Source organism: [Bacillus] enclensis (genome assembly GCF_001456935.1).
Lineage (GTDB): Bacteria > Bacillota > Bacilli > Bacillales > Bacillaceae_B > Rossellomorea > Rossellomorea enclensis.
In genome coordinates this window covers 252,793-310,463 of sequence record NZ_KQ758484.1, presented here as the reverse complement: position 1 = coordinate 310,463, position 57,671 = coordinate 252,793, and the positions used below count along the sequence as shown (strand labels likewise).

At 46.2% G+C, this 57,671-nt stretch carries 59 protein-coding genes, 1 pseudogene and 1 riboswitch (1 of these 61 running past the window's edge); of the genes and pseudogenes, 33 read left to right on the top strand and 27 right to left on the bottom strand.

The annotated features are described in order from the left end of the window. On the top strand, window positions 1–188 hold the 3' end of the coding sequence (locus AS034_RS14340) for an oligosaccharide flippase family protein (RefSeq protein WP_058299014.1). 1,141 nt of this gene lie to the left of the window's left edge; 188 of the gene's 1,329 nt are visible here — the last part of the coding sequence; its start codon lies off the left edge, out of view; the stop codon is at window positions 186–188. A 124-nt stretch (window positions 189–312) separates the two neighbouring features. Then, the gene (locus AS034_RS14335; protein ID WP_074440027.1) at window positions 313–2,175 is read left to right on the top strand and encodes a cation:proton antiporter; all 1,863 of its coding nucleotides are present in this window, start codon (window positions 313–315) and stop codon (window positions 2,173–2,175) included. Window positions 2,176–2,740: 565 nt separating this feature from the next. On the opposite strand, the gene AS034_RS14330 is transcribed toward AS034_RS14335, so the two are convergent. The 3 genes from AS034_RS14330 to AS034_RS14320 form a co-directional block, all read right to left on the bottom strand. Further along, window positions 2,741–3,196: a GNAT family N-acetyltransferase gene (locus AS034_RS14330; protein ID WP_244888163.1), complete on the bottom strand. Its 456-nt coding sequence runs from the start codon at window positions 3,194–3,196 to the stop codon at window positions 2,741–2,743. Window positions 3,197–3,363: 167 nt separating this feature from the next. Further along, window positions 3,364–3,501, bottom strand: a complete 138-nt coding sequence (locus AS034_RS23005) for a hypothetical protein (protein ID WP_032085577.1) — start codon at window positions 3,499–3,501, stop codon at window positions 3,364–3,366. 69 nt (window positions 3,502–3,570) lie between these two features. Beyond that, window positions 3,571–4,305 carry a TspO/MBR family protein gene (locus tag AS034_RS14320; protein WP_058299013.1) on the bottom strand — a complete coding sequence of 245 codons (735 nt, stop codon included), beginning with the start codon at window positions 4,303–4,305 and terminating at the stop codon, window positions 3,571–3,573. A 184-nt stretch (window positions 4,306–4,489) separates the two neighbouring features. Between AS034_RS14320 and AS034_RS14315 the strand changes: the two genes are divergently transcribed. The 8 genes and pseudogenes from AS034_RS14315 (at window position 4,490) to AS034_RS14280 (ending at window position 13,086) form a co-directional block, all read left to right on the top strand. Further along, entirely contained in the window at window positions 4,490–6,271 is a 1,782-nt protein-coding gene (locus AS034_RS14315; RefSeq protein ID WP_141687724.1) for a M3 family oligoendopeptidase, read from the top strand. A 170-nt stretch (window positions 6,272–6,441) separates the two neighbouring features. Continuing rightward, window positions 6,442–6,786, top strand: coding sequence for a lmo0954 family membrane protein (locus tag AS034_RS14310; RefSeq protein ID WP_032085580.1), 345 nt, complete (start codon window positions 6,442–6,444; stop codon window positions 6,784–6,786). Window positions 6,787–7,151: 365 nt separating this feature from the next. After that, window positions 7,152–7,805, top strand: coding sequence for a PspA/IM30 family protein (locus AS034_RS14305; RefSeq protein ID WP_032085837.1), 654 nt, complete (start codon window positions 7,152–7,154; stop codon window positions 7,803–7,805). A gap of 116 nt (window positions 7,806–7,921) precedes the next feature. Further along, a complete protein-coding gene (gene liaF, locus AS034_RS14300; protein ID WP_032085581.1) occupies window positions 7,922–8,653 on the top strand; it encodes a cell wall-active antibiotics response protein LiaF in 732 nt (243 codons plus the stop codon). Continuing rightward, on the top strand, window positions 8,650–9,699 hold the full coding sequence (locus AS034_RS14295; RefSeq protein ID WP_058299011.1) for a sensor histidine kinase: 1,050 nt from the start codon (window positions 8,650–8,652) through the stop codon (window positions 9,697–9,699). The genes liaF and AS034_RS14295 overlap by 4 nt, the downstream gene beginning before the upstream one ends. After that, complete coding sequence (locus tag AS034_RS14290; protein WP_032085583.1) at window positions 9,692–10,324, top strand: response regulator transcription factor; 633 nt, start codon at window positions 9,692–9,694, stop codon at window positions 10,322–10,324. Before AS034_RS14295 ends, AS034_RS14290 begins: the two co-directional genes overlap by 8 nt. Window positions 10,325–10,758: 434 nt before the next feature. After that, window positions 10,759–12,729, top strand: a complete 1,971-nt coding sequence (locus AS034_RS14285; RefSeq protein ID WP_244888162.1) for a phospholipase D-like domain-containing protein — start codon at window positions 10,759–10,761, stop codon at window positions 12,727–12,729. A 128-nt stretch (window positions 12,730–12,857) separates the two neighbouring features. After that, window positions 12,858–13,086 (top strand): annotated as a pseudogene (locus AS034_RS14280) (hypothetical protein). A gap of 61 nt (window positions 13,087–13,147) precedes the next feature. Here the strand turns inward: AS034_RS14280 and AS034_RS14275 are convergent. From AS034_RS14275 to AS034_RS14265, 3 genes are all read right to left on the bottom strand, one after another. Further along, entirely contained in the window at window positions 13,148–13,435 is a 288-nt protein-coding gene (locus AS034_RS14275) for a hypothetical protein (protein WP_032085585.1), read from the bottom strand. Window positions 13,436–13,599: 164 nt separating this feature from the next. Further along, window positions 13,600–14,472 (bottom strand): DMT family transporter, encoded by an 873-nt coding sequence (locus tag AS034_RS14270; protein WP_058299010.1) that lies wholly within the window; start codon window positions 14,470–14,472, stop codon window positions 13,600–13,602. Window positions 14,473–14,758: 286 nt separating this feature from the next. Beyond that, on the bottom strand, window positions 14,759–15,559 hold the full coding sequence (locus AS034_RS14265; protein WP_058299009.1) for a VLRF1 family aeRF1-type release factor: 801 nt from the start codon (window positions 15,557–15,559) through the stop codon (window positions 14,759–14,761). Window positions 15,560–15,714: 155 nt separating this feature from the next. Between AS034_RS14265 and AS034_RS14260 the strand changes: the two genes are divergently transcribed. Then, window positions 15,715–16,131, top strand: a complete 417-nt coding sequence (locus AS034_RS14260; RefSeq protein ID WP_058299008.1) for a GNAT family N-acetyltransferase — start codon at window positions 15,715–15,717, stop codon at window positions 16,129–16,131. Between the two features lie 46 nt (window positions 16,132–16,177). Here the strand turns inward: AS034_RS14260 and AS034_RS14255 are convergent, their stop codons facing one another. Then, window positions 16,178–16,591 carry an RDD family protein gene (locus tag AS034_RS14255; RefSeq protein WP_058299007.1) on the bottom strand — a complete coding sequence of 138 codons (414 nt, stop codon included), beginning with the start codon at window positions 16,589–16,591 and terminating at the stop codon, window positions 16,178–16,180. A 205-nt stretch (window positions 16,592–16,796) separates the two neighbouring features. Here AS034_RS14255 and AS034_RS14250 point away from each other — a divergent pair, with 205 nt between their 5' ends. Together AS034_RS14250 and AS034_RS23335 are read left to right on the top strand one after the other, a co-directional pair. Beyond that, window positions 16,797–17,024 carry a hypothetical protein gene (locus tag AS034_RS14250; RefSeq protein ID WP_032085589.1) on the top strand — a complete coding sequence of 76 codons (228 nt, stop codon included), beginning with the start codon at window positions 16,797–16,799 and terminating at the stop codon, window positions 17,022–17,024. Further along, window positions 17,018–17,140 (top strand): hypothetical protein, encoded by a 123-nt coding sequence (locus AS034_RS23335; protein ID WP_269751547.1) that lies wholly within the window; start codon window positions 17,018–17,020, stop codon window positions 17,138–17,140. The genes AS034_RS14250 and AS034_RS23335 overlap by 7 nt, the downstream gene beginning before the upstream one ends. A 116-nt stretch (window positions 17,141–17,256) precedes the next feature. Here the strand turns inward: AS034_RS23335 and aldA are convergent, their stop codons facing one another. From aldA to AS034_RS14235, 3 genes are all read right to left on the bottom strand, one after another. Beyond that, complete coding sequence (gene aldA, locus AS034_RS14245; protein ID WP_058299006.1) at window positions 17,257–18,702, bottom strand: aldehyde dehydrogenase; 1,446 nt, start codon at window positions 18,700–18,702, stop codon at window positions 17,257–17,259. Window positions 18,703–18,824: 122 nt separating this feature from the next. Continuing rightward, entirely contained in the window at window positions 18,825–19,847 is a 1,023-nt protein-coding gene (locus AS034_RS14240) for an NADP-dependent oxidoreductase (RefSeq protein WP_058299005.1), read from the bottom strand. Between the two features lie 134 nt (window positions 19,848–19,981). Next, on the bottom strand, window positions 19,982–20,485 hold the full coding sequence (locus AS034_RS14235; protein WP_032085592.1) for a peroxiredoxin family protein: 504 nt from the start codon (window positions 20,483–20,485) through the stop codon (window positions 19,982–19,984). Between the two features lie 106 nt (window positions 20,486–20,591). Between AS034_RS14235 and AS034_RS23180 the strand changes: the two genes are divergently transcribed. Beyond that, entirely contained in the window at window positions 20,592–20,924 is a 333-nt protein-coding gene (locus AS034_RS23180) for a hypothetical protein (protein ID WP_336433372.1), read from the top strand. A 333-nt stretch (window positions 20,925–21,257) separates the two neighbouring features. On the opposite strand, the gene AS034_RS14225 is transcribed toward AS034_RS23180, so the two are convergent. After that, the gene (locus AS034_RS14225; RefSeq protein ID WP_058299003.1) at window positions 21,258–21,698 is read right to left on the bottom strand and encodes a GNAT family N-acetyltransferase; all 441 of its coding nucleotides are present in this window, start codon (window positions 21,696–21,698) and stop codon (window positions 21,258–21,260) included. Window positions 21,699–21,887: 189 nt separating this feature from the next. Here AS034_RS14225 and AS034_RS14220 point away from each other — a divergent pair, with 189 nt between their 5' ends. The 3 genes from AS034_RS14220 to AS034_RS14210 all read left to right on the top strand — a co-directional run bounded on the left by AS034_RS14220 (window position 21,888) and on the right by AS034_RS14210 (window position 23,285). Next, window positions 21,888–22,187, top strand: a complete 300-nt coding sequence (locus AS034_RS14220) for a DUF3817 domain-containing protein (protein WP_058299002.1) — start codon at window positions 21,888–21,890, stop codon at window positions 22,185–22,187. Between the two features lie 33 nt (window positions 22,188–22,220). After that, entirely contained in the window at window positions 22,221–22,493 is a 273-nt protein-coding gene (locus AS034_RS14215) for a DUF1450 domain-containing protein (protein WP_058299001.1), read from the top strand. A 78-nt stretch (window positions 22,494–22,571) separates the two neighbouring features. Next, window positions 22,572–23,285: a 5-formyltetrahydrofolate cyclo-ligase gene (locus AS034_RS14210; RefSeq protein ID WP_058299000.1), complete on the top strand. Its 714-nt coding sequence runs from the start codon at window positions 22,572–22,574 to the stop codon at window positions 23,283–23,285. A gap of 362 nt (window positions 23,286–23,647) precedes the next feature. On the opposite strand, the gene AS034_RS14200 is transcribed toward AS034_RS14210, so the two are convergent. The 3 genes from AS034_RS14200 to AS034_RS14190 form a co-directional block, all read right to left on the bottom strand. Beyond that, window positions 23,648–24,205: a beta-class carbonic anhydrase gene (locus tag AS034_RS14200; RefSeq protein ID WP_032085599.1), complete on the bottom strand. Its 558-nt coding sequence runs from the start codon at window positions 24,203–24,205 to the stop codon at window positions 23,648–23,650. A gap of 35 nt (window positions 24,206–24,240) precedes the next feature. Beyond that, window positions 24,241–24,738, bottom strand: coding sequence for a hypothetical protein (locus AS034_RS14195; RefSeq protein ID WP_058298998.1), 498 nt, complete (start codon window positions 24,736–24,738; stop codon window positions 24,241–24,243). Window positions 24,739–24,821: 83 nt separating this feature from the next. Continuing rightward, window positions 24,822–25,487, bottom strand: a complete 666-nt coding sequence (locus AS034_RS14190) for a cobalamin B12-binding domain-containing protein (RefSeq protein WP_058298997.1) — start codon at window positions 25,485–25,487, stop codon at window positions 24,822–24,824. Between the two features lie 446 nt (window positions 25,488–25,933). On the opposite strand from AS034_RS14190, the gene queF reads away from it, so the two are divergent. The 9 genes from queF (at window position 25,934) to AS034_RS14145 (ending at window position 36,296) form a co-directional block, all read left to right on the top strand. Next, complete coding sequence (gene queF, locus AS034_RS14185) at window positions 25,934–26,431, top strand: preQ(1) synthase (protein ID WP_032085601.1); 498 nt, start codon at window positions 25,934–25,936, stop codon at window positions 26,429–26,431. Window positions 26,432–26,569: 138 nt separating this feature from the next. Beyond that, entirely contained in the window at window positions 26,570–27,469 is a 900-nt protein-coding gene (locus tag AS034_RS14180) for an EamA family transporter (protein WP_058298996.1), read from the top strand. Window positions 27,470–27,712: 243 nt separating this feature from the next. Continuing rightward, a complete protein-coding gene (locus tag AS034_RS14175; RefSeq protein WP_032085603.1) occupies window positions 27,713–28,561 on the top strand; it encodes a YitT family protein in 849 nt (282 codons plus the stop codon). Window positions 28,562–29,222: 661 nt separating this feature from the next. Then, complete coding sequence (locus tag AS034_RS14165; protein WP_058298994.1) at window positions 29,223–30,989, top strand: DUF2339 domain-containing protein; 1,767 nt, start codon at window positions 29,223–29,225, stop codon at window positions 30,987–30,989. Between the two features lie 80 nt (window positions 30,990–31,069). Further along, on the top strand, window positions 31,070–31,183 hold the full coding sequence (locus AS034_RS23420; protein ID WP_098151160.1) for an RAxF-45 family protein: 114 nt from the start codon (window positions 31,070–31,072) through the stop codon (window positions 31,181–31,183). 267 nt (window positions 31,184–31,450) lie between these two features. Next, window positions 31,451–33,337 (top strand): ribosomal protection-like ABC-F family protein, encoded by a 1,887-nt coding sequence (gene abc-f, locus AS034_RS14160; RefSeq protein WP_058298993.1) that lies wholly within the window; start codon window positions 31,451–31,453, stop codon window positions 33,335–33,337. A 270-nt stretch (window positions 33,338–33,607) separates the two neighbouring features. Continuing rightward, window positions 33,608–34,462: a VanW family protein gene (locus AS034_RS14155; RefSeq protein ID WP_082641703.1), complete on the top strand. Its 855-nt coding sequence runs from the start codon at window positions 33,608–33,610 to the stop codon at window positions 34,460–34,462. A 91-nt stretch (window positions 34,463–34,553) separates the two neighbouring features. After that, entirely contained in the window at window positions 34,554–35,078 is a 525-nt protein-coding gene (locus AS034_RS14150; RefSeq protein ID WP_058298992.1) for a GNAT family N-acetyltransferase, read from the top strand. A gap of 144 nt (window positions 35,079–35,222) precedes the next feature. Continuing rightward, window positions 35,223–36,296 (top strand): nitric oxide synthase oxygenase, encoded by a 1,074-nt coding sequence (locus AS034_RS14145; RefSeq protein WP_058298991.1) that lies wholly within the window; start codon window positions 35,223–35,225, stop codon window positions 36,294–36,296. A 134-nt stretch (window positions 36,297–36,430) separates the two neighbouring features. On the opposite strand, the gene AS034_RS14140 is transcribed toward AS034_RS14145, so the two are convergent. Further along, on the bottom strand, window positions 36,431–36,673 hold the full coding sequence (locus AS034_RS14140) for a hypothetical protein (protein WP_058298990.1): 243 nt from the start codon (window positions 36,671–36,673) through the stop codon (window positions 36,431–36,433). A 155-nt stretch (window positions 36,674–36,828) separates the two neighbouring features. Between AS034_RS14140 and AS034_RS14135 the strand changes: the two genes are divergently transcribed. The 3 genes from AS034_RS14135 to nhaC all read left to right on the top strand — a co-directional run bounded on the left by AS034_RS14135 (window position 36,829) and on the right by nhaC (window position 40,345). After that, window positions 36,829–37,614 (top strand): divergent polysaccharide deacetylase family protein, encoded by a 786-nt coding sequence (locus tag AS034_RS14135; protein ID WP_058298989.1) that lies wholly within the window; start codon window positions 36,829–36,831, stop codon window positions 37,612–37,614. A gap of 82 nt (window positions 37,615–37,696) precedes the next feature. Then, entirely contained in the window at window positions 37,697–38,791 is a 1,095-nt protein-coding gene (locus AS034_RS14130) for an amidohydrolase (RefSeq protein ID WP_058299149.1), read from the top strand. Window positions 38,792–38,923: 132 nt separating this feature from the next. Next, complete coding sequence (nhaC, locus tag AS034_RS14125; RefSeq protein ID WP_058298988.1) at window positions 38,924–40,345, top strand: Na+/H+ antiporter NhaC; 1,422 nt, start codon at window positions 38,924–38,926, stop codon at window positions 40,343–40,345. Window positions 40,346–40,350: 5 nt separating this feature from the next. Here nhaC and AS034_RS14120 read toward each other — a convergent pair whose 3' ends face one another. Then, complete coding sequence (locus tag AS034_RS14120) at window positions 40,351–41,607, bottom strand: hypothetical protein (RefSeq protein WP_058298987.1); 1,257 nt, start codon at window positions 41,605–41,607, stop codon at window positions 40,351–40,353. 87 nt (window positions 41,608–41,694) lie between these two features. On the opposite strand from AS034_RS14120, the gene AS034_RS14115 reads away from it, so the two are divergent. Together AS034_RS14115 and AS034_RS14110 are read left to right on the top strand one after the other, a co-directional pair. Beyond that, window positions 41,695–42,804, top strand: a complete 1,110-nt coding sequence (locus AS034_RS14115; RefSeq protein WP_058298986.1) for a mandelate racemase/muconate lactonizing enzyme family protein — start codon at window positions 41,695–41,697, stop codon at window positions 42,802–42,804. A gap of 13 nt (window positions 42,805–42,817) precedes the next feature. Continuing rightward, window positions 42,818–43,519, top strand: coding sequence for a hypothetical protein (locus tag AS034_RS14110; protein ID WP_058298985.1), 702 nt, complete (start codon window positions 42,818–42,820; stop codon window positions 43,517–43,519). Between the two features lie 98 nt (window positions 43,520–43,617). On the opposite strand, the gene AS034_RS14105 is transcribed toward AS034_RS14110, so the two are convergent. The 11 genes from AS034_RS14105 to AS034_RS22380 form a co-directional block, all read right to left on the bottom strand. After that, complete coding sequence (locus AS034_RS14105) at window positions 43,618–44,640, bottom strand: STAS domain-containing protein (protein ID WP_058298984.1); 1,023 nt, start codon at window positions 44,638–44,640, stop codon at window positions 43,618–43,620. A 179-nt stretch (window positions 44,641–44,819) separates the two neighbouring features. Further along, complete coding sequence (locus AS034_RS14100; protein ID WP_058298983.1) at window positions 44,820–45,464, bottom strand: class F sortase; 645 nt, start codon at window positions 45,462–45,464, stop codon at window positions 44,820–44,822. 110 nt (window positions 45,465–45,574) lie between these two features. Then, the gene (locus AS034_RS14095) at window positions 45,575–46,921 is read right to left on the bottom strand and encodes a hypothetical protein (RefSeq protein ID WP_058298982.1); all 1,347 of its coding nucleotides are present in this window, start codon (window positions 46,919–46,921) and stop codon (window positions 45,575–45,577) included. 324 nt (window positions 46,922–47,245) lie between these two features. Further along, window positions 47,246–47,944 carry an anti-sigma factor gene (locus AS034_RS14090; RefSeq protein ID WP_058298981.1) on the bottom strand — a complete coding sequence of 233 codons (699 nt, stop codon included), beginning with the start codon at window positions 47,942–47,944 and terminating at the stop codon, window positions 47,246–47,248. Further along, window positions 47,941–48,513 carry an RNA polymerase sigma factor gene (locus tag AS034_RS14085; protein ID WP_058298980.1) on the bottom strand — a complete coding sequence of 191 codons (573 nt, stop codon included), beginning with the start codon at window positions 48,511–48,513 and terminating at the stop codon, window positions 47,941–47,943. The genes AS034_RS14090 and AS034_RS14085 overlap by 4 nt, the downstream gene beginning before the upstream one ends. A gap of 517 nt (window positions 48,514–49,030) precedes the next feature. Further along, window positions 49,031–50,035: a rod-share determining protein MreBH gene (mreBH, locus tag AS034_RS14075; RefSeq protein ID WP_058298978.1), complete on the bottom strand. Its 1,005-nt coding sequence runs from the start codon at window positions 50,033–50,035 to the stop codon at window positions 49,031–49,033. 441 nt (window positions 50,036–50,476) lie between these two features. Beyond that, window positions 50,477–52,135 (bottom strand): methyl-accepting chemotaxis protein, encoded by a 1,659-nt coding sequence (locus AS034_RS14070; RefSeq protein WP_058298977.1) that lies wholly within the window; start codon window positions 52,133–52,135, stop codon window positions 50,477–50,479. A gap of 24 nt (window positions 52,136–52,159) precedes the next feature. After that, complete coding sequence (locus AS034_RS14065; protein ID WP_032085620.1) at window positions 52,160–53,137, bottom strand: BMP family lipoprotein; 978 nt, start codon at window positions 53,135–53,137, stop codon at window positions 52,160–52,162. 162 nt (window positions 53,138–53,299) lie between these two features. After that, a complete protein-coding gene (locus AS034_RS14060; RefSeq protein WP_032085621.1) occupies window positions 53,300–53,803 on the bottom strand; it encodes an acyl-CoA thioesterase in 504 nt (167 codons plus the stop codon). Window positions 53,804–53,932: 129 nt separating this feature from the next. Next, the gene (locus AS034_RS14055; RefSeq protein ID WP_058298976.1) at window positions 53,933–55,126 is read right to left on the bottom strand and encodes a NupC/NupG family nucleoside CNT transporter; all 1,194 of its coding nucleotides are present in this window, start codon (window positions 55,124–55,126) and stop codon (window positions 53,933–53,935) included. A 128-nt stretch (window positions 55,127–55,254) separates the two neighbouring features. After that, window positions 55,255–55,356, bottom strand: a riboswitch (purine riboswitch). 189 nt (window positions 55,357–55,545) lie between these two features. Continuing rightward, window positions 55,546–55,674 (bottom strand): YflJ family protein, encoded by a 129-nt coding sequence (locus AS034_RS22380; protein ID WP_064563362.1) that lies wholly within the window; start codon window positions 55,672–55,674, stop codon window positions 55,546–55,548. 465 nt (window positions 55,675–56,139) lie between these two features. Here AS034_RS22380 and AS034_RS14050 point away from each other — a divergent pair, with 465 nt between their 5' ends. Together AS034_RS14050 and AS034_RS22875 are read left to right on the top strand one after the other, a co-directional pair. After that, the gene (locus AS034_RS14050) at window positions 56,140–57,252 is read left to right on the top strand and encodes a hypothetical protein (RefSeq protein WP_058298975.1); all 1,113 of its coding nucleotides are present in this window, start codon (window positions 56,140–56,142) and stop codon (window positions 57,250–57,252) included. Between the two features lie 33 nt (window positions 57,253–57,285). Beyond that, a partial coding sequence (locus AS034_RS22875) for a hypothetical protein (protein WP_205629792.1) occupies window positions 57,286–57,671 on the top strand: 386 nt, incomplete at its 3' end.

The window sequence follows — 57,671 nt, the reverse complement described above, 5'->3', positions numbered from 1 at the left end:
ATACGGTTTGGGCAAGCATATTTTCCTTCAGCCTGATTTACATACTCGGGTCTCAGCCTGATTTCGGCATGACAGGGGTCATCATCGGCATGAATGCAGGTGCAGTATTGAGTGCTCTTCTTCATTATGTGACGATATGCAGAGAATTGGAAACGACTATTTGGTTAAAATCAGCGGTAAAAATGTAAACTAACACATACTAGGATTCTTATCTTTTGCAACGAACCGCCCTTACCGATTATCATGTTCCATAAGCATAATGCCATCATTACAGCAGCGAATTTGCTAATTCATACATCAAAGGAGTACGCGATGATTGATTCTATATTGTTTAACTTAATGCTAATCGGTTTTCTCGGCATTGCTTCCCAATGGCTCGCATGGCGATTCAGGATGCCTGCCATTGTCGTGATGTCGATTGCAGGCCTACTTGTTGGGCCGATATTCGGGCTGATTGATCCAAAAGCTGATTTCGGTGATATGTTCAAACCGATCGTGTCGCTGGCCGTGGCCATCATATTATTTGAGGGAAGTTTGAACCTCGACTTCCGTGAAGTAAGGGGACTTGGAAAACCTGTCTTCCGCATCGTGACATTCGGGGCACTGCTGGCTTGGATTTTCGGTTCTCTCGGCGCTCACTATGTAGCCGGATTGTCATGGGCGGTGGCATTTGTCATCGGAGGATTGTTCATTGTGACAGGTCCGACAGTGATCCTGCCCCTTCTCAGGCAGGCAAAGCTGAAGCCGCGGCCTGCCGCGATTTTGAAATGGGAAGGGATCGTGGTAGACCCGTTTGGGGCATTACTGGCTGTCTTTGCATTTGAAATCATCAACTTTCTGATCAGCGAACATGTCACTGCAACCTCATTGCTCCTTTTCTTTGCGGCATCCATTTTTGCAGGAGTGTTCGGATGGCTCGTGGGGAAATTCACTGCCTTCATTTTTGAAAAAGGACATGTCCCCGAATTTTTAAAGTCGCCGGTTGTGTTCGTATTGGTGCTTGCAAGTTTTGCGATATCCGACCAAATCATGCATGAAACGGGTCTACTGGCAGTAACGGTGATGGGGATGACCCTGGCGAATATGCATATCTCTTCAATTGATGATATGCGCCATTTCAAGGAGAATATCTCGGTGCTGCTGATATCGACCATTTTCGTCATGCTGACAGCATCGTTATCAGTTGATACGCTGCTGCGGATCTTTAATTGGAATATCGTTGCATTCGTTCTGCTGATGCTTTTCATTGTCAGACCTTTATCAATCTGGCTGTCTACGATCGGGACTGATCTTTCGAATAAAGAGAAGCTTCTTGTCGGATGGATCGCTCCGAGGGGGATCGTGGCACTGACGGTTTCAAGTTACTTTGCTTCCGTCCTGCTGGAAAAAGGATTCGAGGATGCATCGATCCTGACGTCGCTCACGTTTGCCCTCGTATTCTCGACTGTCGTGGCACATGGGTTCACGATCAAGTGGCTGGCCAAGAAGCTGGATCTTGCCATTGATGAGCAGCCGGGTGTTGTGATTGTCGGAGGCAACAGTTTCAGTACTGAACTCGCAAAGACACTCCAGGAATTGAAGATTCCGGTTTTGATTGCCGATTCATCCTGGCAGCGTCTTATTCCGGTAAGGAAAGCGGGAGTACCTTTTTACAAAGGAGAAATCCTTTCGGAGCAGACGGAGTATTATCTCGATCTGACACCGTATGAATATATGATTGCGGCAACTGAACTTGATTCTTATAATGCACTTGTCTGCACCACCTTTGTCCCTGAAATCGGGAGGAATAATTTATTCCAGCTGAGCCTGCGCAATCAGGGGGAAGTGGATCTTGAGGACATGGTTCACACCATCGGGGGAAGGATCCTCTTCCAGGAAAATGTGACTTGGGAAGAATTGAATAAGCGGATAGAAAGAGGAGATGTGTTCAGGAAGACGAGCATCACGGAAAAATACCGCTTTGAGGCTTATCTTGAAGAACGTGATGAAAATACACTGCTGCTATTCGCCCTGAAGCCTTCAGGCAGAATCGAATTCTTCACCGAGGGTGCATCTCCAAAGATCGAACAGGGAGATACCATCGTAAGTCTTACCCAGCGCTGCAAGGAAATGAAAAAAATCAACGAGAAGCTTGCAGAACAGCGTGAGAACAATCAGAATGGGAATGTAAAATAAAAACAAAAAGAAGCTGGGACAAAAATGTTTTAGTCTGAATAAAACCCGAACTAATTTGCACAAAATGAGGCAACTCAGTTCGGGTTTTTAATCTGTTTAAAAAATTTCTAGCGGTTGATTGGAGTGCAGGACGAAGATTCCTGCGGGAAAAGCGAGTTAGGTGAGACTTGTCCAGCTCCAGCGGCTAGAGGCTCGAGGTCATAAGTCAAGAAAGCCATAAAGGCAAAGTACGCCTTTCCGGCTTTCTCGCCTTATGCTTGTCGCCTCTGGGCGAGCCGCTTCCGCTTTTCTATTTGTCCAGCTCCAGTGCTTAGAGGCACATGACATAAGTCAACTCGCCCAAGAAGGCAAAGAACGCCTTCGTGGTCGATTCGCCTTATGCCACCAGCCTCTGACCAAAGCCCTTCCGTTTTCCTAACCCGCAGGAGCAGAGCGACGAGTAGGCTCACCAACCGCCCGCGGAAAGCGAAGTCTTGCACGGAAATCATTAGCGGTATTAAGAACCTACTACTATTGTTCGTATTTAAATGATGATTTTTTTAGTCCCAACCTCTTTTCACACAGATTATTTATCCAGCTGCCAATAAAGCATATCATTAACTTTTCCGGTTTTTGTCATATTCAGTTTCTCTAATACTTTAATGGAAGGGATATTATCCTCCAGGCATTCAGCAACTATTTTATCTACAGAATGAGAATGAAGTGCCCATTCAATGAGACATGTTAATGCTTCTGTTGCATATCCTTTATTTTGTTCAGAAGCTTTTATCCCGTAACCGACTTCTACGGAATTTTCTTCATCAGGCTTGCCTTTAAACCCCATATCTCCAATGATTTTATTCGTTTGTTTATCGATTACAAACCAGACACCCCACCCAAACACAGATGGGTCTTCTTTTAATTCTTCAAGGTGCATTTCGATGTGAGGTCCAAGTTCGTAGTCTTGAGCAGAGTGAGTTGCGAATGCCTCATCACTGCAAGGAATTAGTTTTAACCTCTCTGAAAACAGCTCTATACTCATGTTAATTCCCCTTTGATTCTGATTGATAAAATCATTTTATATCCAATAATTTGAAATAACAACAAAAAATGTTGATCTGCAAGACAAAAAACGCACTGTGAATTCCATGTAGAATTCAAGTGCGCTTTTCTAAAGCAACTCATAGAGCATCAGCCCGGTGCTTTAAGTTATTTTTTCCGGGAGTACTGCCCGCCAAGGAGTTGTTTCACCTGGTTGTACGTCAACCCCGACTCGCTGTTCAGCTTTTTCACTTCTTCAATATCTGTTCCGGAAACCGTCCGCTTCTTGCCGTGACCATTTTCCATACAAAAACACCCCCTCCAACTTAATGTCAGTCAGAAGCGGTGTTTCTATACCTGGGTACCCTGAAGCCGTTAAGGACGTCCGGGAATGCGGGTCTTTCGGTAGAACAGGGTGATGAGCAGAATGACGATAGCCAGGGTGTATGCGGTATAAGCAAATGCTCCATGTGCATCTAAGTTTTTCATGCCGATCCCAACAAACGCCCAAACGAAGACAAGCGGATACAGCCAGTCCTTTTGAGAAACTCTGACCACTATCGCAAGCACCGTTGCAATCAGCAGGCCGCCGTAAGACCAGAAACTGCCGGCACTGCCCTCTCCAATCAGACCGATGTCGGTAAAGTAGTAGAGGATGTTAACGATCATTGCTATCGAGATCCACCCAAAATAAATTGAAAATGGGGCCATATCCAAGAGAGCCGGGTCCGTCCGTTTCACCGCTCTGTAAAGTGATGCGAGGGTCAGGAACAGGCCGATCATTACAAATACAGAAACGAGAAAATAATTATAATGCCAGACAAGGATCCAGCCGGAATTCAGCAGACAGCTCAGTATGAAGAGACCGCTCGTGTTCTGATAAAGAGGCAGCTCCCTCCTGCTTTTAGGGATCATCCTCAGTATCCACACGCCCAACAGTAAATAAATCAAGCTCCATATCGAGAATACATAACCTGCCGGAGTCAGCAGGATATCCAATCGGTTGCTGATCTCAGATGTCGACTGATTATTGAGCGGCAGTGTGACAGCAAGCGTGTTCATGATAATGACAAGTGCAAAGGCCAGGATGTTCAATATCAATTTTGTCAAAAGTAGTCCTCCCATCTTTGTCTAAACTAAATCTATGCTCGAGATATATTTTTAAATACTATTCCACTGTTCTGTCAGGGTTAATCTTTTTTTAGAGAGTCGAAATATCTTTCGATTAATGGGAGGATTCAGTCCATGAATCGAGAATAATACAAAGACAGGTATTAGATAAAAATAGGGGGCAATTATGAACACTACATATTCTGATGTATGGGATTTAGATGTATTTTTTCAAGGCGGAAGTGAGTCACAAGCATTCAGGGAACATCTCGAAACGCTGAAAAAAATGAAAACGCATTTCGAGGAAAATGCGATTGCTTTTCACCCGCCGCAGTCAGGCAGCGATGCCGATCTCGTGTGGAATTTGATTGAGGAAGCTAAAGAAGTGATGCTTTATCTGCGTCAGGCAGGGGCGTTCGTCAGCTGCCTTGAAGCCCAGAACATGCACGACCGGAAAGCTGATGAGCTGAGGGGGGAAATCACGAGCATAAGCGCGGATTTTTCTTCTGTTTTCACGAAATTTCAGCAGCAGCTCTCAGACAGCTCCGAGGAAGTTTGGGAGGAGCTCCTTCAGCATGACAGGTTAAAAGAAATCACATTTGTCTTAAATGAATGGAGACAAAAGGCGAAAGATAAATTGTCCAGCACGGAGGAAGCGCTGATCGGCGCCCTTTCGGTGGACGGATACCATGGCTGGGGCCAGATGTATGACACGATTGTCGGCTCAATGGAGATCACGCATGAAGGCAGACAGCTCTCGGTCGGACAGGCAAATAATCTGCTGTCGAGTCCTGATAAGCAAACTAGGAAAGAGATTTTCGAAAAGCTGGAAGAGGCGTGGAAGCAGAATGAAGAATTATTTGCGAAGACGCTTAATCACCTGGGCGGTTTCCGGTTGACTGTTTACAAGAAGCGCGGCTGGGAAGATATCATGAAAGAGCCGCTTGAATATAACCGCATGAAGCAGGAAACACTCGATGCAATGTGGGGGGCGATTTCAAAAAATAAAGCTCCGTTTGTGGACTATCTTAATCGGAAAGCGCAGTTATTGGGCAAAGAGAAGCTCGACTGGTTCGATCAGGATGCACCGGTTGCCGAATCGACGAGCACGATGAGCTATGATGAAGGAGCCCGCTTCATCCTGAAGCAATTCGCCCGTTTCGGGGAGGAAATGGCCGGATTTGCTGAAAAAGCGTTCGAGGACAGCTGGATCGAAGCGGAAGACCGTGCCGGCAAACGTCCTGGCGGCTTCTGTACATCATTTCCGATGAGCGACCAGTCACGGATCTTCATGACGTATTCAGGGAGCATGTCCAATGTATCGACGCTCGCTCACGAACTCGGGCATGCTTTCCACTCCTACGCCCTGCGTCCGATGCATACGCTAAACCGCAACTATGCGATGAACGTCGCTGAAACAGCTTCAACCTTCGCGGAAATGATCGTCGCGGATGCAGCTGTGAAGGAAGCGGAGACGAAGGAAGAAAAAATCGCCCTTGTGGAAGATAAACTGCAGCGCAGCGTCGCCTTCTTCATGAACATCCATGCCCGCTACCTGTTTGAAACCCGCTTCTATGAGGAGCGTAAAAAAGGAATCGTTTCTGCAGATAAACTGAATGAACTGATGGCGGCAGCCCAGAAAGAGGCTTTCGCAGGTTCACTGGGGGAAGTGCATCCGCGTTTCTGGGCATCCAAACTCCATTTTTATATCACAGGTGTACCGTTCTATAACTTCCCGTACACCTTCGGCTATCTGTTCTCACTGAGCATTTACGCAAAGGCTCTCGAGTCAGGTGAGAATTATGAAGAGAAGTATATGGCGCTGCTTCGCGATACAGCAATCATGAACGTTGAAGAACTCGCCATGAAACACCTCGGGGAAGACATCACCCAGGAAGCATTCTGGGAAAAAGGCATAAAGCTCTGCATCGCCGATGTCGATGAATTCCTTGAACTGACAAACTAAATCGAAAGCCCGTCCCTCATCGCTTTAAAGCGGCGGGGACGGGCTTTTTTATATGCAGTCCTACCCGGGCTAAGCCTCAAGTCTTAGCTGAAAATAAAGCCAGAGCTCGTTATGGGGAATCGGAAAACCAGGTAGGATAAAGACATGAAGAAGAAAGGAGGCAACAACAAATGAAAAAATTCGGATTGCTCTTAGCGGGAGGGATCGCAGCGATCGTGCTGCTTGCCAATTTAGGACCGATCGTGGGGCTCGCGCTTTCCCTGGTGATTATGTATTACAGCGTCAAGGCGTTCCTTAAAACAGACTCAACATTCAAAAAGGTCCTTTGGGCCCTGATCGGACTGGCGGCATTCAGCGCCACAGTATCCAACTTCCCGGCCATCATCGGACTCGTCGCACTCTACGTCCTCTACGTAATCTACAAAAACTGGAAAAAACAAGACATCATCATCCAAGAAACATCAAACGACCCATTCACCAATTTTGAAAGAGAATGGTCTCAGTTGAAGAACTAGGGTTTTATCAGTAGATCTTGGTCCCTAGACAAAATGCAGTGTTGTATGTCTTGAGAATTTTAAGTTCCATCCAGCGGTTGATTGGAGTGCAAGACGAAGACTCGCCCATTTAGGCGCAAAATGTGTGAGTTTTGCATCCAGTTTAACAATATAAGACTTTCATACTTGGATGGATGTCTAGAGTGGATTGTAGCGGAAGGCACTTGACTCCGACGGGAAATAGAGGAAAAGTCGAGACCCCGCAGGCGGAACGCCGAGGAGGCTTGACTTCCTCCCCGCGGAAAGCAAGTGCCTGGAGCGAAAAGGAACGGTCCATGTTCAAAACCGATAGTAATAAAAAACATATCAAAAGGAGAGAAAAAACCATGCCAAACTTATTCCAAAGAATCAAAAATACAGTCATGTCCGACCTGCACGAAGCATTAGATAAAAAAGAGAAGAAAAACCCGATCTCCGTACTTAACCACTACCTCAGACAATGCGAAAACGAAGTAGAAAAAGTCAGGAAACTGGTCGAACGCCAATACCTTCTCAAAGAAGAATTCACAAAAGAATACCAGCAGGCAGTGAAACTTGCGGAAAAAAGAAAACATCAGGCTGAAGTGGCTTCAAAGGCAAGCGAAACCGAGCTTTACGAATTTGCCCTTCAGGAACAAAAATACTATGATGAGCGCGCAGAACGCATCGCGGATCTTAAGCTGAAGGCTGTGAAAGAGCTGGATGAGCTCGAAAGAAAATACGAGGAAATGAAGCATAAGCTGAAAGATATGTACATCAAAAGAATGGAGCTTATGGGCAGGGAAAATATCGCCCGCGCCCATAATAAGATGAACAGCGTGCTGGAATCTTCATCAGGCTACAATAACGCCTCGTTCTCGAAATTCGATGAGATCGAGACGTACCTGGATCAACTCGAGCACGGGGTGAACTCCTCATATTACCGCAACACAATCGATGCGAAAATCGCCAAATTGGAAAAAGAAATGAAAAAAGAGGAAACTGAAGCCATTCCATCGTAAAACATGGTATTCTTATAACAGAAAAAAGGGGGAGCCCATCCAGGGTTCACCCTCTTTCATACTATCAGGGGAAAAATAAAATACTATACATACATTCATGAAAGGAGGAACCCCCTTTGTTCAATAGACTGCGTTCAGACGGCATCAGCTGGATCATTTTGATCGGTACGTTACTCATCCTTTTGGAAGTCTCTTTTTATGACGGGGGGGTTCTGGTCTTTCTTTTCTTAGCGGCATTTGCCATTTATTTCGGCCGCAAGAAACTTCATAAAAAATCAGGCAAGATCCTGTTCTGGTTCGGGGTCATCAGCCTGGGGATCAATATATTCAATACCGTCGCATTTAAATTTTTGCTTTTTGCCATTTTAATTTTCATTATCATGAGATTTGCGGATTCGAAGAAACATCCGAAATATATAGCGCCTGACATCAAAGAAACATTCACGCAATCCCAGGAACCGCTGATCATGAAGAAAGCTGCCCTTCAAAACGAATGGTTCGGAACAAAGCGCACGCCTGAGGATGTGTTTGAATGGAATGACATCAACATCCAGGGGATCATCGGTGATTCTGTCATCGATATGGGAAATACAGTGCTTCCGAAAGGGACGTCGGTCGTATCGGTCCGCAATATCCTTGGGAATGTGGAAATCCTCGTCCCGTATGAAGTGGAAGTAAGCATTCATCACTCTGTGCTCGCGGGTTCGATTGAGATATTCGAAAGTGTGGAACCGAAAGCGATCAACCAATCCCTATACTATCAAACGCCGGGTTACGAAACGGCAGGCCAGCGGGTGAAGATTGTGACCTCCCTCTGGATCGGTGACTTAGAGGTGAAGAGAATATGAGTACGGTCGGAAAACAACTGGCAGCCGGATTGTTCTTTTCACTTTGTGTATTGATTGTCGTGTCCCTGTCATTTTTCTATTTGTACCCGCTTGAAGACTGGTCCCTCTTATGGGAAGTCGAAGTGATGGACATACCGGCGGCCGGCTTCATTCTTCTGGTCACCATCCTGCTCGGGCTCATATTCGGTCTGCGCTCGGGTTGGCTCCATAAAAAACAGCTGCATGAAATCGAAGATGCCCTCCTCCATGTAGAACAGGGGAGGACCTTCACCCCGGCAGAGTCCTCGTCTGCAGAACTACAGCATATTTGGAAAAAAGTGGACTCACTGGGGAAGCATCTTGCCGACCAGGCAAGGTATTCACAGAAGCTTGCCAATGAAAAAGCGGAGGAGCAGGAGAAGCGGATCCAGGAAATCGTCTCACAGGAGCGCAACCGGCTTGCCCGGGAGCTTCATGATTCAGTCAGCCAGCAGCTCTTCGCCGCTTCCATGCTCATGTCGGCAATCACGGAGACGCCGTCATCGACAAGGACGCCACAGGAAGAAAAACAGCTGAAGATGGTCGAGCAGATGATCCATCAGTCACAGCTTGAAATGAGAGCACTACTTCTCCACTTGCGCCCTGTTGCACTTAAGGGTAAGGACCTGCAAGAAGGAATGAAGGAGCTGCTGGTCGAATTATCACAAAAGGTGCCTCTCGATATTCAATGGAAGATCGAGGATATGAAACTCGACAAGGGAGTGGAGGACCATCTGTTCAGGATCCTCCAGGAATCGGTTTCAAATACTCTCCGGCATGCCAAGGCCTCGTCCCTTGAAGTGCTGTTGATCAAAAGGGAATCCATCATCATCATGCGTGTCGTGGACGACGGCCAGGGCTTTGATGTCAACGAATCGAAAGCCACGAGTTCATACGGTCTTCAGAATATGAAGGAAAGAGCCATCGAGATCGGCGGTACATGCAAGATCATCAGTATCCCAAATAAAGGCACGCGCCTTGAGGTGAAGGTGCCGGTTGTAGAGAATGTAGGTGAAGAAAATGATTAAAGTCGTATTTGTAGATGACCACGAGATGGTGAGGATCGGTGTATCCTCCTATCTGTCTGCACAGTCTGATATCGAAGTCGTCGGGGAAGCCTCGGACGGGAGTGAAGGGGTGAAACTCGCGCTTGAACTGCGTCCGGACATCATCCTGATGGACCTTGTCATGAAAGAAATGGACGGCATCCAGGCGACGAAGGAAATTATCAGTCAATGGCCAGACGCGAAAATCATCATCGTCACAAGCTTCCTTGATGACGATAAAGTATACCCGGCTCTCGAAGCGGGCGCTGTCAGTTATATGCTGAAAACATCCAAAGCAAGTGAAATCGCGGAAGCGGTCCGCAAAACGTATCATGGTCAATCCATCCTCGAACCTGAGGTGACAGGAAAGATGATGACCAGGATGAGGCAGCGCACGGTTTCCGAACCTCACGAGGAGCTGACCAACCGTGAACTCGAAATCCTCCTGCTGATGACCCAGGGAAAGACAAACCAGGAAATAGCCGATGAATTATTCATCGCCTTGAAAACTGTGAAGACGCACGTGAGCAATATCCTATCAAAGCTTGGGGTGCAGGACCGCACACAGGCCGTGATTTATGCATTTAAACATGATTTGGCCAAATAAGGACCCGGAAGCAGAGGCTTCTGGGTTTTTTATTTTTCAGGTAGAGAGAGGTTGTTTGAATCTGTCGGATTATGTAGATAAATTTGTAGTTCGCACATAAATCCAGAGGATTCGCACATATATCCAAATTTCCGCACATATACGAAATATTTCGCACTTATATCGGAAATTCCGCACATACCCGGCTAACATGCAGGCTTTTAGTCCTATTCGAACACATCGACTGTCGTAAAAAGGATAAGGATTAAGTTCTATGAAATTTAAGGAAATACCCTGGGTGTATAGTAGTATCAATTTACAAAACCAAAACACTATTTACAAAATAATAAGATTAATAACACCCTTCAGCCTATTACTCTGCAAAATAAGACAAAATATACTTGTACTGTAATCTATTTTTTATATTTGTCATCTATTTTGAAAGGGGAAAGGGTATGAGCATGAAAAAGTTTTCTTTGTCAGTAATGAGTACAGCGTTATTGCTTGCGGGGAGCCTCGTTCCACAAGGGTTCACGGATACTAAGGAAGCGGCGGCAGCCTCCAATACGGCCGTGATCAATGAAGTCGCCTGGATGGGGACGACGGCTTCTTATAATGATGAATGGATTGAATTGTATAACGCATCTTCATCCAGCTTGTCCCTTGATGGATGGGTGCTTGAAGCCCAGGACGGTTCACCGTCCATCCAGTTAAGCGGATCGGTGGCGGCGGACGACTATTTTCTTTTAGAAAGAACAAGTGACAGCACGATTTCAGGTGTGGCAGCGGACCAGATTTATACAGGAAGTCTTGGTAATTCGAATGAAGTACTCTACTTGAAGGATGCTTCAGGAACGGTCGTTGACGAGGTAGACAGCTGGTATGCGGGGGATAATACGACAAAGGCGGCGATGGAGAGAACTGACATCACCGCGACCGGTACGAGCGCAGCAAGCTGGGGTACATCTACTACTGCTTATGAAGGCGGATACGGGACACCGAAGGCTCCTAACTCCCAGCAGTCTGCACCTCCTTCAGGCAGCGGAAGTGAATCCTTGACGAATGTCAGCGAGGACCTTGGCGCAATCAATGTCTTCTTCAACAAAAGTGCGGCAACTCAATATGCATCTTCTGGCAACGCGGCAAACTATAATGTGAATCTGGAAGATCAATTGATTGAAAGGCTGAACGAAGCGACGACCTCGATTGATTTTGCTACATATGAAATCAATCTGCCGCGTGTGGTTGATACGCTCATGGAAAAAGCGGCTCAAGGAGTCGATGTGCGTATCCTTGCCGATGCGAAGGACGGGGCAGATCCTCATTATGCCGAACGATATGAAACAATGAGACTTTATTTAGAGAAGCTTGTCCGCGGAAAAGATAAGATCGTAGGAACGGCGGACGATGCTCATATTCTGTCGGATTCCCCGATGTTTGCGGTTGAAGACGCCGCGAAACGTTCTGCGTACAATCTGCCTGCCGATTTCAATGATTTCACGCAGCGCACGGTGATGGTGGGAAGCACGGAGACGACAGGTCATCTGTTCGTTGAAGGTGAAGAGAAGGCTGCGGACAGTTACTATTCACCAGGTAACCAGATGCACAACAAATTTGCTGTGGTGGATGATCAATGGGTGTTCACAGGCAGTTGGAACTATACGGTGACAGGACTTTACGGATCAGAAGAGAATATGAATCAGGGAATTCTTGACGGGAACCAGCAGCATGTCGTAGAGGTGCATTCTCCTGAGCTTGCTGCCATCTATGAAACAGAGTTCGAGGAAATGTGGGGGAGCGCGACCACAACACCTGATAAGACGGTTTCAAACTTCAGTACGCGCAAAATCGATAATACACCTCACTCAGTGACGATCGGGGGGAAAGAAGTCGAGGTATATTTTTCATCAGGTGATGATGCAGTCGGGCGTATGACTGAACTTGTGAGAACAGAAGCGGATGAGAATGCTTATTTCACGATTTTCGCCTGGAGCGATCAAGCTTTGGTAGATGAACTGAAGAACAAGTGGGAAGGGAGCTATGAGGACAATCAAGGGACGTTGACAGGCTTTGATGTCAAAGGACTGTTCGATGCGAGCTTCTGGAATCAGTGGTGGTCAGCAAGCATCGAGATGACCGGCAGGACGGCATCCCAGACGAGCGAAAACAACCCGAATATCCGCTGGGCCAACCCGGCTCCGGTTTACTCTGCTAATGAAAGCAGAAAGCTCCATGCCAAAACGATGATCATCGATGCAGACACGGCCAGTGATCCGACCGTCATCGTCGGTTCTACGAACTGGAGTGAAAACGGGAACAATGTAAATGATGAAAATATGCTGATCATCCATGATGTTGCGGTAACAAATCAGTTTCTGCAGGAATTCAATGCGCGGTATGTGAATGCCGGCGGTGTAATTCAGTAATCAATAATGCAGTTTGGCTTTGGGAGTGAATCCCAGGGTTGGACTGCGTTTTTTTGTAACTGGAAAAGGTAAATGCCTTCTTTTCTGGAATATAACAATAGATCTTGTTCAAAGAAAGGAGGGCGATGATGGGGAATATCGATAAACGAAACCGCCTGGAAGAATCTCCGTTTACATATAGGGAAATGAAAAACGGTATGGTGTTTATAGATTATGAAGGAAGGCAGGTGAAAATACTTAAGGGGGAAAGAAGCTGACAAGTTCATGAAAAGAGTAAAAATGGCAGGAAGCGAAAAAGAAAAACAATTAGTGATGGCAAAGATCACCGGTAATTTTAAACGGGGAAATAAACATTGAGAATCAACCGAAAAAGATGCCTCCATCTGGAAGCATCTTTTTTCAGTTGAAGGCATCAGGATCATTCCATCCCAGGTGCCTTCTGAATTTCAAAAATAAGTACAATGGCAGTAATCGCGTGAGCAATCAACCGGATGATCGGGAAGAAATTGAGGAATGAGGCAATGATTCCAAGCGCACTTCCGAGAATCGGCTGATCTTCTGATTTTGAAACGTACAACACACAAGCATGCCAGACCGCCACTAAGCAAAGGAGAAACGGAATTGCGTCACCCGCAATATTTCCAAAGACCGGAACCGCGAGAAATAATTCAATCGAAAAGGACAACCATTTAATACGTGAAAGCACGGCACACACCTCCTGTTTACAAAGTATGCAAAAGGAGGCGGGTGGTGCTTGTAAGAATGAGACATTTGGAAAAATCCTGATTTAGCGTGCCCTATTCCCTATGATGACTCATTATTTTTTAGTGAGCAAATGCTTTTTCAAAAAACTTAAACAGGATCACTTTCTTAGTCATCGGACTGCTTCACACTAAGCACGGTGATCGTAACCAGGATAACCGCCATTCCGAGGATTTGAATGGCGTTCAAGTGATCCCCGATAACCAGGACGCCGAATAATGAAGCTGTCACCGGCTCTACCATAGCGACCATGGAAGCATTTGACGGAGTAGTCCATCGTATTCCAATCACGTACAATGTAAATGAAAGTCCAGCCCCGAGGATTCCCAGAAGTAAAAACAGTCCTAGATCACTTGAAGCCAACACATCAGCTGCTTCAGCCTTATCCGTGAAGAAAAAAAGGATGAGACAAAATGAAAAAAAAGAAATGGCTAACGTGGCGGGCGGATTCGCGATAGAAGATGCATTTTTAAACCCGAAAATAAATAAAGCATATGAAAGACCGGCAGCAAGCCCCGCGCCCATCCCGATAAAACTCACTGAAATCGATTCAGTGTTGTAGGCACCTGTAAGCAGGACAATCCCTAAAAGAACACCAGCAATGCAGCCCCACTTGAACCAAGTAGAAGGTTCAATCCGTAATAAAAAGGAGATTAAGAGAACGAATACAGGTGCGGTGTACATTAAAGTAGCGGCTACCGCAACACTGGATGCCTCGATACTCAAAAAATAAAAAGTGAAATTCCCGGCAACACCCACACCCGCAATCAGAGCCCACATGAATAAACGGGGAGAAGTGACCCGGTTTTGTCTAAAACGAAAAAGAAACCACAGGAAAAAACAAATAAAGCCGACGGCCCCCCGGTAAAATGAAATCACAATCGGATCCCAGCCCTTGTTCATTAATACATCGGCAATCCCGCCGCTGATGCCCCAGCATATAGCCGCTAGTACAACTAAACCAATACCAGCAAATTTCATCGTGTACCTCCTGACCGAACATATGTTGATAGATAAGGTGTTATGGGTAATTCCTTTAATTTTTCTTCCTTAAACATGCATAAAAATATATGAGTGGATATTTTAGAATAAAGATACTGGCTGGGGTCAATAGGAGGGCGGATTTCCGTGGTATAACAATCTATGTATATAAATTTATATTATTACTGGAATGGAATTGGAATTTTGGGGATCCAGGGGATTTGAAGCTCCCAAAACAGTAAAAAACCCGGAACCGCAATCAGGATCCGGATTTTTTGCGTTTGGGTCAGGCTAGAAGCTTCTCAATCACCTGATGTTCATTTTCATTTAAGAGATTCTTTTGGATCGTATCGTGGACGTCTTTATTCATGTTTTCAGCGAGTACAGCGGCTTCTTCTTTGTCGCCGACGAGGACGATCTTTTCCCAGTTTTCATCGGCGGCTTTTTTATCGAGGATACTGCCGAGGCTTTTCCACCAGCGCTGCTGGTTGGCTTTCAGCCTTTCATCAAATTCATCCTGCTGGTTTGATTTGCCGCCTCCGCTGCCCATGCTGACATCTGCATGGTGCGGTCCTTCACTTCGTCTCCAGTCCTCTGTGTCTAGGTCGAATTCCATGAACTCGCTTGTTTGGAGCTGTCCGAAAGCGGAGGTAAGGATTTTAATCTGATTTTGCTGCAGGAGGATCAGTCCGGTTTGCGGATATTGGTCGTGCAGTGATTTTAATTGCTCGAGATGGGGCTTTTCCTCCCAATAGAAGTTCGTTTCGACCGGTACCTGCAACTCGAACGTTTCCCAGATGCCGCTGTCGGCTGAAGCAAAGATGATGAAGCTTCTGGGCAGTTCCCTTTCCCGGCTCAGGATATGATTTTCAACTTTTGGCCGGATCGCCTGCAGTCTTTCACGTTCTTCAGGGGCGCTTTCCAAATATTCGACTAGACTGTTGAAGCCGTTTTTCAGTGCGATTTTCCATTCGCCGCCCTGCTGATCGGGATCGCTTCGGTCGGTGTTCAGATAGACGGTCAATAGTTTGTCCGGTTTCTGCAAGGATAAGTTTTCAAGCTTGTTCATCGTGCGTTGAAAAGACATCGAACCTCTCCTTTGAAATTTTATGTCTATAGTATTCTATAAACAAGTTTGACAGCCGTTAAACATGATTTTTGGGAGATTGGGTAAAATCTCCAAACCACATTGAAAGCAGCGAAAATGATAAACTGGAAAAATAAGAAAAGGGGGAGAAGACATTGAAAATTACACAACAATGGAATCAGGAAGACAGCGACTACATAAGAAAAAAGTTGATTGAGTACAATATGAAATCAATCAATGACGAAGTGAAAACCCCGTTGGAGAAGGTGAGTTTCGTTGTAAGGAACGAAAAGGATGAAATAGTGGGCGGGGTGACGGGTGAGACATTCTGGCACCATCTCCACATCGATTTCCTTTGGGTGGCCGAGGAACACCGAAAGGAAGGACTGGGTGTACAGCTCATTGAAAGAATAGAGGAATACGCAAGGGGACTTGGATGCTACTTGTCGGTGCTTGATACATTCAGTTTTCAGGCACCCGGTTTTTATAAAAAACTCGGTTACAGAGAATTCGGTGTGCTGGAGGACTTTCCAAAGGGAGGGCGCCAGCATTTCATGGAGAAGCGATTATAATCAAAAAACAACCAGCTCTAGATGAAGCTGGTTGTTTTTAAAGAGATCACCCTTCTTCCGGTTTGGCGTGGGTCACATAGGTCCCGGCGATAAAATCATGAATCGCCCGTTTGTCTTCACGGATGCCGACCATAAAGGCACTGACGATGATCCCGATCCCCAATGTAAGACCGTAAACAATCCCGGAAACGATTGTCCGCATCAGCATGTTTCCGATGTGGACATTGCTTCCATCCTTTTTAACGATGCGGATACCCGCGATCCGCTTTCCGACTACATACCCTTTCCAAAGAACAGGAGTGATCAGGACATATACAAAGATGACCGTGGAAACAAAGGTGTTATCTTGTGAAAAATCCCCTGTAACGAGTCCTGCAATAATAATCAGTGGAAGATTGATGATCAACCAATCCACAATATTGGCTACGAATCTGACCCCGAACCCCGCTGGCTGCGTCATGAACTTTCCCCCTTACCTCTCTAATTTGTAAAAAGTGTAACATAATGACTACTACTATATGAAAAAGTTTCCTTAAATAAGACGAACTCCCTAAAAAAATGTGCTTAAAGACTGAGATTTTATAGAAAAATAGATTAAAAATGTTTTACAAATATCTCATCGGGTATATATTTACTAAATCAAACTTGACGGGAGAGAGTATAAAGTGAGCTACATTAATCGCGGAAGAGAACGTATTCAATTTGATCGAAAAGGCAGCGAACAAGATCTACATATCGTGGAATGCAGTCACTGTGAAAATGAATTCAGGACCCCGATGAATGTCCAGAAAATAGAATGTTCCCACTGCTCGGCATCAGCTAAATTCGATCATTCAGACTTCAGGGTCATCGGATTTATCGAAAATCATCAAGGGAGTGAAATGGCATGCTGAATAAAGATAAAATAGCAGATATGAAAATGGATTTCAGTGATATTCTCTGGATGAGTTCCGGTATCGTCATCATCCTTCTTCTGATCGCTATGGCAAATTTCTTCATCGTATCTTAAAAATAATCTTATGAACGGCTTAAAAAGTCCCGTCTGTGATGGGGCTTTTATTATTATCATTCGGCCATACGTATAAAGCCCGTCCCTCTCAAAAAAGGGACGGGCTTCTCGTTTGGTTATCCTTTATAGTTTTCATCATATTCAAGGTACACGACGTGAGTTTCCAAATACTCGTTCAGGCCGTGTTTGCCATCTGCCCCGCCGATTCCTGATTGGGCACGGCCGGCGTGAAAACCGTTGATGGCTTCGAAGTTTTCGCGGTTGACGAAGGTTTCCCCATAGCGAAGTTCATTTGCCGCCCTCATGATTTCATGCAGATTTTCACTGAAGATGGATGAAGAGAGACCATACTCCGTGTCGTTGGCAAGTTCAATCACTTCATCGAAGTCCTTATATGTCATGATCGGCAGCACGGGACCGAAGATTTCTTCTTGGATGATCTCCATGTCCTGCTTGACGTCTGTGAGGATGGTGGGTTCGTAGTAATATCCTTTAGCATCAAGCGGCTTTCCGCCTGTAAGGATTCTGGCTCCGTTCCCTACAGCGTTATTGACCATTTCGGTTACGGCATCCAATCGATCCTGGTTCACAAGCGGGCCGATTTCATTGTTTCTGTCAGTAGGATCTCCGACAGACGTCTGTTTGAATGCGTCCGTGATTTTTTCGATAAATTCATCGGCCACACTCTCATGGACATAGACCCTTTCAGCATTCGTACAGGCCTGTCCTGAGTTCGTGATCCTGGAGGTTTTGATTTTTTCAACAGCAAGGTCTATATCTGCATGCTTTGTCACGATGGCCGGGGCTTTGCCTCCAAGCTCCAGGTTCACCTTCGTGATGGATTTTGAAGCAGCCTCCATTACTTTTGAACCGGCAGGATAGCTTCCCGTCATGGAAACCATGCGCACCTTCGGATGACCTGACAAAGGATTACCGATGTCGGAACCTTTTCCTGTCACCAGGTTAAAGACCCCTTTCGGAAGCTCGACTTCATCAATGATTTTTGCGAACTCGCATGCTGTATTCGGCGTGTACTGACTCGGCTTCAGCACGATGGTGCACCCCGTTACGATTGCAGGGGCAACTTTTCTTGCCAAAATGAACATTGGGAAATTCCAGGGGACAATCCCTGCCACTACACCGATCGGCTTTTTGTAAACGAGGATATTTTCATTGGAACGTTCACTTTCAAGAATTTCCCCTTCATATCGGAGTGCCCAGCCAGCCATGTAGCGGAAATATTCGATGGACAGGTCGATTTCTCCCTCGGAGGCATCGATCGTCTTTCCATTTTCCATTGTCAGCAACTGAACAAATTCATCCCTTCGCTCCTCAAGCTTATCCGCGATCTTATGAAGGTACGAAGCCCTCTCTTTAGAAGTGACCTTCTCCCAAGTAAGAAAGGCGGAGTGGGCAGCTTCGATTGCCCGGTTTACATCTTCCTCCGAACCATTCTGGATTTTCGAAATGACTTCTTCTGTTGCGGGGTTGAGCACATCGAGGGTTTCACCTTTCGAGCCGTCTGTGAATTCCCCGTTTATATATAATTGATAGGATTTCATGAATCTTTCCTCCTTGGTGTACTTTCTTTCTTATTTATTTCTTTCCCTTTGTGAATAAGGAAGAAACATGGGGATGGGCTCGTAAAAAAAGACAGCCCTGTATGGACTGTCTTTTGTGAATATTATTTTTCAGGCTCTGCCACTTTCACAAGTTGCTTGCCTAGGTTTTTCCCTTGGAACAAGCCGAGAAAAGCATCCGTTACATTGTCAAAGCCATCTGTGATTGTCTCTTCATACTGAAGTTTGCCTTCTGAGAGCCATTGGCCAAGCTCTGTCGCCCCTTCTTTGAATCGGTCGCTGTAGTCGTTGACGACAAATCCTTTCATGAGGGCGCTTGATTTAATCAGTTTCGATTGTACTCGCGGACCAAGGTCCCTTTCGGTTTTATTATAGGAAGATATAGCTCCGCAAACCGGCACTCGTCCGTGCTTATTCAGCAGGCTGATGGCTGCATCACCGATTTCGCCGCCGACGTTTTCAAAGTAGACGTCGACTCCATCCGGGCATGCTTCTTTCAATGTGCTGTAGATATCGTCTGTTTCTTTATAGTTGATGGCCTCGTCAAATCCGAGTGTTTCTTTCAAGTAATTCACTTTTTCCTCAGATCCTGCGATGCCTACCACGCGTGCACCTTTGATTTTCGCGATCTGGCCGACAACAGATCCAACCGCTCCGGCTGCACCTGAGACCACAACCGTTTCTCCTGCCTTAGGCTGGCCGATGTCGAGGAGACCGAAGTAGGCTGTCAGGCCTGTTAATCCGAGTACACTCAGGTGAGTGGATAGCGGGGCTGCATCCGGATCGATGGAGCGCACTTCTTTTTCGCCCGCCAGTGAATATTCCTGCCATGGAAGCATGCCTACGACGAAATCGCCTTGCTTGAATTGCTCCGATTTTGATTCCATGACTTCTCCTACGACACCGCCGGAGAGTGCTTCATTCAATGCGAAAGGCTCTACATAGGATTTAGCATCGGACATTCTGCCGCGCATGTAGGGGTCGACTGAAAGGTACAATGTTTTGATGAGAACCTCGCCCTGGGACGGATGAGGAACATCGACCTTTTTGTAAAGAAAATCACTTTCTTCGGGCATTCCCTCTGGACGGGATACGAGTTGGATCTGCTGCTGGGTTTCAGGGAGCATAAATTGGTTCCTCCTTTGAAAAGGTTGTATTTATTGAAACTTATCACAAACAGTACATGGGATACAAAGATTCGGCTTTTTCAATATGTAAAAAACCGCTTTGATTTTTAAGTCAAAGCGGTTTTCCCTTAAGATTATTTCACATTCTTTTTAATATATTTCACGGTTCTTAAAAGTTCATCGGGATGCGGCCGTCCGAATGGGCCGGTCTGCTGCTGCTGATACATCAATTCGCCTTTTTCATTTACAAGGAAATAAGCAGGCTCGCCGTGCTCACCGTGATCTTCATACGGGGCGTCCTCGCCATGGTAGTAAACGTCGTACGCTTTAATGGCTTCGAGTTCCTTGTCTGCCATGATCGGGAATGTGATGTTTTCTTTGTTTGCATATTCCTGCAGGTCTTCTAAATCATCGTTCGCAACCGCCAGAATATGGACACCCTGTTCCTCGAATTTCTCTTTATTCGCCTGGAACTCACGAAGCTCTTCTTGACAGACCGGGCACCATGCTCCCCTGAAGAAAACGATCAGATGCCAGCTGTCATGTTCCTTTTGATGCTCCTTGAACGAAAATTTCTCACCTGCGACTGATGGGAGTGTGAAATCAGGTACCGTATCTTTTAATTGAAAGTTTGCCATATTTCATTCCTCCTTATCTACTGGATAAACAATACTGTGTGGACATGCATACAATATAGTCTTAACTATTTTCTCTTACAAAAGGTGTTTTCCCTTTGTGTAAGAAATGAAACGTCAAAGGAGGTGCAGTATGGGCCGAAGGGGAGAAAGAGGCTATTGTGTTCCAGGTTATAAATGGTGCGGCCCTGGGTGCAGCGGGCCTGGACAGCCGGTCAATGAAATAGACAGCATCTGCATGGAACATGATTTATGCTATGAAAAATACGGACCAGCTTGTCACTGCGACAGGGAATTCCTTTCCAGGTTAAAGCCCCGTGTCAACATGGATTCTCGGGAAGGAAGGGATGCCTTCATCTTTTATCACTATATGAAATTCCAGAGCAGTGTAAAATGCGGACAAGAGCGCAGGGGCTGCAATCGCGGGATGCGTTGGATTTAATGCGGTTTATCTATTGAGGTCTATATCTAAAGCCGATTGATGCTGAAATTTATTTCCGAAGCGGTGACCCCACACTCTGTCTGTCAGAGATTACGGAAAGATGGACAGTCGAATTTATGAAATTGCTCTGGTAAAGCATATTGGGGTTATCGTTAATAAGTGAAACCCGAACTCATTTAAAAACTTGGTTTCTAATGAGTTCGGGTTTTTATTAGCATCGTTTAACTTAGATATTAGCGTTGTTTAAAGTCCACTCTAAAATGTTCGCCTTTAGATCCTTGCCTTAAAGATTTGTCTCACCCTCATTTCATCTTCCGAATAACGGAGATTCACTCATAAAGTCAACGTATAATAAAAAACCTCATTGTCCCTTACATAGCCATTTTTCTCATACAAATGCTGCGCGTGAAAATTATCATGATCGGTTTCGAGTATGACCGCTTTTGATCCGGTCAGTACGGCGTGTTCCCTTGCAGCAGCAAGAAGCTCTTGGCCGATGCCCCTGTTTCTCGCATGTTCTGCGATAAATAAATCATTCAGCTTCCAGATCGGTTTGAGATAAACGGAAGAAAAAGAAGGGTAGAGCTGTGTAAAACCAAGGCATGCATCGTCATCGACAGCAATGAATATGATTGATTCATCGTTTGCCAGACGTTGTTTAAGGTAATGACGTGCTCCTTCCAGGTCAGAAGGCTTTTTGTAAAACATGCGGTAATGGTTAAACAGCACAGCCACCCGGTCCAGGTCCTGAAGTCTCGCCCGAAGGATTTTCAAAGTTCTGAAGCCTCCTTTTAAAAAAGTATTTACGTTTCCTATGTTTATGGGGAAAACGAGCTGAACATTCCTTTGAAACGGGGACCGGAACCCTTGGCAGGCAAAATCCAATGCTTACCGATATATGTCTCACGCCAACAATGGTATAATAGGCGTGTCCAGACAGATTACCAGAAAGAGGTTTTCATAATGCTTAAATCAGCGATAGGGCGTTTCAGATTGAGTGCTTTCATCGAAGGCGCTTCATTATTGGTCTTATTATTCATTGCCATGCCTCTTAAATACATGGCTGGTGTACCGGAAGCTGTAACGGTAGTCGGCTCATTGCATGGGTTCTTTTTTGTGGTGTATGTCCTCGTCATCGGTTACACGACACTTAAAATCAGGTGGCACTTCAAATGGGCGGCAGGTGCTCTTGCAGCAGCGTTCATCCCTTTTGGCAACCTGGTTCTGGATCGTTATATCAAACGGTCATTTCCAGCTCAATAGAAACTTGAACTTTATATAAAGGATGACTTACCAGTGAAGTTTATCAATCAACTTTTTTCAAAACGAAAGAATGTCACAGTCGAATTTTGCGAGAAGAACCTGGATCGGTTTTTAACTGAAGAGACTATGCCTGAGTATAGTGAGTTCCTGAACAGAAAGAACGTCATATATAAAGAGTACGAATGCCAGAGCAGGTGCAAGGAATGCAAAAAGTCACCTTATGCCCTGGTGGATGGGGAATTCACTCCCGCTGATGATTCCCGTGCTCTGCTGGAAAAAATGAAAAAGTATATTGAAGAGAAGTAAACCGCGCAGATGTTGTGCGGTTTTGCTTTTCGTGTATTGATAGTAAGAGAAGAATGAAAGGTAAAGGAGGAATACCGGATGAGGACAAAAGAAGAAATCCGTCACCAAGTGTGGAACAGCCTGACCGAAAAAAAACTGGGACGTTTTCCGTTCCCGCTGGTCAATCGCATCCCTAACTTCAAAGGGGCGGAAGCGGCGGCGAAACATATGCAGGAAATGGATTTCTATAAAAACGCAAAAGTGGTTAAAGTGAATCCTGATGCACCACAGCTGCCACTAAGGACTTCTGTCTTGAAAGATGGTAAGACCCTACTCATTCCTACGCCGAGGCTGAAGGATGGGTTTGTTATGATCAAGCCTGAGTGGGTGCCGAGTGGGGAAGAGAGGAAAGCGGCGAGTATCAAACATATGAATTCATATGGGAAAGTAGTGCCCCTTACTGACATTCCTGAAATCGACTTGATTGTTGTGGGTTCTGTCGCAATTCACATGGACGGCAGAAGGCTTGGAAAAGGGGAAGGGTATGCCGACCGCGAATATGCGATCCTCCGTGAAATCGGCAACAAACCCGTCCCGGTCATCACCACCATAAACAGTGAACAGCTGGTGGATGATGATATCCCGAGGGACTCATATGATTTGGCGGTCGATTGGATCTTTACAGAGAAGGGCGGAGTGGAGACACATACGCCGTACGAAAAGCCTGAAGGGATCGAGTGGGACCACGTCAGCGAAGACGATATGGAGAAGATGCCGATACTGAAAGAATTGAAGGATTTCTCGAATAAATAGAATGAATCAGGAGATTTTTTTTGAGAAAGAGTCTTATTTCAGTTAAAACATATGCATGCAGCCGGCAATCATGTGATTTTTTCTTCAATCCTCAGGATTTATCCCGGGACTCTGATGCCGAACGAAACAGCTCATAAATTTATTATCGAAAATGAAGAATTTATTATCGATAATCAAAGATTTAATAGCGGAAATCGGCATTTTATTATCGAATTCAAAAATTGTATTTTTAAAAATTGACCAGTAATAGTGGAAAAATGGATTTATAATCAAAACGGCATTTCTATTATTAAAAAGGCCGGCATGAAATCAAAAAAAGGACAGCCCCCCAATGTGGAGGGGGCTGTCCTTCTTTCATAAACTTAATATCCTTCCACAACCAAATCAAGCTTCCCGGTTTCGGGAGAGATGACAAGTCCGTGGACGGGGATGTTTTTATCCATCAGCGGGTGGTTTTTGATCATGTCGACGCTGTGGGAAACACTTTCTTCAACGGAATTGAAGCCTTTCAGCCAGTCGTGCAGGTCGATCCCTGAGTAACTCAGAGTGTTAAACGTGTCTTCGTCGATGCCGCGCTCTTTCATCTTACCGATGATGTGTTCACTGTTGAGGGCGCTCATTCCGCATTCATGATGGCCGATGACGAGGACTTCGTCCGCCTGAAGCTCATACACTGCAACCAACAGGCTTCGCATGATACTTCCGTATGGATGGGCAACAACCGCTCCGGCATTCTTGACGATTTTCACATCGCCGTTTTTCATATTCATTGATTTAGGAAGAAGCTCGACAAGGCGCGTATCCATACACGTCAAAATAACAAGCCGTTTGTCTGGAAACTTAGTCGTCCTATACTCTTCATATGATTTTTCTTCTACAAATTTCTGATTGTACTCAAGCAGATTTCCAAGTAAAGTCATATTCGATTCTCCCAACTTTGAAATGATGTACATCTTTATTGTACATTTTTCATAAGGAGGATTTCAATTTCTTTCACCCGATCCATGACTTCTTCCCTATTCCAATCACTCGTATTGGTCAATTTTAAGTAGAGTGATGAAACGCTTGCCAATACTTCTCTATGATTTGTATCTTTCCTGACGATATTCGATTCCCCAAGTCGGTCGAATAAGCCGTTCATCTGCTGCGAGACTTTCTCATATTCGTTGTCTTTTGTGATGACCGCCATATGAAACCGCTGCTGTACATCTGAAAACCTGTAGAATAGATCGACAAGTTCAAAGGAAGAATTCTTTTTCAGATTCACTTCCATTTTTCCGGATAGATCTTTATGGATGATCCGGGCAAATTTAGGGGAGCTTTCTTCTTCAAGAATCGAGAGGAAACTTTCTCCCCGCTTTAAAAGGTCATACCCTGAGTCAGAGGCATCAAGGACGTTTAATCCCCTATCCAATATCAGATAGGGGATCGGACAGAAATCAAGATTTTCCACAGTATCCCTCCCTGTGAAAGGTTACGGACACCATTGTTCCGGCATCTCCGAGATGAAGTGCCGGTTAATTGTGAGAGGAACCTTCAGTTTGATATTTTTTCTTCTATCAGTGCAAGGAACTGATCGGCATGCTCCTCTAAGTACTCGTTCAATTCCCTTAAATCATAAAAGGTTTTGATTGAATCCTTTTTCAAGAATTCAAGTTTGTAGTGGGAGATAAGCCTTCCGCCAACCAGGATCTTTATATCCGGCTGCACTTTCTCTATCTCCTCAAGGCACTCTTTCAGCTGCTGTATTGTCGTTGTCATCCCGATGGATATTGCAACTGCCTGAGGTTTCCAGGCTTTGACGAATGTGACTGCATCCCGGATCGGCACATTTGCTCCCAGATAGCGTGTATTCCAATGCTGCTCTTTGAATACCTCGTTTGCAAGTTCAAGTCCCAGGCTGTGCTGCTCGCCTTCTATGCAGAATAAGAGGCCTTTTGGGCGGCGTTCGGACACTTCGTATGGAGTATAGACGCTTGCAAGCAAATATTTTAAGGTGGCCGTAGCTAAATGTTCTTCAGCCACAGTGATTTGATTTTTCTCCCAAAGATCACCAATGCGATACATGGAAGGTCTTACAACAGATTCATAGAAAGTAAGGGAATCTGTACGGCCCTGTATCGAAGAAGTATAAAGTTCAGACAATGCCTGAACATCACCCTTCAGTATTAATTTGGTAAAGGTGGGGACAAGCTGTTTCATGCATTATTACCCCCTTCTAAAGGTGAGGAAAGACAACTACGTAATTATATTCCACATATATTGTGAAATTCCTCTAAGAAAACGACTTAGAAAAACCATCCATATAATGAATATAAAAGTGTGGACCAGCCTTGCTTTATTCAAGGGATACGGGTCCAGGAATCACCGGCATCAGCATGTTGACTTTCTTAGCAATCTTATTTATGATAACCTCTGTACAACTATATGACGCTCACATAACTTGAGAGAGGTTCATAGCATTAACCCTCTATAAAAAACTATGTTTCTATGAAACGAATGGTTTTTCTAAAATCTAGAAAATCATTATCTACTAAGCGTAACAGTCAGCAGAGGGAATTGCAAAAATGCGGATTGCTGCTGTTTTTAAACAGGCTAATGCTATGTCCTCCTTTATTTCTGTGTACAATGAATGGGAGGATTTTAATATGTCAGGCAGAAAAGATGAAGAATTAACAGATATTACCTTGCTGGGAAATCAAGGAACAAACTATTTGTTCGAATATTCCCCGGAGATTCTTGAATCATTTGATAATAAGCACCCGAACCGTGATTATTTCGTGAAGTTCAACTGTCCGGAGTTTACAAGTCTCTGTCCTAAGACCGGCCAGCCTGATTTCGCAACCATTTATATCAGCTACATCCCCGATCAAAAAATGGTAGAGAGCAAGTCATTGAAGCTTTATCTGTTCAGCTTCAGGAATCACGGTGATTTCCATGAAGACTGCATGAACATCATCATGAACGATCTCATCGAACTGATGGACCCGCGCTACATCGAAGTATGGGGCAAATTCACGCCGCGCGGAGGAATCTCCATCGACCCGTACTGCAACTACGGAAAACCCGGTACAAAATATGAAACAATGGCGGACCACCGCTTGATGAACCATGATCTGTATCCGGAGAAAATCGATAACCGGTAAAGGCTTGAAGGCCCGTCCCGCACTGCGTTAAAGCAGTACGGGACGGGCTTTTATCTTTATGGGCCCATATTTCTATTGCCGAAATAATCTCCGCGGGATTATACTTGCTTGAGACGTAATTGAAGAGGAGGGGGCAGGATGAAACCAATCAACGCATCACTATGTGTCCTTGCAGGTGCAAGCAGCTACGGCATCCATGCTTCTGTGGTGAAGCTCGGGTTTGCGGAGGGTTACACCGTAACGGAGATAACGGGGGTTCAATATCTATTCGGTCTGATGATGCTGCTGGCGGCTTTTCTTTTTACCAAAAAAGTGAAGGTTTCTCTGAAGCAGGTGCTCTCTTTGTTTGGAATCGGAGCGCTGCTATCCATGACCGGCGTTTTTTACGGCCTCAGCTTAAGCAAGGTGCCGGCGACGATTGCCGTTGTCATGTTATTTCAATTTACCTGGATCGGACTTCTGATCGAAGCGCTATATATGAAAAAATGGCCAGCGAATAAAAAGCTCGTATCGTCTGCTTTCCTGTGGATGGGGACGGTACTTGCAGGAGGCATTGCTTCTTCGGGAGGCTTTAACTGGACTGAGAATATCCCTGGAATCCTTTATGGAGTCGCTGCGGCTTTCACGTTTGCGCTATTCCTTTTCCTGAGCGGAAAGGTGGCGAGAGGGGTGCCTACCATTCAAAAAAGTCTGTTGATCACATTTGGAGGCATGTTGGTTGTGATTTTGGCGCTTCAGCCTTCTTTTATAAGGGAGCCGGCGCGGTTGATAGACATGGGTGAGTTCGGGTTGGCGGTGGCGGTCGTTGGAACGATCTTTCCGGTCGTTTTTCTGGCGATTGGTTCACCGCATCTCGATTCCAGCATCACGACAATTCTCGGTGCAGCGGAATTGCCCGCAGCGATTTTGTCGGCAATGTTGATCCTTCATGAGCAGGTCACAGCGCTGCAGATGATGGGGATCATCCTCATCTTGATCGGAATTGCGATTCCGCAGCTTCATTTCAAGACGATGCATTCGGGAAAACAATATAGCTAGATAGTGGCTCTCTTCTTTGGAGGAGGGTCTTTTTTGTAAATATCAGTATAACGTTCCTCATAAAAAATAACCCCTCCACCCTGGCAGAGAGGCATTTGCAAACCCTTGCAATTGTCACAATTATTAAACCTTATTTTTTTGGCCGCATTCCCTTTACAAAGGGTGTTTGCGGGCTTTATAATCCCGTTGTTCAATCATTTACGGAAAAACCTAAAATACTAAACAATAAAGGAGGTTGCGGTGATGCGACAAAGATTATTTTCCTTCATCATGATGAACCTTGGTGCGTTCCTTGTATCCATCAATGTTCACTTTTTCTTATCGCCAAATAATTTAGCGACAGGGGGAGTCAGCGGATTGTCGATCATCATGAACGACTTGTTCCCGGGGCTGTCACTCGGGCTGTTCATGATTATCATTAATATTCTGCTGTTCATTGTCGGAGTCATTTTTCTTGGGTTCAGCTTTGGTGCAAAAACAATTTATGCAAGCTTTGCGCTGTCGTTCTATGTATGGCTCTTGGAAATCGTTGCACCGATGAGTCAGCCGTTAAGCGATGATATCCTGATTCAATTGATCATCGGTCAATGCATCGCCGCAACCGGCATGGCGATCGTGTTCCACCAGCAGGCATCAACAGGCGGGACCGATATCCTGGCATTGATCTTTAATAAATTTTTCAATATAGAAGTAGGCAGGGGAGTCCTGCTGGCTGACTTATTTATCGCACTTTCCTCTGCCGTACTGTTTGGGCCGCAGGTTGGTATGTATGCGTTCTTTGGTGTCATCCTGAACGGACTCGTTATCGACTATACCCTGCAGCAGTTCAATTCAAACAAAGAAATTGTGATTATCAGCAAATACAGTGATGAAATCAAATCATTCATCGTGCACGAACTTGGAAAAGGCGCGACGATCCACACGGCAAAAGGAGCCTTCACTTCTGATGAAAAAGAAGTGATCACGACGATCCTGGGCCGCAAAGATTTCTCTAAGCTGAGAGGCTTCATCACCCAGATCGACAACCGTGCCTTCATCACGGTGCACACGATGAACGAAATATTGGGACAGAATTTTAAGCGGTTGGCTTAGGGTTTTGTGTGGAACTCCGTCCCGGGTTTTGGGGCGGGGTTTTTTGTGTGTAAGGATTAGTGGTTACGGGATATCATGAGTGATTGCAGTTGTAACAGTATGAGTTTGGTGTCTGCTGTGCGGGTATTCGAGAGGTTGGCGGTGTCGGAATTTGTCGGATAATCGACAGTTCGCGCATATATTTCATATTTCGCGCATATACCGGGGATTTCGCGCATAAATACAGAGATATCGCTCATAAAACAAATTGAACACCTGTTGGGGTATATCCCGACTTACCCCACCCGGACCCTGTCGAAAAATCTCCAGTTCGCCCTTAAATCCCGGATTCCGCCCATAAAACAAAAATCCCGCCCTTATCTCACTGATATCGCCCTTAACCTCAAAAGTATCGCCCATAAACCTGCTCGCCGGCCCATCGGGGTATATCCCCCTGCCTTGCATATCGCCATATCCAATACTACAAACCCAATCGGCACAACCCGACACCTCTTTCCATTCAATGCCCCACCCCCTTGGCGCATCTCCAGCCCCATCCCCATTCCATCCAAACCCGACACCCCATTGACACCCCACACCAAAAACAAACGCGAAAAATATCTTAAAAAGAAAGGAAATATCTCAGCCGGTACTGTATAAATAACAGTAAGGAGGTGGGAATATGGAAAGGGAAGAGTTAGAACGTCTGGAAATGCGGGTCGATTCGCTTGAGAAGGAGTTGAATCTCGTCAAGATTCAGCTCATGAAGGCGAAGCACGCAGCATCGACTGATGCACCCGAATCGCCGCAAGCCTCAGATGCAGCGGATACACAGCAAGCGCCGCTAACGCCCCAAACCAGTCAACAGCCGCAGCCGGCCACTCAACAACCGCCGCACAACAATCAACAAAATGAAAATCCGCAGATTCATCAAGCGCCTGCAGCCAAAAAAGGCGCCGCAGATACACCATCACAACCGGAAAAACCATCAAAACCAGCCTTCGATTTCTCAGTTGAGCGCTGGCTCCCGAAAGTGTTTTTATTTGTACTTTTAATCGGAAGCGTGTGGGGGTTCATGGCGGCATCCCAAAACGGATGGCTATCTCCCGGATTCAGGGTCCTGACCGGCGCTGTCTTCAGTATCGCGATGTTCGTTCTTGGCGAGCGTTATATCAAAGACCAGCGCAGACTGGGCATCACCCTGTTATCGGGAAGCATTGTCCTTGCCATCATTACGTTATTCTCTGCAAACATTTTATACGGGTTCATCCCGGGAATCGTGACGAACCTTTTGCTGCTGCTGCTCATTTTGACGGGTCTTTGGGTATCGCATAAGCATTCTTCACAGCTAGTGCTGTGTCTGATCGGGTTCGGGGCATATTTATTCCCGTTCATCTTCGCGGGTGATGCGAGGAATGAGTGGCTGTTTTACGGATATCAGCTTTTGATGTTCTTTGTACTGGTCACATTCAGTACGTGGAAGCGATACCGGATTGCCTGGAATATCCATTATTATCTGCTGTATTTCACCCTGGTTTTCTTCGCTGCCTTCGGAGTGGGGGAAATCACCCTTACGATCCTGATCCCGTTTGCGATCCAGCATGCGTATATCCTGCTGCTCATCGTTCTGAACCGGGATGAGCGGGTCAGTGCCGAGATGATCCCGGCGGTCGTTTCAGGGACCTTCATCCTGCTGGCGCTGCTGAACAGTATTTATGCATATACCGGGGTCCCGCTGCACTATTACGCGATCTTCACAGTCGTGTATATCGGAATTTCATTCATGGAGCCTGAAGAGAAGAAGCAGACGAAGGATGTCCTGCTGGTTCTGGGGTTCCTTCATCTCATGCTATTCATTTTCGGGTGGATCGATTATGATTGGACGTTTATCCTTGTCGCACTCGAGGCTGCTGCACTGCTGTGGCTCGCCGGGAAAAGGAAGAGCTATGTCGGCCTTGCCGGGTCTGTCATTCTTATTCTCTATTCTTTACTCGGGGTCATGATCGGACCGGTGAATGATTTCATCAGGGTGGAACTTCCGATCTTCCTCATAGTGTTCGGGTACCTGTTTCTGCTGGATCATTTCCGGAAGTCGGGTACAGCTTTTACGAGTATTCCGCTCATTCTGTTGAAATCGGTGCTCACGCTCATCGCCTTCTTCTTTGTGATGAGAGCGACGGACTTTGTCGTGATCGGCTGGGATTACACGCCGAGGACGACTGCGTTTACGGTGGCGATTGCCGTACTGTCGATATTGTATCTGGTTGTGGGGGAAAGCAGGAAGGATGCTTTTTATCGATGGTGCGGGATCGGATTCCTCGCGATTGCGCTTGTAAAGTTCTTTTTTGCAGACCTTGTGTTCCTTGATTTCACGATCCGTGCGATGATCCTCATTCCGATCGGCGTCATCGGGCTTGTGCTGTCGCGGATTTTGTACAAAAAACGGTAAAACAAGTTGCAAAAGCTTTCTGAATAATTATATAATGACTGTATAAACTATCGTCATTGAAAAAGGAGGTGGAATCTGAGATGAATCGTTCTGTTGGATTGCGTGGCAAGTACCTGGATTTTATTTATATCTGCCGTGCAATTTTTCATGCATTTGCGTTCAAGGGGACACGTATGCCCTTTTTTAGCAAATGAATATGAAAACCACTGAACGGTAAGAGGTCTCAGATTCCAGCCACTTTTTATTAAGGATCGGAAACAGAGGGCGTCCAGCTCTCTTTTTTCATGCCTATTTTTAAAAAGCCGCGAGAGATTCTTAATCTTACTCGGGGCTTATTTTGTTTTATTGACGAATGGGGAGCGGTGCGTCCAGCTGATCACTCAGATGAAACTCTCCATAATAGAGTTATAAATGTAAGAGCCTCTTACCGATAACATAAAAGACTGAAAGGAAGAGGAAAAATGATTATTTGCAGTGCGCAGGAATTAAGTAAAATGTTTGGCGGAAACTTGATATTTGAAAATTTATCGTTTGAAATCCCAGAAGGTGCCCGAATCGGCCTGGTCGGCAGGAACGGAACAGGGAAGACGACGATCTTTAAATTGCTGTCCGGTGCTGAGACACCTGATACAGGAATGGTTCATTTGAAAAAAGGCGCGAAGGTCGGCTATCTTGCACAGATTCCCCAGTTTCCGGAAGGGACGAAGGGATTGGATGTATTAAAGTCGGCGTTCTCAAGCCTGCTTAGGACGGGTGAACGGTTGAAGGAGCTCGAGAGCAGGATGGGAAATGAAGGGGACCCGGATAAACTGAATCGTTTGTTGGAGGAGTACGGAAAGCTTCAGGACGAATTCACCCTGTCCGGCGGCTATGAGATCGATGCGAATATCGCGAAAATCTCGAATGGCCTGGAGATCAATGAGCTGCTGGAGAAAGATTTCAATCAATGCAGCGGAGGTGAGCAGACGAAATTGTGTCTGGGGCTGATCCTGCTTCAGAAACCGGATCTGCTGCTTCTTGATGAACCGACGAATCATCTCGATATCGGAGCGGTCGAATGGCTTGAAGACTTTTTGAAAGAGTATGAAGGAACCGTGCTGTGCATTTCGCATGACCGCTACTTCCTCGATCATGTCATCAACAAGGTTTTCGATCTCGAAGATGGCGAAGTGACGATTTATCACAGTAACTACTCAGGGTTTGTAAAGGAGAAGGAAGAAAGGCTGCTGCTTGAGTTCCAGGCGTATCAGGAGCAGCAAAAGAAGATTAAGAAGATGAAGGAAGCAATCAAAAGGCTGAAGGAATGGGCCAATCAGGCGAACCCCCCGAATGAGGCGCTTCATAAGAGGGCCAGGAACATGGAAAGGGCCCTCGAACGTATGGAGAAAATCAAGCGTCCGATCCTCGAGCGCAAGAAGATGGGGCTCGAGTTTGAAGAGACGGACAGAAGCGGCAAAGTGGTGTTTTCCATGAAGGATGTCACCAAGTCCTTTGACGATAGAGCATTGTTCACAGAAGCGGATCTGCTTGTCCATTTCAAGAACCGGACAGCAATCGTCGGTCAGAATGGAACGGGTAAGTCGACGATCATCAACATGCTCCTGGGTAATGAAACGTGTGATTCTGGCGAGGTAAAGCTCGGCAGCAACGTGAAGCTCGGTTACCTGTCCCAGCATTTTACAATCGCTGACCCCGATGCCCGCCTGATCGATGCATTCCGGGAAGAAGTGGCAGTGACCGAGGGGGATGCCCGCCATATCCTCGCAAAGTTCTTATTTTATGGACCGAATGTGTTCAGGAAGGTGGGCCAGCTTAGCGGAGGGGAAAAAATGCGGCTCCGGCTTGCACAGCTGATGCATCAGGATATCAACTTCCTTGTGCTCGATGAACCGACGAACCATCTGGATATCGACTCCAGGGAAGTTCTTGAAGAAGCACTGGAAGACTTCAAGGGCACCATCCTTGCTGTTTCGCATGACCGCTATTTTCTGAATAAGTTGTTCCACAAAACGTATTGGATCCATGACAGGAAACTCTACTCATTTGAAGGGCCGTACAGCTGGGCGAAGGAAAAGCTCGCGGAACTGGCACCTCATGTAAGTACAGAAGTGGAGGCGCCGAAAAAGAAGCCGGCGCCGATGCGCGAAAAGGAAGAGCGTCCAAAACCCTCAATCTCCATTGAAGAGGTAGAAAAGGACCTTGAAGAATTGGAAGGGAAAATCGGGGAGATCGAAGATAAGCTTCTGTCTTTGACGGAACTGGATGCCCTGCAGGAGCTGTACAGCGAGAAAGAGAGTCTGGAAAAACAGAGAGACGAAAAGTATGATCTTCTGGAAGGATGTTTGTAGTTTTATGACAGCTGCTCCCAAAGAGGGAGGCTGTCTTTTCTATGTAAAAGATTGTTTTCTAAAAGATTGTTGCTTTTCGGCTGGTAGCCTGAATGTTGATTGAGGACGTGCTCTTTTCGAATTCAAGTTTAAACCTCAGGTGAACGGACATCAGAAGATACCAAAATTCCGGTATTTTCTTTTGTGGAAAGCAACAAAGCATGTGAAAAGAGCCTCTTTGTAAAAATAAATAGTGGGAATTTTATGTCTATTATATAATGGAGGTAATAAATGGATAAAAAGGGTGGTTCAATGTATAAATCACTGGAGTTTCAACCTAAGAAAAGGTCCGCATTCCGGGTGTTTCTGGGTACGGGTTATTACCGTGCAAAGAGATATTTGGAGTGGCTGACGACTCATGAAACATTTGCTAAAACGAAAGAAGCGGAATTAAAGCAGCATGTGATCCATTCGCACCGGACGCCGTTATACAGGAAGCTGAAGGATGTGGACATGTGGTACCAGGAAAATAAGGTGAAAAATTTACGCATTGCCGTCCGGGAACTCGATAAGATCATCATAAAGCCGGGAGAGACATTTTCGTACTGGAAGCTGCTCGGGAATACGACGAAGCGGAAAGGATATGTAGAAGGGATGGTACTCTATTACGGCTCTTTCAAACCAGGCCTAGGAGGCGGGCTGTGTCAGTTGTCAAACCTGATTTACTGGATGACGCTGCATACGCCGCTGACTGTCACAGAGCGTCACCGTCACAGCTATGACGTGTTTCCCGACAGCAACCGAAGGCTTCCGTTCGGGAGCGGGGCCACATGCGCCTACAATTATCTGGACTTGAAAATAAAGAACACGACAACTGAGACTTTCCAGCTTCACGTCTACCTTACGGATGAAGCCCTGGTGGGGGAATGGCGGGCGGCCGCACCGGCGCTCACCCGATATGAAGTGTATGAAAAGGAACATCGCATTTCCCAAGAATACTGGGGCGGATACCTCAGGCATAATCAGATATTCCGGAAGGTGTTCAACAGGACTGGAGCACAGATCGATGATGAATTCATAACGGAAAATCATGCGCTGATGATGTATGAACCGCTGCTTGAGCAGAAAACGGGCAGCAATTCCTGACGGCCTTCAGAGCTCCTGTTTTCAGAATAACTCCACCCTTTTCATCAAACAATAAACGATAAGAAAATTTTAGTGAATATGAGGAATGAACATGATAAAGGACATGACGTTAGAATTGAAGAAAGCATCCGCTGAACAATTGGATGAGATCACGGAAGTGTACTCCAGGAGTAAGAAGGATCTTGATGACAGCGGACTGCTTCAATGGGATGATAACTATCCTGGCAGGGAGTATTTTGAAGAGCAGATCGGATATGGGGACCTTTATTGCCTGTATTCGGATGGCGGGCTTTCTGGTGCCGTCACGTTGAATACCTGGCAGTCCCCGGAATGGGACGAGATCCCTTGGGAGTATGAAGGGGAGATGGTCGTTCATGCTTTGTTCCTTGATCCCGCCAAACAGGGCCGGGGACTCGGCAGCCGTTTCCTGGGAAAGTGCGAGGAATTTGCAGCGGGGAATGGATACCGGAGCATCCGCCTCGATGCCTACGCAAGAAACGAAGGGGCCAATTCACTCTATGAGAAAATGGGATACACATACAGGGGATCGGTCTATTTTACATCAAAGCCTGAAGGTCACCAGGAATACCGCTGTTATGAAAAGCCGTTGAACTAACTCGGAGTATGTCTCTAAAGGGACGGGATTCCTGAGCCTGTCCCGATGTGCCGCTGTTCAATTTTTGTTCAAATGTACTCCTCTCAATGAAATCCCGGCGTGATATACTTTGGTTGACAACATGGTTATAAGGAAGCGGTAGGATTGAAAGAATTAGTTTCTGAGGCGAAAGCTTTCATAGAGCAATTTTATATAGAAAATGATAAAACGGGTGCCGGGATGCGGTTGCGGGAAATCCAAGAGGAGATAGCTGAAACCGGCACTTATACCCATACAAAGGAAGAGCTTGTATTTGGTGCAAAGCTTGCGTGGCGGAACAGCAACCGCTGTATCGGGCGTCTGTTCTGGAATTCACTGAATGTGTTTGATGAAAGGGATGCATCGACGGGGGACGAAGTGCTGGACGCACTCGAGCGCCACTTGGCATATGCTTCGAATGAAGGACGGATCCGCCCCGCCATTACGGTTTTCAGGCCATCACAGCCCGGGGAACCGGACATCCGGATATGGAATCATCAACTGCTGAGATATGCAGGTTATAAAGTCGGCGGTGGTGTTATGGGGGATCCGCATTCGATCGATTTTACGGAAAAATGCGAAGCCCTTGGCTGGGAAGGGGAGAAGACTGACTTTGACCTCCTTCCTTTCGTGGTGAAGATCGGGGAGGATTCTCCTCAGTGGAGGCCCATCAGAAAAGATCTCGTTCTTGAAGTCGATCTGAGGCACCCGGAATATGAATGGTTCACAGACCTCGGTCTCAAATGGTATGGGGTGCCGGTCATATCCGATATGGAATTGAAGGTCGGCGGGATTTCTTATAAAGCGGCTCCATTCAACGGATGGTATATGGAAACCGAAATCGGTGCAAGGAATCTGGCGGATGTGGAGCGCTACAATCTTCTCCCGAAAGTGGCAAGCTGCATGGGGCTCGATACAACAAGGGCCATCACACTATGGAAAGATAAAGCTCTGGTCGAACTGAATATCGCTGTCCTTCATTCTTTCAAGGAAGACGGAGTGAGCATCGTCGATCATCACACTGCTGCCCAGCAGTTCAGGCTGTATGAAGAAAACGAGAAATCGGCTGGCCGGGAAGTCACCGGGGACTGGGCGTGGCTGATTCCGCCGGTATCGCCTGCTGCCACCCATATTTTTCATAAAGCGTACGACAACACGTGGAAATCCACGAACTATTTTTACCAAGACAAGCCGTATTGATGGAAAGCTGTTTCTTGAATGTTGAACTTCAGGAAACAGTTTTTTGCATTATGGAGGGACAGGACCGCTGTCCTGGCCGGAGCACCTCTATGATTTGATGGTCGAACTGCCGGCATTCACGGTGAATCTCCAGCCTATGTATAATAGGGTGACGTTCCATCCATCCCTCTCTTCGACACCTCGAAATAACAGAACCAAAAGCGGAATTCATCAAACAAGATGGAACGCTCGAGTGTGAAGTGGTCAAAAAAATCCTCCAAGAGCTCGGCTTCACTGTCATCGAGCAGACCTGTCACGTAAAGGGGCGTTTTGAAGCGCTTATATAAATCCTCATGGCCGTAAAAGTGAAATAAATCTTCCATTTGCTGTTCGTTCATGCATTCAACACTCCTTTTTCTTTCTAGGATGGGTCAGTTTTGATGGATTTATCCGTGAAGGCGGCAGATCAGGCAGCCGTGCTGATTTTTCTCAAAAAATGTCTTCTTAAACTTCTTTCTTATTGGACACCTTAATGGGGAAGGAGTGATGAAGGATGCGAAGCTTGTTCGTCTTTTTGACAGCCGTGCTGCTGATCCAGGGTACAGCGGGTGCGAGAAATATCCTGCCGTTGCCGGCCCATCAAAAGGAACTGGCCATTGTGATCGACGACTTGGGAAATGATATGAAAGGGACCGAGGAAATCCTCCATCTGCCTGTGACGCTGACGCTCGCGATCATGCCGTTTTTGCCGTCAACGAAAGCGGATGCGGAGAATGCCCGCAGATTTGGGCATGAGGTGATCGTTCACCTCCCGATGGAGCCGGTATCCGGCAAAGCAAGCTGGCTTGGCCCGGGAGCCATCCTCACCTCATTGTCAAATGAAGAGATCAGGAGTAGAGTGGAAAAAGCGATTGACGATGTACCATATGCGGTCGGCGTCAATCATCATATGGGATCGAAGGCAACAGCCGATGATCGGGTGATGAGGATCGTGCTCGAGGTATGCAAGGAGAGGGGGCTCTTCTATCTGGACAGTAAAACGACGGGAAAGAGTGTCATTCCGAAGCTTGCCCGTGAACTGGAAGTGCCTTATCTAGAGAATAAGCTGTTCTTCGATGATGTCTATACGCTTCAGCATATCGGGAAGCAGGCGAAACACCTATCTCATGAACTGGATGAAAGTGAGAGCACGATTGCGATTGGCCATGTTGGGGTGACCGGGATGAAGGTTGCTGTGATGCTGAAGGAATTCATACCGCTTTATGAAAAGAAAGCGTCGATTGTCCCCCTGTCTGATTTGATACCCGAATATCATTTGATTGATGAAAGCATGCCTTGAGGGGTGTGCTTTTTTTGTAAGGAGGATTTTCATGTCACTCTTTAGAATACATAGAGAAAAAGGGAAGAAGGAGAATGTGTATATGAAAAATGAAAAACAAATCCTGGAATGGTTCAACCATTTTCACACTCATCCTGAAGTGAGCTGGAAGGAATATGAGACGACGGATAAGATTGCAGAAATTCTCGATGGCCTGAATGTGAAATACAGGAGGTTCACGAATGTGACCGGGCTGATCGCGGAGATTGGAGAAGGAGGGAAAGTGACGGCTGTACGGGCGGATATCGATGCGCTTTGGCAGGAAGTGGACGGTGAGATGAAGGCGAATCACTCCTGCGGCCACGACGCGAATATATCCATGGTGCTAGGTGCGCTGCTCTATACCCTTGAAGATCCGCCGAAAGATAAGCGGATCCGGTTCATTTTTCAGCCGGCTGAGGAAAAGGGAAATGGATCGCTCACAATGGTCGAAAAGGGTGCCCTTGAAGATGTTGATTATTTGTTCGGCGTTCATTTGCGGCCTCAGGAAGAATTGGGCCACGGGTATTTCTGCCCTTCGATCCATCATGGAGCCGGCATTTTTATGGAAGGGAAGATCACAGGGGTGGATGCGCATGGGGCAAGGCCGCACCAGGGGAAAAATGCAATCGATGCTCTTATGGGAATCCATTCCTTTTTAAAAACAGTCTATCTGTCCCCGTTTGAAGCTTATTCCGCAAAACTGACGAAGATTGAAGCGGGAGGGGAGAACCTGAACATCATCCCTGGCAGTGCCAGGTTTGCAGTCGATGTCCGCGCCCAGAAAAATGAGGTGCTTGAAGACATACAGCGCCGGCTGGAAGATGGGGTGAAGGGAATTGAACAGCTTCATGGAGTGCGCATTCAGTATGAATGGACGGATTATACGCCGGGGGCGGAGGTGTCGGAGGAAGCTGAAATGATTGCGAAGGAAGCGATCACAGCGATAGCAGGAGAAGAAGCATTGGCTCCGGCGGTCATCACTTCCGGAAGTGATGATTTTCATTTTTACACGATCAGGCACCCGGAAGTGAAGGCAGCCATGATTGGGGTTGGAGCGGATTTGATGCCTGGACTGCATCACCCGGATATGACGTTCAATGTCTCTGTCCTTGACCGGGCAGCCAAAATAGTCGCAGAGGCGCTAAAAAAAGCATAAGGTTTTCGTGTAAACGGTACCATAATCTGATTGACTGATTCTTGGAGTCCCCTTATCATACTTATATAGCGACTATTTAACGACAATTTAAAATAGTCAAAAAACAACTAAGGATTTCAAGGGGGAATTTTCATGAAAAAAGAAATGCCATTCTGGCTCGCGGTCATACCGCTGCTTGTGATGATCACGGTGATGGCCATTACGATTGTCGTGCTGGAACAGGGGCCTCATATCCCGCTGATCATCGGGACGACTACGGCTGCGCTCGTAGCCTGGTTTGCAGGCTTCAAGTGGAAGGATATCGAGGAATCGATGTATAAAGGGATCCGCCTGGCGCTTCCGGCAGTCGTCATCATCATGCTGGTGGGACTCACCATAGGGGCCTGGATAGGCGGAGGAATTGTCGCAACGATGATTTACTACGGCCTGAAAATGATCACTCCATCTCTTTTTCTCCTGTCGATCGCAGTGATTTGTGCTGTCGTATCCCTTGCGATCGGAAGTTCCTGGTCTACGATGGGGACAATCGGTGTTGCGGGGATGGGAATCGGGATGAGTATGGGGATCCCGGCACCGATGATTGCCGGTGCGATTATCTCAGGTGCTTATTTCGGGGATAAAATGTCACCGCTCTCTGATACGACCAACCTGGCTTCGGGACTCACCAATACAGATCTTTTTGTACATATCAGACATATGCTTTACACAACGATACCGGGCTTTGTGATTGCCCTCGGTGTCTATGCATATCTGGGAAGGAACTTCGGAAAGAACGGGGTCGACACGGCCGATATTGAAAAAACGATCGGCGTCCTGCAGGACAGTTTCGTCGTTTCGCCTTTTCTGCTGATTGTGCCGCTTCTCGTCATCGTGCTCGTTGCCAAGAAGGTTCCGGCCATTCCGGCGTTGATCGTGGGTATCATTCTTGGATTCTGCGCCCAGGTATTCATTCAGCATGATTCGTTCGCAGAGGCTGTCTCCGCCCTCCAAAGCGGATATGTAATCGAGACGGGTAATACAATGGTGGATGATTTATTTTCACGCGGCGGACTTGATTCAATGATGTATACGGTATCGATGACGATCGTGGCGATGACGTTCGGAGGGATACTGGAACATACCGGCATGCTGCGTGCCATCGTCAATCAGATCCTGAAAGTGACGAAGACGGCCAAAGGACTGGTTGCTTCGACGGTCGTTTCCTGCTTTGCCACGAATGCTTCCTGCTCGGAACAGTATATTTCGGTGGTGGTGCCTTCGAGGATGTATGCGAATGCGTATAAGGAAAAGGGGCTGCATTCAAAGAATCTGTCCCGCGCCCTGGAAGACGGCGGGACACTGACGTCAGTCTTCATTCCCTGGAATACATGCGGTGTGTTCATTTTAGGGACACTCGGGGTCCATGCCTTTGATTATGCCCCTTATGCCGTGTTGAATTTCATTGTGCCGGTCATCTCCATCATCTACGCATTCACGGGCTTCACGATTGAGAAGCTGAGTGAAACCGAGATGAAAGCAGCAGCGGAAGAGGAAGAGACCACGTTATCCTCCTGATTCCGTCAGTACATGGGAAAGGACAGCTCATATACAGCACGGGGCCGCCCCTGAGCATAGGTCATTTCCTCTCCTGTGATTCTGGCAGAACCGTTGTCGATCAGCTTCTTTAAGATCCGTTCCGCAGAACGCCTGGAGATTTGCATATAATCGGAGAGTTCAGCGGCGGTAAAATCCCGGAATGTACGATTCTTATAGAATTGCATGATCTTAGAGAGGTTTGCAGGACTCAATTTTAATTGCTTGGCAAGTGACAGCATGTCTGGATGATTATATTTCAGCTGCTGTTTCTTGTTTTTATCAGGATAAGGACCTGAAAGTTCTTTGTCCTCATTCACGATAAAAGCACAGCTCTCAGTATCATACTTCGATGCAAATGAAAGGGCGGTCTCTGCATTCTCCTCAGCCTGAGCAGCCGTGTGTCCATACCCAAAACCGGCCAGGACGGGCTGGTCAAGCTGGAAGAAGGAATGGAATTCTGCAGTTTCCAGGAGGTTTTCAATGCTTCCCCTGTTGCTGAAGACGGTATAGGCGGAATCACCGTCCTTTTTTTGAAGGGTGCCTTCCATCAGATGAACAAGTTTTTGAAGATCGCTGTTTTTTTCCTGAACAATAAGACGCACCGCGGCAATCGTGGATGCTTTTCTTTTAGAAAGAAGGGCTTGAGAACGGGCTTCATTGATTGTCCGCATCAATGATTTAGCAGGATCGATCATCCTCATGCATGGGATATTCAGTTGGATGAGTCTGTCATAAACACTGTGGATGCTCGTTAAGGCAAATCTGGTTTTTCCCTCTTGGAATAAACGCTGGTGAAAGGTGGCATACTCGTTGATGCTGAAGTTGTGAGGAAGGCTGCTTTTATAATCCATCACGTATTGGGGAGGGTTCTGAAGGTGCAGGTCTGTCATGATGTGATCGACAAAGGCAGTGTCCATCAAATCGATGGATACGTGTTCAGGTTTGATTTCATGATGCTGAAGGATATGGAACAGCGATGTGATGAGAGCCGTCTCATCCTGTTCAAGATACAGGACGGGGACCGTTAACTCTTTGCATGCTTCTTTTGTAAAAAAATATGGCAGTGCCCCGGAAAATAAAACGGCATCACAGGGCACGATTGTTGAAATCAGCTTCTCTGCTTCCTGCGGCTCGGAGTATATGTAGGGGATCAGGTCGATTCCGTTCAGGCGGGGGGCGATGGAAGCCTGGACGTGTTCAGTGAAATCCCTGGAGCCGATCAAGGCGATTTTCGTATTCATGAGGATCTCCTTTCCAGATTAACGACTATATAACGACATTATATCAATCTTACAAGACATTTGTCAGATACAAAGGAGTGTTTTAGGATGATCATTAAAAAAATTAATCTTTACGCCATCCGGCTGCCACTGAAACAGCCATTCATCATCAGCTATCATACATATGAGGATATGCCTTCCATCATCCTTGAGATGGAAACGGATGAAGGCATCATCGGATACGGGGAAGCGGTAGCGGACGAGCATGTAACGGGGGAAACGTGGGAAAGCACATATCAGCTATTGAAGCATACTCTGGCCCCTAAGCTAATCGGTATGAGTCCTTTTAACATTGAAAAGATTCATGAGATGATGGACCTGACCGTTTATCAATGTCCGGCAGCAAAAGCAGCGGTTGATATCGCCTGTTATGATGTTCTTGGGAAAAAAGTGAAGCAGCCCGTCTATCAGCTGCTCGGAGGACGGTATCATGAAGAATTCCAGCTGACCCATGTCCTGAGCATAACAGAACCTGACCGGATGGCAGAAGAAGCGGCCAGGATGATCGGGGAAGGATTTCAGTCATTTAAGATGAAAGTCGGGACTGAAATCGGAATGGATATCGAACGAATCAAAAAAGTACGTGAGCGGATCGGGATGGAAGTCCCGATAAGGGTGGACGTGAACCAGGGGTGGAAGAACAGCAGCCAAACGTTGAGGGCCCTGTGCCACCTTAAGGAATTGAACATCGACTGGCTGGAGCAGCCCGTTTCTGCGGACGATGTGGATGGGATGGTCCGGATCAAATCGATGACGGATATTCCGCTCATGATCGATGAAGGCCTTAAAGGCATACGTGAAATGCGTGAAATCATTGCAAAACAGGCTGCGGATAAAGTGAATATCAAGCTAATGAAAAGCGGGGGCATCTATCCTGCAGTCAAGCTCGCACATATGGCGGAAATGGCAGGGATGGAATGCCAGGTCGGCTCGATGGTCGAGTCATCGATCGCGTCGGCTGCAGGTTATCATGTTGCCTTTTCAAAAAAGGTCATCACTAGTGTAGAATTGACGGGACCGATTAAATTCTCAAAGGATGTCGGCGATCTGAAATATGATGTCCCTTACATCCGTCTGACGGAAAAGGCTGGTCTCGGCGTGGAAGTGGACAAAGGGATCCTTGAAGAATTGACCGGGTTTAAAAGTTTCATAGAGTAAGGAGCATGAATACATGGAGTATCTATTTCAAGGTTTTCTTGAGAAGAACAAAGAATCCTATACTGTCCGGCTGCTGAATAAAGAGGATATTGATCAGCTTCAGGAACTGCAGGAACTGGTAGTACTGGGCCTGAAGGAAAAATCGATCTTACAGCCCCTCACGTACGAAGAGCTCGGATATATTTTGGATGGAAACGGCCTCATGATCGGTGCTTTTACAGAGTATAGATTGATCGCATTCCGCGCGTTATTAATCCCGCCGATTGATGAAGAACATCTCGGACTGGATGCGGGACTGCCTGAAGAAGAACTGGAGGATGTGATTTATCAGGAAATCTCAACTGTACACCCTGATTACAGGGGCAACCGTCTGCAGCAGACCCTTGCCCATTTGATCATGGAAGAACTGGGGAGTCTGGAATGTAGCTTTACTTACGCTGCCTGCACGGTCGCTCCATTCAACATTCCCAGTTTGAAAGATAAATTCAGCCAGGGGATGGAAATCGCCGCCCTTAAGATTAAATATGCCGGCCAGCTGCGTTATATTTTCATCAAGCGGTTGGACGGCAGGGGTACAAGAGGGGAAATTTACGAGCTTGAGAGAGTACCCATGGAGGATACAGCAGGGCAGCAGGCATTACTTGGTGAAGGATGGCGCGGTATTTCGATGGAGGAAGAGAAAGGCGGGTACGTGGTGGTGTACGTGAAAAGGTAACATTAAATTGACCCCGGGGATTTAGAAGGGAAGTACGATTCCATCCTTTTATAAAATCAGCAAAAAAGCCGGGTCAAAGTGAGCCCGGCTTTTCTTGTCTACGATTTTTTTTGTGTGATTTCCAGGCCCTGCTGCTCCAGTGCGTACTTGATTCCCTGCTGTAAGATGGTGAAACAAGGGATGCTTGCCACTGTATGTCCGGACTGAACGATCTTCATACTGAGTTCAGCCGATATTCCAACGAGGAGACATTTGGTTCCCAGAAGGCTGGCAGATCCGACAAACTTACGGATGAAGTCAAGCGTGTAGTCGTCGAACCCAGACAGGCTGGTCAGGTCGAGCACTAAATAGTGAGCATTGTAATGAGGAAGATTCAGCAATGTCCGGTTCAATAATTCCTCTCCCCTCAATTCATCATACGGCCCGACCAATGGTACTACCAGAATCGAGTCCATCACCGGGATGATCGGAGAGGAAATTTCTTTGATGATATCGGACAGCACCTGGGTCCGCTGTTCCGTGAGCTGCTCCAATTCAGCGCGTACCTTTCTTGTCTGTTCATCGAATAAACTTTGAACATTCAGGGTCGGTGTGATATCAGAAGGGAAAAACTCATACTGACTGTATTCGTCTCCCCCTATCTGGCTCTTCTCAACCTTGTACCATACATTTGCATCGAACAAGCCGGAAAATACGCCTGCCCAGTGTCCGGGGAGAAATTTCCCCTCACCGGTCTTTTTCTGGGCAAGTTTGACTTTGAGTTCCCAGCCATTTTTGACGGTGATCACGGCTTTCTTTTCTTTAATAGAGTAGTAGACGACATCAGTGATTCCCCATCCGGCTGTCACATATGTATTGGGAAGCTTTGTCAAGATTTCATCCGTATTTCCGATCGTGTCCATATAAAATTGACTCACAATCTTTCCAGTTCTGTATCCTGCTGTTTCAAGGACGAGTTCTGATTCCTTTTCCCCTGCGATTTCTTCAATGGAATCAAACAGCGTTTTAAAAGCTGTATTCACCCAAAACATAACGACTTCATCATTCTCAAAATGGAAGTCTCCATTCTCCAGATTCCAGTCAAAAATAGATCCGTTGACATTCACATCATACGTCGTCATAAACAACAGCCTCCATAAAACTAATAAGTTGATAGTTACCTATACCCTAAAAAAGGGGATTATAAAGTTTTTTATTTATCAATTTAATTATACGAATATCTATCGATCGAGTAAATCGGCACGCTTTGCTGGAAAAAAGAGAATGAAATAAATAAAAACCCGGCCATTAGGGTCGGGTTTCATGTTTTCAGTTCTGTATAGATGACCAGCCGTTTACTGTAGTTCCTTGCTGAACGGTCGAAGTCTCCTGTGCAGGTGATCAGGTTCAATGAGCTCCTGTGGGTATAGCCGAAGATGGTTTTCAGCGGGGCATCATCCCACGGGTATTCTTTTTTACCAGTGACGACAAAGGTCCTTGTGTCACCAGACTTACTTGTGACTTTGACCTCATCGCCTTCTGTAAGCTTATCCAATTCATAAAAAACGGCGGGGCCGTTCCTGCTGTCGACATGGCCGCCGATGACGGCATTGCCGGGTTCACCCGGTTTGTAGCCCTTGTCAAACCACCCGGTCGTATCGAAACTTTCGGTGACAGCCATCTCCCCATTTTCCTTCAGACCGACGGATTCAATATCGGCTTTCAGGCCGATTGCCGGTATTTCAAGAGAGGAGGGGATAATTCCCGTTCTTTCGTCCTTGATGATCGATTCGGCGTAAGGGGAAGAGGTGGTGGTTGTACTGGCCATGGTCTGCTGTGTTGTTTCCATCTGCCTGGCGGGTTTTTCAGCCGGTTCCACGTTTGAGGTCGCGCCCATTTCTGAACTGCAAGCAGAAATAGTCATTAGTACAAGCACAAGGAAGGCAGTCCTCATAGTATAAAACATGTGAAGCCACTCCTTTCATCTTCACAAAAGAGGGACAGACCTTGCAGGGGGCTGTCCCTTTTGCTTTGTTATGATTTTGTTATTGTGCCGCTGGGATATTCAATCACGGATTATTTATTTGCTGCGAATTTCTTCAGTGCAAGTACAGATCCGCCTGCGATCGCCATCAGTGCAGCAAGCAGGTATTCAAGCGGGAATTCTTCTGCATCAGCCGTACCGCCCATTCCGGTATTCGGCATCTGGGAAGGCATGTCCTGGGCGAATTTGTCAGGATATTGATCGACAATCGCGGAAGAAAGTCCCTTTGCAGGATTCAGCATATGCTCATAAGCCATGCGGATGTCCTCGAAAGATTTTTCATATTCTCCTGCAGCGTAGCTGTCGAATGCACCGATTAACTGATCCACGTGCATCTGCAGACCTTCAGCCAATGCATCTGATTTCAAACGTCCGTCAGTGGCTGTTTCAAGGAATTTAGAGAAGTCTGCGCGGTAATTATCAAGTTTCTGAAGGGCTTCCTTTTTCGCTGCTTCATCTTCAGCACCCGTTGCTTTTACATAATCAACAAAGAATCCAATATGGTTGGACCACATTTCCTTGAACTGATTTCCAGCTTCTTCACCATATACTGAAGCAATCGCTGCGGATAAGTCTTCAGTATTGGCATTCAGTGCATTGACGGAAGCTTCGAAGTCCTCTGAACCGTCGATTCCGTTTTGCATCGCCATTGTGGCAAGAGCGGCATGTTCTGTCAGCAAGTGGTTAAGTGTTGCCCTTAAATCGGCTGCCGGTGTTACGGCCATCGTGTTCTCGAATTTATCAGGGTATTGATCGGTGATGGCACTGGATAACCCTTTTGCGACCATATGCATATGATTGATGGCTTCGCGCTCGTATTCGTAAGCTTTTTCATAATCTCCTGCCACATAACTGTCAAACGCCCCGATCAGCTGATTCACGTGCATCTGCAGACCTTCTGCCAGTCCGTCTGACTCAAGGCGTTCGCCGGTGGCTGTTTCAAGGAATTTAGAGAAATCAGCGCGATAATTATCCAGCTTCTTCAGGGCTTCGTCTTTTGCTGCCTGGTCGTTTGCCCCGGTCGCTTTTACATAATCGACGAAGAACCCGATATGGTTGGACCACATTTCATTGAACTGATTCCCGGCTTCTTCACCGTACACGGAAGTGATGGCAGCCGTTAAATCTTCCGTGTTGGCATTCAAGGCATTTGCCGCCGCGTCAAAGTCTTCGGAGCCTTCAGCGCCCCTTCTCATGGCTTCTACTGCCAGGTATGCGTGCTCACTCAAGTAATGCTGCAGTGTCGTTCTTAAATCTGAAGCAGGTGTAACTGCCATCGGTGAGTGATCTTCACCATTGTGTGCAGATACTGTTCCTGCCGCCGGGATCAACAATGACATGCTCAGTGGTACTGCCAAATAACTTTTTTTGAATTTCATAGGGTAATCTCTCCTTTTGTTTTGTATTTTCATAAAGCTAACGACAGAAGTTTAGGGTTGGATCACTTTTTTTGAAAAAAAGTTTTATCATTGTTTAAAGGACTAAAAGCAGAGGTTTGAAAAAAGAAAAGCACCTGTATGCTCATGTAGCTTCTCAAAACAAGTTTCTGTATATCTAATGGGTCTTTTGTCGTATACGTGTTTTTACCGCCGGGAATAACGTCCTAAACTTTTAAGAGCACATCGGCTGCAGTTTATGTAATGAATAAAAAAACTCAGGCAGCAAGGTACCTGAGTTTTTTTGAAGACTGAATTCAATTGTATTTATATTTCAGAGGCGAGAACGATATCCCCCTCCGGAAGCTGACTGTTTGCATCAGGTTCCAGGGTGATGGCGACAGTATCCCAGTCTTCCCTTGCGAATTCTTCATTCATCTTAAAGATGACTGATCCTTTTCCGTCCTGTCCGGTCACAAATGTACCTGCGCGCTGAGGCTTTTCATCTTTGATGAGCCACACCTGGTACACTTCTTCATTCGTCAGGTCTTTCAGCTGAGAAGCCTGCACGACAAGGCTTGATTGTTCACCCTGCTTGATGATACTTGCTGTACCTTTTGCGTTTCCTGTAACCGCAGCGAGTTCGACATATTGGGTAACCTGATCGATTACGGCCTGTTCCTCGATTTCCTTCTCTTTTTGAACCTGCGTGAACAGATAGGCGTTGCCAAGTAACGACAGGGCGAGCACAGCTGCTGCAGAAGGGAAGAGCCAGCGTCTCTGCGGCTTTTCTTTTCTGAAAGGAGTAACGTTTTCTTTTATATTGGCAAAAACCCGCTCTTCCAATCCTTTCGGAGGGTCGATGGGCTCGGATGCATAGGGGAGGAACTCATTCAGCTGGTACAGCTCGCTTAAGGCTTCCCGGCATTCTGAACAGTTCTCCAGATGCTTCTCGAACACGTCTTTGTCAGACTCATTCAAGTGCTGGTTGTAATAATCGAGTAAGTGATCACAATGGCGAGTCATTCCATTTGCCCTCCTTTCCCTTTTAGACAGCTGTGCAGATGTTTCAGTGCCAGCCTTATCCTTCCTTTTACCGTACCAAGCGGCGTATCGGTATTCTTCGAAATAGACTGCTGCGTCAGCCCCTTGAAATAAAACAAGTGGACGATCCGCTGCTGATCTTCCTTGAGCGTGCGGATGCAGTCCCGTATCGCATTTCCTTTTTCCTTCCATTCCATGATATCGGCGGGTGTTTCATTTTGGACCTGTTCCTTAAGGGAGTCGTGTTCCAGATACTCGACCGACTCATGCTTTTTGCGCCTTCGCAGGGCATCGAGACAGGTATTGCGGGTCATCGTCAACAGCCAGGACGAAAACTTTCCCTTCGAGCTGTCGTAGGGGGCATGCTTCTTCCAAAGCTTCAGGAATACCTCCTGAATGACTTCTTCCGCAATCTCACGGTCGTCAGTCATTTTATACGTGAATGAATAAATCAATTTTTCATATTTTCGGTACAGCTGCCTGAGAGCAGACGAATCCTGATCCTCGACCACTTTCCGATATAAATCAATATCCTTGATTTCTTGTGGCATAATACGCTCCTTAAACATGACATAAGTAAATTAAGGATACTAAAATAACCCTTTTAACTCAATTCAAAATAACTCTCTTCTATATAGCTAACGGAAAAATGAGGGAGTTGGATCATTTTATGTTTGAATTTGTTTTGGGAAGGGTAAAACAGGGGTTTGGAATTTGGGGATAGTGGTTTGGCGGGGTGCGGGGAGTTGAGGGGAGGGGCTTGGCTTAGTATGGTGGTGACTGGGAGTGAGGGGAGGGCATCGAGAATAGGTTTTCCAACAATTTTCAGGATTTACCGACAAAAATCAGGATTTACCGACGAAACTGGCCGGATACCAACAATATTCAGCGTTTACCAACAAAAATACAGTGAATACCGACAATTCTTCAAGAAACGACAAATTTCGCAACCGATTCAACAGCACCGAGGCATGCAGAAAACACCCAACGGCCCCTACCCAAACATCCACCACAAAAAAACGGACACCCGATCCACCGGGAGTCCGTCCGTTTAACTGCAAAGTGCCATTATCTTACCTTCTGAAGCTTATGAATCACTGTAAGTGAACGTCCTGTACCGATGGCCACGGATTCCAATGGATTCGGTGCAAGGTGGACAGGGACGACGATTTCATGGCTGAGCCAGTCCTGAAGTCCGTTTAAGAGTGAGCCTCCGCCTGTCAGGATTACACCGCGGTCCACGATGTCCCCGCTCAGTTCAGGAGGGCAGTTCTCAAGTGTCGCTCGGATCGTTTCCAGGATGTGAAGGAGTGATTCCTTCAGTGCACTCTGGATTTCGTAGGACGTTAGTGAGATTGTCTTCGGAAGTCCGGTCACAAGGTCGCGTCCCCGGATTTCCATTGTACGTTCTTCGTGATCGATCAGCGCATGTCCGACTTCGATCTTGATGTTTTCCGCCGTTCTTTCCCCGATTAACAGGTTGTAGCGTTTGCGTACGTGCTGGATGATGTCTTCGTCCATTTGGTCCCCGCCGATGCGGATCGTGTTGCAGGATACCACGCCTCCGTAAGAGATGATGGCTACTTCAGTCGTTCCGCCGCCAATGTCTACGATTACGTTCGCGACAGGCTCATCAACCGGAAGGTCAGCACCGATCGCAGCTGCAACAGGCTCCTCGATAAGAGTGACTGTTTTTGCACCGCTTCCGCGCACAGCATCCTGGATCGCCCTGCGTTCAACACTTGTTGCGCCTGATGGAGTACATACGACAACATTTGGCTTGCGGATGGAGAATCCAAGTTTTTTACTCGCTTTTTTCATCACTTGCTTAAGCATTTCAGTCGTAACATCAAAGTCAGCGATGACGCCGTCCTTCAACGGGCGAACTGCTACGATTTTACCAGGTGTCTTCCCGATCATACTTTTGGCTTCTACGCCGACAGCTAATACGTTTTTAGTTTCTGTGTCGATGGCGACTACAGAAGGTTCGTTTAAAATGATTCCTTTATTTTTACTATATACTAGAATATTTGCGGTTCCTAAATCGATCCCGATTTCAGAGTTTGATAACATCAAAATTCCTCCAACTATAAGAATTCTACACAGTATAACCTTCTATATAGTATAGGAGATTTTTGGCGTTTTTGTAGGTGGAGATATTTACCACCGACACAATGTTACAAAGTATGACATAGATTGTTTTGACTTAAAGGTCTGTACAGAGCCTTTTTAAATACCTAGGTATGTATTTTGAGCAGCGGGTCACCCGGCCTCTCGTTAAATAAATTTAAACGTCCTGTAACAATGCGGCGGGTGCAATTACGACTAGTAGGAAGGTGATACCGGGTGTGAATAGGTAATATAATGAAAAAATCATTGTGGCTTGAGTAAATTAGTATCAGATATTAGAAGGATCAGAGTGGGGATAAAGCTCTGTATGTTGCATTTCATTAATAGCAGACAGTTCATAAGTAAGAGACCGGACCCGGGCCCGGTCTCTTTTGAAGAGATTCTTTATAATGTGAATTTATCCAGTTCCTGTTTCATCTTAACAGTCATTGCGTTCAACTCGGAGACCTGCTGGTTCATCTGATCGAAGTAGCGGAGCTGTTCTTCTGCAGATGAGTAGATTTCTTCGGTGCCGGCTGCTGTTTCTTCAGTGATCGCAGAGATGTTTTCCACGGCTGAAATGACATTGACCGTACGCTCATTGGAAGCCGACATGCCTTGTTCCAGGTCGTTTAATTTTTCATAGATTGCAGTGACATTGCCTGCTATTTCTTCAAAAGCACTTTCGGTGACGGTCATCGACTCCATTTGCCGGCTGGAAAGGCTGCTCCCTTTCCGGGAAGCTTCCATGATTGAATGGATGCCTTCTTTGATGCTTGCGACCATGTTTCCGATCCTTTCAGTTGCGACCGAAGAATCTTCGGCGAGCTTGCGAACTTCCTGGGCTACCACGGCGAAACCTTTTCCAGCGTCCCCTGCACGTGCAGCTTCAATTGCTGCGTTAAGGGCAAGGAGGTTGGTCTGTTCAGCGATCTCTCTTACAGATTGCGAAGCCTGTTCGATTTCTCCGGTATACTTTGCGAAAGCCTCTACTGATTGTTCAATCGATGCGGAAGAATCCGTGATGGATTCTGCAAATTCTTTTTGCTTGGAAAGCGATGTCCTTCCGTGTTCCACGGATTGGAGAGCCACTTTGCTGTTGGCTGAAGATTCCCGGCTCCCGCGCATATTGGCCGCGAATTCTTCTCCCATCACGGCCATAAGTGATGCAGTTGACTGTACATCCTCTGAAATCGCCTGGCTTCCTTTGGCCAGCTCTTCTGTTGCGACGGCGACTCCGCTGCTGCTTTCTGAAAGATTGGCCATTTGCGCTTTAACATCCCTTGTGAATTGTTCAACGCCCGTGCCGATTTCATTGACGGTCTGAACCGTACTGCGCAGGTTTTTCACCATATGCTGAAAGGCTGATTGAAGTTTATGGACTTCAAACTTACTGTCGTTCTTTTGGCTTTCCTCAAACGAAACTGTCAAATCCCCGCTTGCGATCCTTTCTGCATTTTGAACCATCGAGTTCAAAGGTTTTACAATCCGGTTTGACAGGATCATCGACGCACCGACTGACAAGAGGATGGCGGTCAAGAAGCCGATAAGGGTAGCCCATACAATGAATGTGATATTTTCCTCATTCTCTTTCAATAAGTTTTGATACCAGTCGGATGTCTGCTTATTTAAAAGATGCATATCATTAAGGGCCCCGGAGATTCGGAGGGACTGCCGCTTAACTTCCGCTTTGTTCCCATCTTTCAGTGCTTTTTCAGAAGCTTCCTGCAGCTCATTGAACTTTGTTTGCACAAGGTCCAAGGACTCCTGCTGGTCCTTAACTGAGAGGATGCTTTGAAGATCGTCAATCTGTGAAGAGGTTTCCTTCAAAATAGTTTCCGCCATCAGTTTATTTTCAGCAGATGTGTTGGCGGAATAATTGGCGAGTGCCTGCTTAGTAACGATAAGGTCACCGCGAAGTTTTTCCGTTTCTACGAGGACCTTTACGTCTTCATTTGCCGAACTTTGAAGGAAAAACAATTTAGAAATGACGTATCCTATAATGATGGTTGAAAGAATGAGGGGGATGAACCCCAATATCATTAATCGTTTTTTCAGTGCCATGTAAAATAAACTCCTTAGTTGGGATTAGTTCGTTTCGATACTGACTTCTCCTGAAATAATCTTGTCAGTCGCCTCTTTGATCTTTTTGCTTTCCTCGTCTGTCAATTCCGTGATACGGACAGGGGCCAGACCGACCCCATCTTCTTTTAAGCCGAGTTCAAATGAAGACTCCGAAATACTGCCTTCAGATACTAATTGCTGAGTGAGGTTGAATACAGCGTTATCGATCTTTTTCAGCATGGACGTCACCACAGATTTTTCCGCAATGAAGTATTGATCGGAGTCGACACCTCCGGAATAAATCCCTGCCTTCTGTGCAGCCTGAATCGAGCCGACCCCGGTAAACCCGGCAGCAGGGTAAATGAAGTCCGCTCCCTGCTCTATCTGTTTTTCAGCAATGCTGCTTCCAAGGGCTGCATCCCCAAAGTTGTTGGCATTGTCCTTTAAAATAGTGATCGATGGGTTCACATATTTCGCACCCTGCTCAAAGCCCTTTTCAAAACGGTGGATAACCGGGGCATCCGCACCGCCGATGAACCCCAGTTTATTCGATTTCGATTTCATCGCCGCCACCATCCCGACAAGAAAACTGCCTTCCTGCTCTTTAAATGTAATCGAGATGATATTATCCAGCTCCGAAGATCCATCGATCAGCAAGAACTGCTGTTTCGGATGTTCCTTCGCCACCTTCTCCAGCGCTTCCTGGATGGAGAAGCCAAGCCCGATCACCAAATCGTGATCCTGGGCCACAAGTTCCTCCAATGCTTCCTCAAAATTCCCATCCGGTGCTTCCCGGTAATCAAACAGGATTCCGAGTTCGTCCCTGGCCCGTTCGAGTCCGCGGAACGCGGAATCGTTGAACGATCCATCGCCGAGACCGGTGTCAGAGAGCAGAATCCCGATCGTTTGTATATTTTCATCCGGTTTTTCCTCTGATGAAGCTGACGAGCAGCCCGCTGCAGAAAGCATCATCACCAGTAATATCAATATGAATTTTTTCAAAACAGTACCTCCGTATAGTTGTAAGAATAAGACATTGTACTTGTCCGTACCTTTGTATTATCGGAGAGAGGAGAAGGAATGTTAGGGGTAGGGGAAATGTGGGAGTATTTAGAAAAATCCCGCAACAAAAAAAGATGCCCAATATGGGCACCTCTGCAAAGACTAATAGGCATTCCTGAAAAATTCAGCCAGCTCCTGGCTGTGCTTTTTACGTGCTTTCCGGTGTTCTGCACGATTCTTCGCCGTTTCGTTAAGCCATTTTTCTTCTTCCGTTTCCGGTACGACCTCCGGAATCACGACCGGCTTGCCGTCCTCAAGGGCAACAAACGTTAAGAAGGAAATGGCTGCTACGTTTGTTTCGCCTGTCAGCAGCACTTCCGATGTGACTTTGACTCCGACCTCCATCGAACTGCGGCCGGTGTAGGTCACCATCGCTTCAAGTGTAACGGCATCCCCGACTTTTATCGGCTGAAGAAAGTCGACCGAGTCTGTGGATGCAGTGACGACCGGCTTGCGTGCATGGCGCGTGGCAGCGATGGACGCCACATCGTCTATATAGGCCATCAGCTTCCCTCCGAACAAGGTACCGTGATGGTTGGTGTCCGGCGGAAGCACATGGGTGGTTTTGCTTGTTTTAGTTTCTTTCATGAATTTTTTCTCTCTCATCATCTTTCACCTTCCGTCCAAGAAATAAATGTACACTACCTTTTACTATTCACCAAAGACGCAGAATAGAAACCTGATAGGCGAATTTTTTTAAGAAAGCGGCCGATAAAGAGCCCCAAGGTGAAAAAATCAGATGAACATACTGACAATGATCGCTGTGATGAAACTAGCCAGTGTTCCTGCAGCAATCGCTTTTAAGCTCAGTTTTGACACGGTCGGACGCTGTGAAGGTTCCAGGGAGCCAAGTCCCACAATCAACTGACCGATTGATGAAAGGTTTGCAAAGTTACAAAGTGCCACGGATAGAATCGCGACCGTTTTTGGCGATAATTCATCAATCATGCCCGAAAGCTGATCATACGCAACAAATTCATTGACGGAAAGCTTTGTCCCGATGATGGATGCGGCGCGGAATGCTTCATCCGCCGGAACTCCCACCAATAGGGCGATAGGGTAGAAAACATAACCGAATATCGTGGAAAGGTCCGTATCGACGAGACCGAGTACCCCGTTCACAAGGGCAAGGATCCCGATAAAGGCAATCAGCAGCCCTCCGATATTGATGGCTAGCTGAACACCGCTGATCGCGCCTTCGGAAATGGCTTCGAAAATGTTGGTGTGACCGGTTTTTCCGAGCGAGATGTTTCCGTTTGTATTTGATTCCTCGGTTTCAGGCTCCATGACCTTGGCCATGACGAGCGAGACGAGGGGTACACTGAAGACAGATAGAAGCAGATACTTCATATCGATCCCCATCAGTGAATAACCGATCAGAATCGCTCCGCTGGCAGAAGCGGTCCCGCCGACCATGACGGCGAACAGCTCCGAACGCGTCAATTTTGCCAGATAAGGCTTGACCAGAAGCGGTGCCTCGACCAGTCCAAGGAATGAATTCCCAATGGCATTGAACGATTCGACCTTCGTCGTGCCAAGGATTTTCCCCAGGACGATGCCGATATACTTTACAAAAAACGGGATGATGCGTAAATAGTACAAGGCAGATATGACGGCGGAAATGAAAATGATGGCCCCGAGCACATTGATGGCAAATACAAATGTGATGTTGCTGCCTTTTTCAAAAAAGCCGCCGAATACAAACATGATTCCTTCATTACTGTAATCGATGACCTTCTGGACACCAAGTGCCGTCTTTTTCAGCAGGGTCTGCCCGAACGGAACTTTCAGGACGAAAAGCACGAGAAGGAATTCAAGGGCAATGCCGATTCCGATCGTCTTCCATTTGATTGCCGAGCGGTTGCCGCTCCACAGCCAGCCGAGGAAGAGGACCCCTGCGAGTGATAAGAAACCGAGTAGTATATTCATCATAATACCTCCAGTGAATGAAATGACGAATCCCTATAGATCTGATGTCAGACCTCCTGGAAGAATAAAAAAACGTGCACACAGACAATCTTCTATACTATAAGAAAGTCTGCATACACGTAAAAAAGCTGTGATTCAACTTTCCTTATAGTCCGGCATTTTACGGCTGCCAGGTAGAGACTTATGGTCCATATCACCATAGATATATAAGGAATTCGTATGAAATGATTAAAATATGTTGTCTACTGTAACACAGCCTGGAAACCCGCAACAATGGTTTTTTAAAAAGTAAATGCTTACATGACAATAGTCTTTTTATTCTACTAAATTAAGAAAATTCCCACGTAAATCAAAAAAAGGGACGGGCCACCATTCCTATGAGCAGTTCATAGAAGTGAAGGCCCGTCCCTCATTTTCTATTATTTTGTACGTTCTAGTAAGTTTGCCAGAACGTGCTTTTTGTAAGATTCAACTTTGCGTTCCTCGTGGCGGCGAACGCCTGCTTTTTTAAGTTCTTCCACGTACCAGCCTTTGCTTCCTCTATGCATCTGAAACATCCTTTCTGCGTAGTATTGATTGGAATCTCCGACTAACTCGGGTCGAGAGTTACATTAAGATTGCTTACGGTTGTACATTGTAACATCTGAGTTTTTACGTTTAAAGGGGTGATCCGGAATTTTTCGGATTCGGGCATTTCTGAAAATTTTTCTGGAGAAAAATAATTTTTTAATGAAAAGAGTGATCCAAATTTAAACTCCCTTCGTTAGCTATGTGAAAGAGTGAAGATGGTTGTTTGAGAGCAGAAATTAAAATTGAGCTTTAAGTAGGAAATTATCTGACTTTCATTCAACTTCGCTTATCATTATTGGGTGATTAAACCCCCGAAAGTAGTTCAATTATACTAAAAGAGTTTTTTCACTCTAAGTTTTTAAAAGGTCATATTTATTGACAAAGGATAACAGAGTCGTATACCCTACTAGGTATAAGAAACTGGAAGGAGGTGACAAGACGACGTGCATAAACGATTAATTGGTGCTTTAGTTTTTCTGGGAATTCTAAGTATTCCTTCATTTGCTTCAGCAGAAGGCGGACTGCTTACGACGGTTACGGATGAAGTGTTATCAGTAGAAGGTGAGGCACCTGCTCCTGACGAGGAGAAGGACAAGACTGGAGAGGGAAATATCCTTTCTTCAACAATTGATTCGGTGAAGGACACGGTTGATCAAACGACCGGAACTGTTACAAATACCGTGGATACAACGGTTTCCGAAGCAGGTGATGCGGTGAACCGAACCGTGGACACGTCTGTTGAACCGGTTTCCCGATTGACAGGGGATTCAGCGGCTCCTGTAACGGATACGGTGAAAGAAACGACAAAATCCGTCACGAATACCGTTGAACACACAACCAAAACGGTAACCGGCACAGTCGAAGATACTGCTGAGACAGTGACAGAAACGGTAGAGGATACGACAAAACCTGTAACGGAATCATTATCCGATGATGAACCGCTGGTAGAAGTCGATGTTGATGATCCCGGAGTGAAAGTTGACACCGGCATCATCGAAGCAGATGTTTCAGAAGAACCATCCGTCATTGTGGGAACTGGGAATCCAGATGAGATTGAAGATTCATCGCGTACACCAGAAGTTCCTGTAAGCCAAGAAAGTGAAGCAGACGCTCCTGATAAAGGAGATAAAGAAAATGAAGGAACGTCTGAACTGAGCACAGAAACCAGAATGAACAAAGCAAAACAAATAGAGGAATCCATCACAGCTGCAGCAACTGATACAGCTTCACCTAAAGAAAAGCAAGTGAACACAGGTGCTGTTGATGGACAGGCAGAAGAATCAAAAAATGATTTCCCGCCAATCCCATATAAACAGATCGAACCTGTACTTACCACTTCGTCAATCAATATGGCAAATGGTCATTCTACGAGCACAAATGGAATGGGGCAGACTGCCGCTGCAGGAAGTCTGCAGGTTGTCCGTGAACAGGAGGCCGACAATCTCAGTCTTGAGCGGGCAGGATTCAATGGCAAGGAGAATCTATATTATGATCAATGGTTAAACGCACCACCGTCGCAGCCACCTCAAACTTCTCTTCTTTTACAAAGTATATAAACCTAAAAACTTTTAAAAGGAGAGAATATTAAAATGAAAAAAAGCGTATTTAGAACATTAGCATTTACTGGTGGTTTAGCAGCAGCATTAACATTCGGAGGTCAAACAAGTTTTGCGGCAGACAACGATTCTTTACTGGATCGTGACAATGGGCTGGTTGAAGGCATCAATATCCTTGATTCTGAAGATGGTCTATTGGAAGGGCTAAACCTTGGAGGATCGGACGATGAGTCGAATTCTGATGTCAACGCAGACGCGGACGCGGACGCAGATGTCATGAGCGAAACAAGAGTCGAGGAAGAAAACGACACGGTTTCTACTGAAAATGGTGCGGCAGCCGAATCAGGTGTGAACGCAGCAGTTGAAGGAGAAGACGAATCAGCGGAAGTGAATGCAGAAACGGAAGCTGGCGTGAAAAA

Excerpts from the sequence above, each read along its gene's own strand:
- AS034_RS14200 (WP_032085599.1), bottom strand. The coding sequence starts at position 24,205 with ATGACTTTACTTGGAAATCTGCTTGAGTACAATCAGAAATTTGTAGAA.
- AS034_RS14265 (WP_058299009.1), bottom strand. The coding sequence starts at position 15,559 with ATGTCTTTTCAACGCACGATGAACAAGCTTGAAAACTTATCCTTGCAG.
- AS034_RS22380 (WP_064563362.1), bottom strand. The coding sequence starts at position 55,674 with ATGCATAGAGGAAGCAAAGGCTGGTACGTGGAAGAACTTAAAAAAGCA.
- AS034_RS14060 (WP_032085621.1), bottom strand. The coding sequence starts at position 53,803 with ATGAGAGAGAAAAAATTCATGAAAGAAACTAAAACAAGCAAAACCACC.
- AS034_RS14115 (WP_058298986.1), top strand. The coding sequence starts at position 41,695 with ATGATCATTAAAAAAATTAATCTTTACGCCATCCGGCTGCCACTGAAA.
- AS034_RS14220 (WP_058299002.1), top strand. The coding sequence starts at position 21,888 with ATGCTTAAATCAGCGATAGGGCGTTTCAGATTGAGTGCTTTCATCGAA.
- AS034_RS14165 (WP_058298994.1), top strand. The coding sequence starts at position 29,223 with ATGGAAAGGGAAGAGTTAGAACGTCTGGAAATGCGGGTCGATTCGCTT.
- AS034_RS14140 (WP_058298990.1), bottom strand. The coding sequence starts at position 36,673 with ATGAACGAACAGCAAATGGAAGATTTATTTCACTTTTACGGCCATGAG.
- queF (WP_032085601.1), top strand. The coding sequence starts at position 25,934 with ATGTCAGGCAGAAAAGATGAAGAATTAACAGATATTACCTTGCTGGGA.
- AS034_RS14175 (WP_032085603.1), top strand. The coding sequence starts at position 27,713 with ATGCGACAAAGATTATTTTCCTTCATCATGATGAACCTTGGTGCGTTC.
- AS034_RS14085 (WP_058298980.1), bottom strand. The coding sequence starts at position 48,513 with ATGCCACAAGAAATCAAGGATATTGATTTATATCGGAAAGTGGTCGAG.
- AS034_RS23335 (WP_269751547.1), top strand. The coding sequence starts at position 17,018 with ATGCTGAATAAAGATAAAATAGCAGATATGAAAATGGATTTCAGTGAT.
- AS034_RS14095 (WP_058298982.1), bottom strand. The coding sequence starts at position 46,921 with ATGAAATTCAAAAAAAGTTATTTGGCAGTACCACTGAGCATGTCATTG.
- AS034_RS14100 (WP_058298983.1), bottom strand. The coding sequence starts at position 45,464 with ATGTTTTATACTATGAGGACTGCCTTCCTTGTGCTTGTACTAATGACT.
- AS034_RS23005 (WP_032085577.1), bottom strand. The coding sequence starts at position 3,501 with ATGGAAAATGGTCACGGCAAGAAGCGGACGGTTTCCGGAACAGATATT.
- AS034_RS14295 (WP_058299011.1), top strand. The coding sequence starts at position 8,650 with ATGAGTACGGTCGGAAAACAACTGGCAGCCGGATTGTTCTTTTCACTT.
- AS034_RS14180 (WP_058298996.1), top strand. The coding sequence starts at position 26,570 with ATGAAACCAATCAACGCATCACTATGTGTCCTTGCAGGTGCAAGCAGC.
- AS034_RS14335 (WP_074440027.1), top strand. The coding sequence starts at position 313 with ATGATTGATTCTATATTGTTTAACTTAATGCTAATCGGTTTTCTCGGC.
- AS034_RS14055 (WP_058298976.1), bottom strand. The coding sequence starts at position 55,126 with ATGAATATACTACTCGGTTTCTTATCACTCGCAGGGGTCCTCTTCCTC.
- AS034_RS14270 (WP_058299010.1), bottom strand. The coding sequence starts at position 14,472 with ATGAAATTTGCTGGTATTGGTTTAGTTGTACTAGCGGCTATATGCTGG.
- AS034_RS23420 (WP_098151160.1), top strand. The coding sequence starts at position 31,070 with ATGAATCGTTCTGTTGGATTGCGTGGCAAGTACCTGGATTTTATTTAT.
- AS034_RS14120 (WP_058298987.1), bottom strand. The coding sequence starts at position 41,607 with ATGAATACGAAAATCGCCTTGATCGGCTCCAGGGATTTCACTGAACAC.
- AS034_RS14285 (WP_244888162.1), top strand. The coding sequence starts at position 10,759 with ATGAGCATGAAAAAGTTTTCTTTGTCAGTAATGAGTACAGCGTTATTG.
- nhaC (WP_058298988.1), top strand. The coding sequence starts at position 38,924 with ATGAAAAAAGAAATGCCATTCTGGCTCGCGGTCATACCGCTGCTTGTG.
- AS034_RS14310 (WP_032085580.1), top strand. The coding sequence starts at position 6,442 with ATGAAAAAATTCGGATTGCTCTTAGCGGGAGGGATCGCAGCGATCGTG.
- aldA (WP_058299006.1), bottom strand. The coding sequence starts at position 18,702 with ATGAAATCCTATCAATTATATATAAACGGGGAATTCACAGACGGCTCG.
- AS034_RS14150 (WP_058298992.1), top strand. The coding sequence starts at position 34,554 with ATGATAAAGGACATGACGTTAGAATTGAAGAAAGCATCCGCTGAACAA.
- AS034_RS14155 (WP_082641703.1), top strand. The coding sequence starts at position 33,608 with ATGGATAAAAAGGGTGGTTCAATGTATAAATCACTGGAGTTTCAACCT.
- AS034_RS14255 (WP_058299007.1), bottom strand. The coding sequence starts at position 16,591 with ATGACGCAGCCAGCGGGGTTCGGGGTCAGATTCGTAGCCAATATTGTG.
- AS034_RS14330 (WP_244888163.1), bottom strand. The coding sequence starts at position 3,196 with ATGAGTATAGAGCTGTTTTCAGAGAGGTTAAAACTAATTCCTTGCAGT.
- AS034_RS23180 (WP_336433372.1), top strand. The coding sequence starts at position 20,592 with ATGAAACGTCAAAGGAGGTGCAGTATGGGCCGAAGGGGAGAAAGAGGC.
- AS034_RS14290 (WP_032085583.1), top strand. The coding sequence starts at position 9,692 with ATGATTAAAGTCGTATTTGTAGATGACCACGAGATGGTGAGGATCGGT.
- AS034_RS14190 (WP_058298997.1), bottom strand. The coding sequence starts at position 25,487 with ATGAAACAGCTTGTCCCCACCTTTACCAAATTAATACTGAAGGGTGAT.
- AS034_RS14110 (WP_058298985.1), top strand. The coding sequence starts at position 42,818 with ATGGAGTATCTATTTCAAGGTTTTCTTGAGAAGAACAAAGAATCCTAT.
- AS034_RS14210 (WP_058299000.1), top strand. The coding sequence starts at position 22,572 with ATGAGGACAAAAGAAGAAATCCGTCACCAAGTGTGGAACAGCCTGACC.
- AS034_RS14240 (WP_058299005.1), bottom strand. The coding sequence starts at position 19,847 with ATGCTCCCTGAAACCCAGCAGCAGATCCAACTCGTATCCCGTCCAGAG.
- abc-f (WP_058298993.1), top strand. The coding sequence starts at position 31,451 with ATGATTATTTGCAGTGCGCAGGAATTAAGTAAAATGTTTGGCGGAAAC.
- AS034_RS14070 (WP_058298977.1), bottom strand. The coding sequence starts at position 52,135 with ATGGCACTGAAAAAACGATTAATGATATTGGGGTTCATCCCCCTCATT.
- AS034_RS14090 (WP_058298981.1), bottom strand. The coding sequence starts at position 47,944 with ATGACTCGCCATTGTGATCACTTACTCGATTATTACAACCAGCACTTG.
- AS034_RS14105 (WP_058298984.1), bottom strand. The coding sequence starts at position 44,640 with ATGACGACGTATGATGTGAATGTCAACGGATCTATTTTTGACTGGAAT.
- AS034_RS14135 (WP_058298989.1), top strand. The coding sequence starts at position 36,829 with ATGCGAAGCTTGTTCGTCTTTTTGACAGCCGTGCTGCTGATCCAGGGT.
- AS034_RS14235 (WP_032085592.1), bottom strand. The coding sequence starts at position 20,485 with ATGGCAAACTTTCAATTAAAAGATACGGTACCTGATTTCACACTCCCA.
- AS034_RS14130 (WP_058299149.1), top strand. The coding sequence starts at position 37,697 with ATGAAAAATGAAAAACAAATCCTGGAATGGTTCAACCATTTTCACACT.
- AS034_RS14305 (WP_032085837.1), top strand. The coding sequence starts at position 7,152 with ATGCCAAACTTATTCCAAAGAATCAAAAATACAGTCATGTCCGACCTG.
- mreBH (WP_058298978.1), bottom strand. The coding sequence starts at position 50,035 with ATGTTATCAAACTCTGAAATCGGGATCGATTTAGGAACCGCAAATATT.